Raw genomic sequence first — 46,459 nt, forward strand, 5'->3', positions numbered from 1 at the left:
GTGGCCGAGGACTGCAGGGCGCTGACCTTCACCCGCGGGGTCATCACGTGCTGCGCGGTCAGTTCGCCCAGCGACAGGGTCCGTACGAAGAGGTCGGCGGTGTCCTGCTCCAGGGCGCCGGCCCGAGCCGAGTGCCGGGCCAGGGAGACCAGTTCGTCGGGGGTACGGGCGGAGGCCAGCTCTTCGGCCGGCTCGATGCCCAGAGCGCGGACCAGGCGGTTTGCCACGGCGTTCAGCGCGGCGATCACCGGGTGGAACAGCCGCGCGAAGACGTGCTGCGGGCCGGCGACGAAGCGTGCGACCTGCAGTGGTTTGGACACCGCCCAGTTCTTGGGCACGAGCTCGCCGATCACCATCTGCACGGCCGAGGCCAGCAGCATGCCGACGACGACCGACACACCGGACACGGCGCCGTCGGGGATGCCGATCGCGGTGACCGGGCCGTCCAGCAGTCGGGCCAGCGCCGGTTCGGCGAGCATGCCGACGACGAGGGAGGTGATGGTGATGCCGAGCTGGGTGCCGGAGAGCTGGAAGGACAGCTCCCTGAGGGACTCGACGACCCGGCGGGCGCGCCGGTCGCCGTCGGCGGCGGCCCGCTCGGCGTCCGGCCGTTCGACGGTCACCAGGCCGAACTCGGCCGCGACGAAGAAGCCGTTGGCGAGGATCAGCAGGAGTGCGGCTGCCAGGAGCAGCAGGGGGGTGGTCATGATGCCGCCGCCTGTGGGGTGTCACAGCAGGGGGCGGCGCAGGTACTGCAGGACGGTCCGTCCATCGCCGGAGGGAGTCACTCCTCGGGTAGCAGGAACCCCCGCGCACCGGGCGGAGCGACAGGGGCACAGACGCGAGGGCCGCGTCCGTGTTCCCAGATTAATCACGAAAAGGGCGCCTGCGGCAGGGTGGACGACACGGTGCCGGTCTCCGATGTGCCGCTGAAGCGGTCCAGGGCACGACCCGGCGTCAGTCGCGAGGGGCCTCGGGGGCGGCGGAGGAGCGGGCCTCGACGAGGGCCCGCAGGGCACGTGCGTCGTCGATGGCACGCTGCCGGGCGATACCCGGCTGGATGCCGAGGGCGGGCAGGCTGGTGCCGTCGCTGAGGTCGAGGAAGACCCAGGGGTCGCCGTGCCGGAGGTTGACCCGGAGGATCTCGGGCCAGGCCAGGCGTCGTTTGTTGGTCAGGTTGACCACGGTGACGCCCGCCTCGTCGGCGACGACCCGGGGACGGGCCAGCAGAAGCAGCACGCAGGCCACCAGGAGGGCCGTCAGCGCGAAGCTGAGGCGCTCCCCCAGGCCGAGGCCGTCCAGCAGCATCCCGACCGCCGTGATGGTCACGAAGGTGACGACGGCGAGGACCGTCAGCACGGCTCGGGTGAGGCCCGGACGGAAGGTGACGGGCAGGGCGGGCAGGTCCCGCGTGGTGTCGGGCATGGCGTTGCTCCGGGTCCGCGCTCAGAGACGGCAGGCGTGGATGGCCGTGGTCAGGATGGCCCGGGCACCGATCTCGTACAGGTCGTCCATGATCCGCTGGGCCTCCTTGGAGGGGACCATGGCGCGGACGGCGACCCAGCCCTCGTTGTGCAGGGGGGAGACGGTCGGGGACTCCAGGCCGGGGGTGAGCGCGACGGCCTTCTCCAGCTGCTCCACACGGCAGTCGTAGTCCATCATGACGTACGTCCGGGCCACCAGGACGCCCTGCAGGCGGCGCAGGAACTGCTGCACCTTGGGGTCCTCCGTGCCGGCGTCCGTACGGCGGATCACGACGGCCTCGGACTTCATGATCGGCTCGCCGAAGATCTCCAGGCCGGCGTTGCGCAGTGAGGTGCCGGTCTCGACGACGTCGGCGATGACCTCGGCGACACCCAGCTCGATGGCGGTCTCGACGGCGCCGTCGAGGTGGACGACGGAGGCGTCGACGCCACTGTCCGCGAGGTGCTTGGCGACGATCCCCTCGTACGAGGTGGCGACCGTCTTGCCCTTCAGGTCCGCCACGCCGTCGGCGGTTCCCGGCTTGCCGGCGTAGTGGAAGGTGGAACGGGCGAAGCCGAGCGGGAGGATCTCCTCCGCGTCGGCGCCCGAGTCCAGGAGCAGGTCGCGGCCGGTGATGCCGATGTCGAGGCGGCCGGACGAGACGTAGATCGCGATGTCGCGGGGGCGGAGGTAGAAGAACTCGACCTCGTTGACCGGGTCGACGATCCGCAGTTCCTTGGACTCGCGGCGCTGCCGGTAGCCGGCCTCATGCAGCATCTCCCCCGCGGGACCGGACAGGGAACCCTTGTTGGGGACGGCGATGCGCAGCATGAGGACGGCTTCCTTCGTGTGGGAGGGGGTGGGGTGGGCGGGCGGGGGCTCAGAGGTGTGCGTAGACGTCGTCCAGCGAGATGCCGCGGGCGACCATCATCACCTGGACGTGGTACAGCAGCTGGGAGATCTCCTCGGCTGCCGCCTCCTTGCCCTCGTACTCGGCGGCCATCCAGACCTCGGCGGCCTCTTCGACGACCTTCTTGCCGATGGCGTGGACGCCCTTGCCCACCAGTTCGGCGGTGCGGGACGTGGCGGGATCGCCGTTTGCGGCCTTGTGTCGGAGCTCGGTGAAGAGCTCCTCGAACGTCTTATTGGACATGGTGGCGCCCACTTTACGCGGTGTGGCGACCGGCCTAGTGCCACGGTTCGGATACTGAGCGGAGCGTGGCCGCCGTGGCGACGGCCGCGGTCACCGCCTCGTGGCCCTTGTCCTCGCTGGAGCCCGCCAGGCCCGCCCGGTCCAGGGCCTGCTCCTCGGTGTCGCAGGTGAGGACGCCGAAGCCGACGGGGACGCCGGTCTCGACGGAGACCTGGACCAGGCCCTGGGTCACGCCCTGGCACACGTAGTCGAAGTGAGGGGTGCCGCCGCGGATGACGACGCCGAGGGCGACGACCGCGTCGTAGCCGCGGTCCGCGAGGACCTTGGCGACCACCGGGAGCTCGAAGCTGCCGGGCACCCTGAGCAGCGTCGGCTCGTCGATGCCCAGCTCGTGCAGCGCGCGCAGGGCGCCGTCGACCAGTCCGTCCATCACCTTGTCGTGCCACTGTGCCGCGACGACGGCGACCCGCAGGTCTCCCACGTTGCTCACGGACAGCTCCGGTGCACCCTTGCCGCTCACGTCTCTCCTCGCATGCCTTGCCCACAGGGCTTTACTGGTTGCCGCAGGTGGACACGGGGGTCGTGTCCAACCAGGGCAGGTCGTGTCCCATCCGGTCCCGCTTGGTGCGCAGGTAGCGGAGGTTGTGCTCGCCGGCCTGGACGGGCATCGGCTCGCGGCCGGTGACCTCGATGCCGTGTCGTTCGAGCGCGTCGCGCTTGTCGGGGTTGTTGGTCATCAGGCGGACGGCGCGCACGCCGAGGTCCGTCAGGATCTGGGCGCCGGCGCCGTAGTCGCGCGCGTCGGCGGGCAGGCCGAGCTCCAGGTTGGCGTCGAGGGTGTCCCGGCCGCGCTCCTGGAGTTCGTAGGCGCGCAGCTTGGACATCAGGCCGATGCCGCGTCCCTCGTGGCCGCGCAGGTAGACCACCACTCCCCTGCCCTCGGCCTGGATGCGGTCCAGGGAGGCGTCCAGCTGGGGGCCGCAGTCGCAGCGCTGGGAGCCGAAGATGTCGCCGGTGAGGCACTCGGAGTGGATGCGGACCAGGACGTCCTCGCCGTCGCCGAGGTCGCCGTGCACGAGGGCGACGTGCTCGACGCCGTCGACGGTGGAGCGGTAGCCGAACGCGGTGAACTCACCGTGCCGGGTGGGCAGGTGGACCTCTGCCTCGCGGCGGACGGTGGGCTCGCTGCTGCGGCGGTAGGCGATCAGGTCCTCGATGGAGATGATCGTCAGGCCGTGCTTGCGGGCGAACGGGATCAGCTCGGGCAGCCGCAGCATGCGCCCGTCCTCGCCGGCGATCTCCACGATGGCGCCGGCCGGGCGCAGCCCCGCGAGGCGGGCCAGGTCGACGGCGGCCTCGGTGTGGCCGTTGCGTACGAGCACGCCGCCGGAGCGGGCGCGCAGCGGGAAGACGTGTCCGGGCCGGACCAGGTCGGCGGGCTCGGCGGTGCCGCTCGCCAGGAGCCGGAGGGTGGTGGCGCGGTCGGAGGCCGAGATCCCGGTGCTCACACCGTGCGCTGCGGTGGCGTCCACGGAGACCGTGAACGCGGTCTTCATCGACTCGGTGTTGTCGTCGACCATCTGCGGGAGCCGGAGCCGGTCCAGTTCGTCCGGCTCCATGGGGGCGCAGATCAGGCCGCGGCACTCGCTCATCATGAAGGCGACGATCTCCTCGGTCGCCTTCTCGGCGGCGATGACGAGGTCGCCCTCGTTCTCGCGGTTCTCGTCGTCGACGACCACGACCGGGCGGCCGGCGGCGATGTCGGCGACGGCCTGTTCGACGGCGTCGAGGGTGAGGTCGTCGTAGCCGCCGGTGCTGTAGAGGAGGGGGGCGGTGCTCATGCGGGCGCTCCTTCCGGGACGGGCCGCGTCGCCTCGCGGGAGCGCAGCCACCAGTCGCGCAGGCCCCACAGGACGAGCGCGCCGTAGAGGACGTAGACGAAGCCGGAGAAGGCGAAGCCGTTGGCGAAGTTCAGCGGGACGCCGACGAGGTCGACCAGCAGCCAGGCGAACCAGAACTCGACCATGCCGCGGGCCTGCGCGTACATGGCGACGACGGTGCCGACGAAGATGTACGCGTCCGGCCAGGGGTCCCAGGACAGGGTCGGGAAGGCGGTGAAGAGGCCGCCGACCGCGAGGGTGCCGACGGCGGCGGCGCCGAGCAGGGCGCCGCGCTCGCGCCAGGTGGCGAACCGGACGGCGATGGAGCCGTCCTGCGTCTGCTGCCGGCCGCGGTTCCACTGCCAGAAGCCCCAGGCGGCGACGACCATGACGACGATCTGCTTGCCCGCGCTGCCCGAGAGGTGGGCGGTGGCGAAGGCCGTGAACAGGATCAGCCCGGAGACGAACTGCACGGGCCAGGTCCAGATCGAGCGCCGCCAGCCGAGTGCGAGGCCCAGCAGCCCGATCACGTTGCCGATCATGTCCGACCACTTGATGTGCTGGTCGAAGAGCGTGAACGCCTCGGAGTTGAGCCAGTTCACCGGGTGCCTCCCTGGGCGCCGAGCAGGCGCTCGACGTACTTGGCGATGACGTCCACCTCGAGGTTGACAAGGGCACCGCTCTGCTTGATGCCGAGCGTGGTCAGGGCCAGGGTGGTCGGGATGAGGCTGACGGTGAAGAAGTCCGGGCCGGCGTCGACGACGGTGAGGCTGATGCCGTCGACGGTGATGGAGCCCTTCTCGACGACGTAGCGGGCGAGGTCGGCGGGCAGGGAGATCTTCACGATCTCCCAGTGCTCGGAGGGCTTGCGCTCCAGGATCTCGCCGGTGCCGTCGACGTGGCCCTGCACGATGTGCCCGCCGAGGCGGGCGCCGACGGCGGTGGGGCGCTCGAGGTTGACGCGGGAGCCGACGGTGAGGACGCCCAGGCTGGAGCGGTTCAGGGTCTCGGCCATCACGTCGGCGGTGAACTCGTCGCCGTCGTGGTCGACGACGGTGAGGCAGACGCCGTTGACGGCGATGGAGTCGCCGTGTCGGGCCCCCTCGGTGACCGCGAGGCCGCGCAGGCGGAAGCGACAGGCGTCGTCGAGGGTTTCGACGGCGGTGATCTCGCCCAGCTCTTCGACGATTCCGGTGAACACTTCCCGGGTCCTCCTGCCTCTTCGGGCACGGACTCCGGGGCTGTCGAGACGACAGAATGTACGAGCGAGGACACCGGGGCGACGCCGGACGGGACCCGCCCGGCATCGGGCGAGCCCAGAGATCGGCGGCGCGCACGTGTGCTCGCCCGCCGCGCACTGCCTCCCATCCGGACTTTAACCGTCGGTCCAGGAATTTCACCTGGTCAACCGGCCGCTGGAGGCGACCGGGTCGCGGACTGTAACCGCCGGTTCGGACTTTCACCGACCCCGGAGTGCGCTGCTTCTGGTACAGGGCCAGTTTGCCACGCCCGGCAACCGTCCATGCGGACGGGGCGTGTGGGTTGGCTCACAGAATGCCCGGCCGGGCGGCCCGGCCGCACCGCGAGGAGGTCCAACTCGGCCGATGACACGCCGCCTTGAGGTTGGTCCATACCTATTGACTCATTGGTCTAGTCCTCTCTAGGGTCTGCGCGAGACCGGCTCGGCGGCGGTGACGACGGCCCTTGCCCGCCGCCGGGCCACCCAACCGCACGTGCCGCGCTCCAGCAGGGTTGCGGGGCCCGCACGGCACCACCGGCCACCGGCGAACGGCCTCCGAGCGGGCCGGCCCCGTGGCCGGGCAGGGCCGCCCGGCCACGCCACGCCGCTCCCCCACCCCCGGCGCGCGCTGCCATGCCCCCGCTACCCCTCGGGCGGCCCGAAGAGTTCGTCCTGGGCGCGGTCGCGCGCGGTCAGCAGGGCTCCGCGCAGGACGGCACCGCCGCCCAGCGCGCCGGGTCGTACCTCGGCGGCGAGCGGGGACATCCGGGCGAGGCGGGCCCGGACCCGGTCGGCCAGCGCGTCACCGCCCGCCAGGCCGACCTCGCCGGCCAGCACGACGCAGCCGGGGTCCAGTACGGCGACGACGGCGGCGGCGCCCAGGGCCACCCGGTCGGCGAGCACATCGAGGAACTCCCCGGCGGCCGGGACCGTGGCCGACCGGCGCACCGCCTCCCGCACCAGCGCCGCCGCGTGCGGCTCGGGCCCGGCGGGAGCCGCCGTCACCCCGTGCTCCGCCGCGAGGGCGGCCACGGCCTCGGCGCCGGCCAGCGAGTGGAAGCCGCCGTCGCAGTCCGTGGCCGACGGCAGGCCGGACGTGCCGGGCACCGGCAGGAAGCCGACCTCGCCCGCACCGCCGCTCACGCCCCGCCGCAGCGTGCCGTCGAGGACGACCGCGGCGCCGATGCCGACACCGAGCCACAGCAGCACGAAGGTGTCCCGGTCCCGGGCCGCCCCGTCGCGCTGCTCGGCCAGGGCGGCGAGGTTGGTCTCGTTCTCGACGCCGATCCGCGCCTCGGGGAACTTCTCGTGCAACGCGGCCATCAGCCGGCGGTGCCACTCGGGCAGGCCGGTGGAGACCCTCAGTTCGCCGCTCACCGGGTCGATCAGGCCGGGCGCCCCGATGGCGACGGTGTGCAGCCCGTCGGCGCCGGCCTCCTTCGCCGCCCGCTCGACCAGGCTCACCGCCTGCTCCACCGCGGGGCCGGTGCCGGTGTCGTCGCCGATCGGCACGGACGCCTCGGCGAGCACCCGGCCGACCAGGTCGGACACCAGCACGGCGACGCCCTCGGTGCGCACGTCGAGGGCGGCGAGGTGGGCGCGGTCGGCGACGATGCCGTACAGCTTGGCGTTCGGTCCGCGGCGCTGCTCGCCCGACTCCCCGGCCACCTCGATCAGGCCGGAGACGGTGAGGCGTTCGACGAGGTCGGCCACGGTGGGGCGGGACAGGCCGGTCAGCTGCTTCAACTGCCCTGCCGTCAACGGGCCCTCCTGCTGGAGCAGACGCAGGGCGAGCCGGTCGTTGATGGCCCGGGCGGTGCTCGGGGATGCGGGCATGCCGGGATCCTCCCAGATCGGTGGCGCGGGAGCCCGCGCCGGAATCCCCTATCTATCAGGCAGGGTTCCTGATAGTTTACGCGGCGCAAGGGAGGCAGACGATGGTGCAGACCCGACGGGGGGCCCGAGAATGAGCACAGTGGTCTACGAGCAGCGCGAGGTGAGGCGCGCCCGGTACGCCGTGGCGGCCGTGTTCGCCGTGCACGGCTCCGTCACCGGTTCGTTCGCGACCCGCGTGCCGTGGATCCAGGACCACGCCGGGGTGAGCGCGGGCCAGTTGGGACTCGCGCTGGCGTTCCCGGCGCTCGGCGCGTCGATCGCCATGCCGCTGGCGGGCAGGGTCAGCCACCGCTTCGGCGCCCGCACCGCCCTGCGCGGCCTGCTGGCCCTGTGGACACTGGCGCTGGTCCTGCCCGCCCTCGCCCCGAACCTGCCGGCCCTGTGCCTCGCCCTGTTCGTCTACGGCGCCTCGGCGGGCATGTCGGACGTGGCGATGAACGCGCTCGGCGTCGAGGTCGAGAACCGTCTCGACAAGTCGATCATGTCCGGGCTGCACGGCATGTGGAGCGCGGGCGCCCTGATCGGCTCCGCGGCCGGCACGCTCGCCGCCCACCTGGGCTCGGACGCCCGGCTGCACCATGCCCTGGCCGCCGCGGTACTGACCGTGACCGGCCTGGTCGCCTGCGCCTGGGTGCTGGATCTCCAGCCCGCCGAGGACGAGGAGCCGCCGCCGCGGTTCGCGCTGCCGCCCAGGTCGGCGCTGCTGATCGGCGCGGTCGGGTTCTGCGCGGTGTTCGCGGAGGGCGCGAGCCTGGACTGGTCGGCGGTCTATCTGCGGGACGAGCTCGAGACCTCGGCCGGACTCGCCGCGGCCTGTACGACGGGCTTCACGCTCACCATGGCCGTGGCCCGGCTCGCCGGTGACAAGGTGGTGGACCGGTTCGGCGCGGTGCGCACGGTCCGGGTGAGCGGCGTCCTGGCCACGCTCGGCGGCCTGCTCGTCGTCGTCGGGAGCCATCCGGCGGTGGCGATGACCGGATTCGCGCTGATGGGCCTCGGCATCGCCGTGGTCGTCCCGCTGTGCTTCGCCGCGGCCGGCCGCGCCGGCTCCAACCCCAGCCTGGCCATCGCGGGCGTGGCGACCATCACGTACACCTCGGGGCTGGTCGCACCGAGCGCGATCGGCGGCCTGGCGCAGGCGACGAGCCTGGTCGTGTCGTTCGGCCTGGTGACCGTGCTGGCCTGCTGCCTGGTGGTGTTCGCGAAGGTGCTGCGCGCCGGGGACCGGGACCGCCCGAAGATCAGTCCGTCGAACGCAGAAGTGCCCGACCGGCAGTCCTGAAGGTGTCGCTCCACGGCGCCGGGCGCAGGGTCCGCGAGTCCAGCCGGACCAGCACCCGGGTGCCGTGGGCGTACGTGGTGGCGCCGTCCGCCGAGCAGAAGCGGAAGCCGTACGTCAGCCCGGTCGTGCCGAGCCGGTCCAGCCAGAGGTGGACGGCGTACGCGCCCGGCCGGGTGACCGGCGCCTCATAGGTGATCGTCAGCTCCTTGACCGCGTTGCAGGCGTCGCCGGCCGCCGCCCAGTCGCCCTCGAACCGGAAGCCGTGCTCGGTCCACAGTTCGGCCCAGGCCCGCTCGACCATCACCGGGTAGCGGGCGTTGTGCAGCAGGCCGAGCGCGTCCAGGTCGTCGAAGTGGACGGTGACGGGGACGAGCCGGCCGTGGGAGAGAAGGGGTGCGACGGGGGCTTCGGCGGTCACGGGCGGGGCTCCTGGTCTTGCTCGGCTGTGCTCACGTACGGCGGATCCCCTCCATCCTAAGCGGACGCTCAGTACTGACGGCCGGGAAGGTGCTGGTCAGCGGGGGGTGCGGGACGTGGGACGGGCGGGCACCCCTGACAATGGTCCGGACAGTCCTCACGTACAGAGAAAGCGAAACCTCACCATGGACCTCGGCGTGCGCTGGAAGCTGCACGGTGACGGGCGCACGCCCGCACCCGGAGCGGTGGTCCGCCCCGACGAACGGCTCTCGTGGCCCCGCACGGTCGGGCTCGGCGCCCAGCACGTCGTGGCCATGTTCGGGGCGTCCTTCGTGGCTCCGGTCCTGATGGGCCTGGACCCCAACCTCGCGATCATGATGTCGGGCGTGGCGACCGTCATCTTCTTGCTCGCCACCCGCGGCCGGGTGCCCAGCTACCTCGGCTGCTCGCTCTCCTTCGTCGGTGTCGCCGCGGTGATCCGGGCGCAGGGCGGCACCAGCGCCACGGTGACCGGCGCGGTGCTCGTCGTCGGCGCCGCGCTGTTCCTGGTGGGTCTCGCCGTGCAGCGGTTCGGGGCGCGGATCATCCACGCCGCGATGCCGCCGATCGTCACCGGCGCGGTGGTGATGCTGATCGGCTTCAACCTGGCCCCGGTCACCGCCTCCACCTACTGGCCGCAGGACCAGTGGACGGCCCTGCTGGTGATGCTGTTCACCGGTCTGGCCGTGGTCTGCCTGCGCGGTTTCTGGTCCCGGATCGCGATCTTCCTGGGGCTGGTCTTCGGCTACGCCCTCTCCTGGGCCCTGGACCAGGTCTTCGGGAAGATCCACTCGGTGGACGGCAGCGGCAAGCTCACCGACCACTGGCGGCTGGACTTCTCCGCCGTGGGCCGGGCCGACTGGATCGGGCTGCCGACCTTCCACGGGCCGACCTTCGAGTGGTCGGCGATCCTGGTCGCCCTGCCGGTCGTCATCGCGCTGGTCGCGGAGAACGCCGGACACGTCAAGGCGGTCGGCGAGATGACCGGCGACTCGCTGGACGACAAGCTGGGCACGGCGATCTCCGCCGACGGTGTCGGCTCGATGCTGTCCACCGCGGTCGGCGGCCCGCCCAACACCACGTACTCCGAGAACATCGGTGTGATGGCCGCCACCCGGGTCTACTCGACGGCCGCGTACTGGGCCGCCGCCGGCTTCGCCCTCCTCTTCGGCCTCTGCCCGAAGTTCGGCGCGGTCGTGGCCGCGATCCCGGGTGGCGTCCTCGGCGGCATCACCGTCATCCTCTACGGCATGATCGGCCTGCTCGGCGCGCAGATCTGGATCAACGCCGAGGTGGACCTGCGCAATCCGCTCAACCTGGTGCCGGCCGCCGCGGGCATCATCATCGGCGTCGGCAACGTCAGCATGAAGTTCACCGACACCTTCTCGCTCAGCGGCATCGCGCTGGGCACGGTGGTCGTCATCACCGGCTACCACGCGCTGCGGGCCTTCGCCCCGGCCCACCTCAAGGGCCAGCAGCCGCTGCTCGACGAGGGCACGTCGTCGTACGACACGCAGGGCGGCGACGACGGGCCTCAGCGCGCCAAGTCGTAGGCGTACGACGGTGTGAAGGTGCCCGGCGCCCCCTTGCAGCCGTCCGACTCCCCCGGCAGCTTGACCCACAGGTAGGCGTCGATGCGCCCCAGGCCGGTGCTCAGGGTCGGTGCGCGGCCCAGCTTGCGGCCGGCCGGGTCGCACCACTCGCCGTCGGGCGGGGCGCCGTTGCCGTTGCGGCTGGTGTCGATGACGGCGCCCAGGCCCGCCGGGCCGCCGAGGGCGTCGAGGACCGCACGGTCGTAGGCGACCTCGTCGGCGGTGTCGTGGAAGTTGGAGACGTTGCTGAAGACGCCGTCGGACGACTCGGCCGAGGCGGCGCCGGCCTGCTTCAGCCAGCCCGCCTGCTTGGCGGGCGCGTGCCAGCCGGAGTGGCCCGCGTCGAAGTAGACCCGGGCGTGCGGGTTGGCGTCCTTCAGAACGCGGCCGGCGCGGGCCAGGGAGGTGAAGCGGTCGGCGCGCTCACCGGCGGCCAGGCACTCGGCCTGGGCGACCGAGTCGGGCTCCAGGACGACGATGACGTCGCCGGAGCCGAGCCCGGCGGCGAAGCGGTCGATCCAGTCGTCGTAGGCGTCGAGGTCGGGCGCGCCGCCCTCGGAGTGGCCGCCGCAGTCGCGGTCGGGTATCGCGTACGGCACGACGACCGGCACCCGGCCCTCGGCGGCACCGCCCGAGGTGACGGCGCGGACCCGGGAGGTGATGGTCGCCGGCGTGAAGTCGGCGAACCACACGGCGGCCGGGTGGCCGGCTATGCGGGACTCGATGACGTCCTGGCGCGGGTCGTCGGGGTGGTCCCGTACCCAGTCGAGGACCTGGGACCGGGGATGCCGGTAGAGCCGGGTGGAGGCCGCGGTGGTCCGGGGCTCGCTCTTCTCGGACCTCTGCCTCGGCGGCGGCCCGGGGCTCGCCGTTCTCGCCGGGGCGGAGGGCGAGGACGAGGACGAGGCGGAGACCGCGGGCGTCACCGACGGGGACGGGGACGGGGGCGGCACGACGGGCAGGGATTCCAGCCGCGGCGACCGTGTCACCTCCGGTCGCGCCTCGTCGGCGCCGCCGCCGTCGTCGAGCGCGGTCAGCATGCCGGTCGCGGTACCGACCGCGACCACGACGGACGCCGCGGCGACCATCGCGCTGCGGCGGGCGGCACGCCTGCGCTCGGCCCTGCGAGCGGCCAGGCGCCGGGCACGAAGGCCTGACACGTGTGGTTCCCCCCTCCCCCGGCACGGCGGGCGCGTTCCCCCGTTCTGGGGAAGCGTCGGGCCCGTCTGCGCTCCGGCCACCCTAAAGCTGCGACCCTGCCGCCATGGCGCACTGCGAACAAGTCCTGACGCCCGTCCGGAGCGTGGACACGGTCCTGACCCGGATGCGCGCCCTCGACGCGACACTGCCCGCCCGGGACGGCGTGGCGGTCTTCAACCGCGTCTACCTGGCCGTCACGGAGGCGGTCGACCGGCACATCGACAGCGGCCTGTTCCCGGACGCCCGGGCCGCAAGCGCGCTGGACGTACGGTTCGCTCAGCGGTACCTGGCCGCCGTGGAAGCGGCGGAGGACGGCCGCCGCCCCCCGGCGTGTTGGCGACCCCTGTTCCAGTCCCGCCGCCATCCGGGGGTACGACCACTGCAGTTCGCGCTGGCGGGCATCAACGCGCACATCGGCCACGACCTGGCGCTGGCCGTGGTGGACACCTGTCGTACGCTCGGCTGCGAACCCGTCGACCTGGAGGACGAGTTCGACCGGGTGGGCGACCTCCTCACGTCGCTGGAGGAGCGCATCCGCGACGAGCTGATGCCGGGTCCCGATCTCCTCCGGATCGCCGACCCGCTGACCCACCTGCTGGGCTCCTGGAGCCTGGAGCGCGCCCGCGACGCCACCTGGGCGGCGGCCCGCGCGCTGTGGGCGCTGCGCCGACTGCCCGACATCGCCGGGGAGTTCACCGAGCGGATGGACGCGGCGGTCGGGTTCGCGGGCCGCATGCTGCTCACGCCGCTGCCGACCTGATCCGGCCGGGGGCTCCCGTGAGCACACCTGTAACGCCCGTGCGACCGCTGTACGTTGGCCCCTTGGGCAACATCGCACCCCGACTGCGAAGGAGCACCCAGGTATGACCACTCGGCTCGGACTCGGCCTCCCCCAAATGCGGCAGTACGACATCGGCAGCGACGTCCCCGACGTGGCACGCGCGGCGGAACGGATGGGTTACGCGAGTGTGTGGGTCTTCGAGCGGGCCCTGTTCCCCGAGCCCGCCACCCAGGGCCTGTACGGCGTCGAGGGCCTGCCCTGGCCGGACGAGTACCGGAACGTGGCCGAGCCGCTGATCACCCTGGCCCTCGCCGCCGCGGCCACCGAGCGGGCGGAGCTGGGCACCAGTGTCCTGGTCGCCCCGCTGCACGTCCCGTTCCAGCTCGCCAAGGCGCTGGCCTCGCTGGACGCCGCCAGCGGCGGCCGGGTGGTCGCGGGCTTCGGCACCGGCTGGTCCCACGACGAGTACGCGGCGGCGTCCGTGCGGCCGTTCGCCGAACGCGGCCAGGCCCTGGACGAGCTGATCGAGGTGTGCCGCGCGGTCTGGGGCCCGGACCCGGTGGTGTACGACGGTCACTTCACGAAGATCGCGTCCGCGGTGGTCGGCCCCAAGCCCGCCCGGCCGATTCCGGTCCTGCTGGCGGCGGGCAGCGGGAAGGCCCGGCGCCGGCTCGTCGACCACGCCGACGGCTGGCTGCCGACCGGCATCGGCGCCGCGGCGGTGGCCGAGCAGTGGCAGCGGCTGCGGGACCTGGCCGCCGAGCGCGGTCGTACGGAACCGATCCGGACGGTGCTGCGGGTCAACGCCCGCTACCAGGCGGCGACCCGGGCCGCCTCCGGCCGCCGCCCCTTCCACGGCGGCGTCGACCAGATCGTCGAGGACCTCACCGCCTATACCGAGATCGGCCTGGACGAGATCCTCCTCGACTTCCAGAGCACGGCGCGGGACGCCGAGGAGCTGAAGGACATCGCCGCCGAGGTGTACGAGAAGGCGCGGGCGAGCGGGATCTAGCCGAAGCGGGGGCCTGTCTAGGACCTGTCCGACCATTCCCGTCGTCGCCCGGAGGGCGGCCTCGCGGCGTCAGGTGCGTGCTCTCGGCGTGCCGGGCGCAGAGCCTCGTACGGGATGTACTCGGCTCTGCGCCCGGTGCGGCGAGAGTGCGTGCATGGCGTCGCGAGGCAGGCGGGAATCGTCAGACGAGCCCTAGTCCTCGGGGAGTTCGACGGGCGCGATCTCGTCGTAGACGTCGCCCGGGCCGGGGTTGGTCGCGTCGGTCTCCCCACCGAAGTGGTGCATGACGCCCCAGACCGCGTTCAGCGCGGTCTGGACGGCGCCCTCGGCCCAGCCGGCCGTCCAGGAGATGTCGTCGCCGGCGAGGAAGATGCCGCGCTTGTCCGCGGGCAGCCGCTCCTGCATGAAGTGGGTGAACAGGCGCCGCTGGTAGCGGTAGTGACCGGGGAGGTTGGCCTTGAAGGCGCCCATGAAGTAGGGCTCGTTCTCCCAGGAGACCGTCACCGGGTTGCCGATGACGTGCTTCCTGATGTCGACCTTCGGGTAGATCTCGCCGAGCGACTTCAGCATGACCTCCATCCGCTCGTTCGCGGACAGCGGCAGCCACTTCAGGCTGTCGTCGCACCACGTGTAGGAGAGGCAGATGACGGCGGGCTTGTCCGGCCCGTCGTCCAGGAGGTAGGTGCCACGGGTCATGCGGTCGGTGAGCGTCATCGACATGACGTCCCGCCCGGTCGGGTTTCCCTCGTCGTCGACGGCCTTGTCGAGCCAGAACGGCCGGTCCACGGGTACGAAGAGCTTGGAGCTCTCCATGTAGTGGGTCCGCTCGATCGCCGTCCAGTGGTCGATCGGGAAGAGCGAGTCGTCGCACGCGATCTTCGAGAGAAGCATCCAGGACTGGGCGGTGAAGATCGCCGCCTGGTAGGTGCGGATGTCGCCGTCGGCGTCGGTCACCGTGATCCGGTTGCCGGCGGTGCGGTTGAGCCGGGTCACCGCCGGGCGCGGCTCGCCGTCCGCGTGCAGGGACTTCAGCGAGGTGCCGTGGGGCCAGTGGACGATCTTCTCCGGCTCGCGCTCCCAGAGCCTGAGCGGCAGCTGCTGGGAGCCGCCGACGATGCCGCGGTGGTGGTCGTCGGCCTCGGTGTAGACGACGCGCAGGATCTCCAGGATGGAGTTGGGGAAGTCGGTGTCCCAGCCGCCGGTGCCGAAGCCGACCTGGCCGAAGATCTCGCGGTGCCGGAAGGACTTGAAGGCCTCGGAGTCGCAGAGGAAGCCGTAGAAGGTCTGGTTGTCGAGTTCCTCGACCAGCTTGGACCAGATCTCGCGGATGCGCGGAACGTCGCGCTCGCGCAGGGCGCGGTTCATGTCCGAGAAGTCCGCGCCCTCCTCGAGGCACTTCGCCCAGGCGTCGGCGACGTCCCGGTAGATCTGCGGCAGGTCGTCGAGCGTCTCGGCGTAGTGCGACTCGCCCTTGAGGTCGACGACGGTGGAGGGGGTCGCCTCGGCGAGGGGGTTGGGGAAGGCGCGGGTCTCCAGTCCCACCAGGTCGATGTAGTGCTGGAGGGCGGTGGAGGACGGCGGGAAGCGCATCGCGCCCATCTCGGCCGTCAGCGAGGGGTCGCAGCCGTCGAAGCCCACGGTCCGCAGGCGCCCGCCGATCCGGTCGGCCTCGTACACGACGGGCTTGAGGCCCATCTTCATCAGCTCGTAGGCGGCCACGATGCCGGACAGGCCACCGCCGATGACGGCGACCTCGGTGCCGTGCTCGGTCGCGGGTATCTGGCCGAGACCCGCGGGGTGGGCGAGGAAGTCGTCGTACGCGTACGGGAAGTCCGGGCCGAACATGGTGATCGGCGGCTGCTGCTCGTCTGCGTGCTCGATCGCGTTGGGCACGGTGGACGTCATGGGGTACGGACTCCTTGCACAGGGTGGAACGGGGGGTGGGGGTTCAGACGAGGGAGCCGTAGAGGCCGGGGCGGCGGTCCTTCAGATACGGGTTGCCCTCGCGGGAGGCGGCGAGGAAGGCCGGGTCGACGTCGGCCACGACCAGTTCCTCGGCACGCCCGGCGCGGGCGCGGGCGGTCCCGTCGGGCGCGGCGAGGGTGGAGAGGCCGACGAACTCGAACTCGCCCTCGTGGCCGACCCGGTTGACGTATGCCACGTACATCTGGTTCTCGAAGGCCCGTACCGGGACGACGGACTCGGCGACGAACTGGAACGGGTGCATCTGCGCGGTCGGGACGAGCAGCAGGTCGGTGCCGGCCAGCGCGTGGGCGCGGACGTTCTCCGGGAACTCCACGTCGTAGCAGATCATCAGGCCGACGGTCATTCCGTCGAGCTCCGCCTGGACGACCGGCTGGTCGCCCGGCGTGAAGTGGTCGCGTTCGAAGCAGCCGAAGAGGTGGGTCTTGCGGTAGTTGGCGAGGCGGGTGCCGTCGGCGGAGATCAACTGGACGGAGTTGTGGACCGTCTCGCCGGCCCGCTCGGGGTAGCCGTACGCGACGGCGAGGCCGTGCCGTCCGGCGATCTCCGCGACGGCGTCGGCCGAGTCGCCGTCGGCGGGCTCGGCGAGGACGGCCATGTCGTCGCCGATCGCGTATCCGGTCAGGAACAGCTCCGAGGTGACCAGCAGCCCGGCGCCCGCGGCGGCGGCCCGGCCCGCGGCCTCGTCGAGGGCCTTGAGGTTCCCGGCGGTGGAGCCGGGCCGGCCGGAGCTCTGGAGCAGGGCGGTGCGCATGCGTGTTCCTCACCGGTGGGAGGGGGTCGGGGGCCAGATAGACGGTACGGTCGGCGGACTCGGCCGGACAAGCAGGACCTGTTGCGCGCCGGTGAGCGGTTCGTTGCGTCCGCGCGGCATCCGGCGACGATTCGTTGCGCACCCGCGCACCCGGACCGTCCTCGAACCCACGCCGCCCGGGCCGTCCCCGTCCGAGCGCGGCCCGGACCGGCCCCGGGACCCGTCCGGCCGGGGCTCCGCCAAGACGCGGCCAGGCCGCGCGGGACGGGGGCCAGGCCGCACCGGTGGCAAGCGGTCGCGGGCCCCGGGGGGCGCCCCCCGGGGCCCGGGTTCGGAGCCCACGGCCCCGGGGCCGGGACCCAAGGCCTGAGAGACCCAGGACCCGGCGCCGGAGACCGGAGCCCTGCGCTGAACACCCGACGACCGAAGACGGGAGGCCGGGACCGGAAGCCAAAACCAGGACCGGGCCTGCGGTCCGAGACCCCGGGCCGGGGGCCGGAGCACCGGCACCGAACACCGGGAGGCCGGAGGCCGGAACCCAAGGTCAGGACCAGGCCTACGCCCAGAGGCCCAAGGCCCAAGGCCGGCACCGAACACCCGACGACCGGAGGCCGGAGGCCGGGACCGGACTCCAAGGCCCGGACCGGCACCCAAGGCCGGGGCCGGAGACCCGAGACCCCGGGCCGGGCGGTCCGGCCGGCGTCGGTCGGCGAGCCGGGCCCCGCTCCCTCGCCACCGGCGATTCGTTGCGCACTCACGCCAACGGCGTGCACCCGGCTCCTCCCCGGGAGGCGGACCGCGCACGCCCCGACGCGTGAGACCGGCGCTCCGGGCAGGAAGAGGACGGCGACTTCAAGGGCGTGCCCTGCCGGCCGTGGTCCTGGTCCTGGCTGCGGTGGCCAGCAGCAGCGCCGTCAGCAGGTACGGCACCGCGGACAGCGCGAACGCGGTGCCGTGCCCCGTCACCGTGGCCGCCGCCGCGTAGGCACCGTAGGTGGCGAGGTTGCCCAGTTCGGTGCCCAGGCCCGCAACCGAGGTCAGGGTGGCCCGCCCGGTGTCGGCGATGCGCCGCTGGAGGCGGGCGTCGGCCAGCACGGTCGCCAGCTGGAAGCCGCCGAAGGCCAGCGCGACCAGGACCAGGGCCGCCGGGGTGCCCGCCGCTGCCCCCACCGCCAGGGCGAGCGCGGAACCGGTGAGCAGCGCGGCGAACCCCGTGGAGGTCAGGCGTTCGGCGGCCCCCGCCAGCAGGCTGCCGACCGTGGCACCGGCCCAGATCACCAGCAGCAGCCAGGGGACGGTCTCCGGCGCCACGCCGGTGTCGCGCGCCAGCAGCGGGGTGTACTCGTCGAGCGCGCCCCACACGGCGGTCACGGCCGGTACGAGCAGCAGCGCGCCGCGCACGGATCGGTCGGTGCGGGCCTCGGCGAGCCCGGCGCGCAGGGTCGCGGTCCAGCGGTCGCCACCGACGGACGGTGTGCGGTGCTCGGGGAACCGGGTCGCCACGGCCGCCCCGATCAGGCAGGTCAGGACGCTCGCCGCGCCCACCGCCGCGTATCCGCCCCAGGCGAACACGGGACCGGCCAGGCCCATCGCGGTCATCGTCGCGGCGATGCCCACCGCTCGCGCCCGGCCCATGACGCGGGCGTACCGGTCGGCCGCGCCGGCCCGGTCCAGTTCGTCGTAGACCAGTGCCTCCAGGGCCCCCGAGCCGAGCGCTCCGCCGGCGCCCCACAGCACGAAGCCGAGCGCGAAGGCGCCGTAGGAGGGCACGAGCACCCACAGGGCGAAGCCGGCGGCGGTGAGCAGGGGGCCGAGCACCAGCAGCAGCCGCCGGGAGACGGCGTCGGCCCAGGCACCGGAGGGCACCTCGAGGACCACGCCGGTCAGCGACCACAGGGCGAACAGCGAGGACATCTGCCAGACGGACAGACCGGTGTCGCTGAACAGCAGCGCGTACACCGGGTAGAGCAGGACGAACTCGTCGCAGAACGCGGAGGCGTACAGCGTGCGCGTCAGCCGCCGGGTACCGGCGGTGGCGGAGGCACGCTCGGGTGAGAGAGTCATGAGGCCTTCCCGAGGGGGCGGATCGGACACCGGAGGTACGGCGTCCGAGGCGGCCCTCGGGGAGCGGCACGGCGGGTGGATCAATGTCGCCAGGTCATGCCGCCGATGCTAGCGGGGAACCGGCCACCGGTCCCCCGGATTTCGGCCCTGGTGCCCCGGACTACGGCCCGGTGCCGGGACTACGGCCCGGTGCCCCGGACTACGGCCCCGGTCCCCCGGATTACGTGGGCGACCCCGACGAGAAGCGCCGCAGCAGCGGCGACAGCACCAGTACGGACTTGGTCCGCTCCACGAACGGCTCCCCGGCGATGCGCTCCAGGACCCGTTCGAAGTGCCGCATGTCGGCGGCGAAGACCTGGGCGACGGCGTCCGCGTCCCCGGTGACGGTGGACGCGGCCACGACCTCCTGGTAGCGCTCCAGGCCCCGCTGGATGGTCTCCGGCGAGGTGTTGCGGCGGCAGAAGATCTCGACGAACCCCTCGGTCTCCCAGCCGAGCGCGGCCGGGTCGACCCGTACGGTGAAGCCGGTGATGGCTCCGGTGGCGCGCAGCCGGTCCACGCGCCGTTTCACGGCGGGCGCGGACAGGCCGACCGACTGCCCGATGTCCGCGTAGGAGCGGCGGGCGTCCTCGGCGAGGGCGTGCACGATGCGTTCGTCGAGATCGTTCAGCACTGCGGGTGGTTCACTTCGCTTCTGGTGTCACGGTGTCCGGTGCGGCCAGCCGGGAGCGGCGGTGGCCGTACAGGAAGTAGAACACGAGCCCGACCGCCATCCAGACACCGAAGACCACCCAGGTGACGGTGGACAGGCTGCCCATCATCCAGACGCAGAAGGCGAAGCCCAGCGCCGGCAGGACCGGCGACAGCGGCACCCGGAAGGTGCGGCGCATGTCCGGGCGGGACCGGCGCAGCACCACGACGGCCACGTTGACCAGGGCGAAGGCGAACAGGGTGCCGATGCTGGTCGCGTCGGCGAGCTGCCCGAGCGGGATGGCGGCGGCCAGGAGGCCGCAGAACAGGGAGACGATCACGGTGTTGGCGCGGGGCGCGCCGGTCTTCGGGTGGACCCGGGAGAACACCCGGGGCACGAGCCCGTCACGGGACATGGCGAACAGGACGCGGGTCTGGCCGTAGAGCACCGTCAGGACGACGCTGGCGATGGCGACGACGGCGCAGAACGCCAGCAGGGTGCCCCAGAAGCTCTGCCCGGTGACGTCGGTCATGATCTGGGCGAGGGAGGCCTCCGAGTCGGTGAAGGTGCGCCAGGGCCGGGCGCCGACGGCGACGGCGGCGACGAGGACGTACAGCACCGTGACGATGACGAGGGACAGCATGATGGCGCGGGGCAGGTCGCGCTGGGCGTTCTTCGCCTCCTCACCGGCGGTGGAGGCGGCGTCGAAGCCGATGTACGAGAAGAAGAGCGTGGCCCCGGCCGCGCTGACGCCCGCCATGCCCAGCGGCATGAAGTGCTCGTAGTTGCCGGAGCGGAAGCCCTGGACGCCGATCGCGCAGAACAGCACCAGCGCCGCGATCTTGACGACGACCATGATCGTGTTGGCGCGGGCGGACTCCCGGGCACCGCCCAGCAGGAAGGTCATGGCGAGGAGCACGACGATCAGCGCGGGCAGGTTGAAGGCACCGCCGTCGCCGGGCGGCGCCGACAGGACGGAGGGGATCGTGACGCCGATGGTGCCGTCGAGGAGTTCGTTGAGGTACTCGCCCCAGCCGACGGCGACGGCGGCGACCGACACGCCGTACTCCAGGACCAGGCACCAGCCGCAGATCCAGGCGACCAGCTCACCCATCGTCGCGTAGGCGTACGAGTACGAGGAGCCGGCGACCGGGATGGTGCCCGCCAGCTCGGCGTAGGACAGGGCCGAGAAGAGCGCCGTGAGGCCGGCGATGACGAAGGAGAGCGTGACGGCCGGACCGGCCTTGGGGACGGCTTCACCGAGGACGACGAAGATGCCGGTGCCGAGCGTGGCGCCGATGCTGAGCATCGTGAGCTGCCACAGGCCGAGCGAACGGCGGAGGCTGCCGCCCTCGCCCTGGCCGCCCTCCGCGACCAGGCGTTCCACGGGCTTGCGTCGCATGAGGCGCGCGGCCGGTCCCGGGGACGGGGGGACGGCCGTTGCGTCGCGGTGCGGGGGTGCGCCTTGGTCGATCACGCGTTGACTCCTTCGTCGCTGCCGTTCACCGCCGGTTCCGAGCGGGCGGGCTCGCGGCGGGCTTCTGGAGCGGCGGGGACCGGAGGTGCCCTCGCGGAAGCGGGAACCCACCGAGCGGGGTCCCCGCCACGCCACGTACAGCGCAGAACACTACGAGCGGGGCGGTGCCGGGGTAATGCAGCAACCTTGCGCGTCTCCGCACGATCGTTGCGTTCACCGGGGCGGGGCGCGTGTTCGTTGCGCGGGAACCGGGGAGCGTTGCGTACGGCGCTCACGGTGCGGCGGATCGGTCCTGGTCAGCGGGCCGTCGGCGGGCGGACGCGGGCGCGGCACGGTCGGTCGCGGACCGGTCGCCGGGAACGACGCGCGGCCCCTGGTCCTCCCGGGCGGCGGGACGGTCAGGGGCCGTGCGGAAGAGGTGCGCGGTCAGCTCCAGCTGGCGTGCAGCGGCTTGCCCTCGGCGTAGCCGGCGGCGCTCTGGATGCCGACGATGGCCTTCTCGGCGAACTCCTCCAGGGAGGCGGCACCGGCGTAGGTGCAGGAGGAGCGGACGCCCGCGATGATCGAGTCGATCAGGTCCTCGACGCCGGGGCGGGCCGGGTCGAGGAACATGCGGGACGTGGAGATGCCCTCCTCGAACAGTCCCTTGCGGGCCCGGTCGTACGCCGACTCCTCCGAGGTGCGGTTGCGCACCGCGCGGGCGGAGGCCATGCCGAACGACTCCTTGTAGGGGCGGCCGCCCGCGTCGTGCTGAAGGTCGCCCGGGGACTCGTACGTCCCGGCGAACCAGGAGCCGACCATCACGTTGGAGGCACCGGCCGCGAGGGCCATCGCCACGTCGCGCGGGTGGCGGATGCCGCCGTCGGCCCACACGTGCTTGCCGTACTTCTTCGCCTCGGCCGCACACTCCAGGACGGCGGAGAACTGCGGCCGGCCGACGCCGGTCATCATGCGGGTGGTGCACATGGCGCCGGGGCCCACGCCGACCTTGACGATGTCGGCGCCCGCCTCGATCAGGTCGCGCACGCCCTCGGCGGAGACGATGTTGCCCGCGACGATCGGGACCTGCGGGTCGAGATCGCGCACCAGCTTGACCGCGCTGATCATCGACTCCTGGTGGCCGTGCGCGGTGTCGATGACGAGGGTGTCCACGCCCGCGTCCAGAAGCTGCTTCGCCTTGCCCGCCACATCGCCGTTGATGCCGACGGCGGCGGCGATGCGGAGCCTGCCGTTCGCGTCGGTGGCCGGGGTGTACAGCGTGGCGCGCAGGGCGCCCTTGCGGGTGAGGATGCCGGCCAGGCGGCCGTCCTTGTCCACGGCGGGCGCGTAGCGGCGGTTGGCGGCGTCGAGGGTGTTGAAGGCCTCGCGCGGGTCCGTGTCCGCGTCGATGAGGATCAGGTCCTTGGACATGACCTCTTCGAGCTGGGTGAAGCGGTCCACGCCGGTCAGGTCGGTGTCGGTGACCACGCCTATCGGCTTGTGGTCCTCGTCGACGACGACACCGGCGTTGTGCGCACGCTTGGGCAGCAGGGCCAGCGCGTCGGCGACGGTCTGGTGCGGGGCCAGCACGATGGGGGTGTCCAGGACGTGGTGGCGGCCCTTCACCCAGGTGACGACGTCGGTGACGACATCGATCGGGATGTCCTGCGGGATGACCACCAGCCCGCCGCGCCGGGCCACCGTCTCGGCCATGCGGCGCCCGGCGATGGCGGTCATGTTGGCGACGACCAGCGGGATGGTCGTGCCCGTGCCGTCCGGGGAACCGAGGTCCACGCCCTGCCGGGAGCCGACGGCGGAGCGGCTCGGCACCATGAAGACGTCGTCGTACGTCAGGTCGTACGAGGGCTGGATGTCATTGAGGAAACGCACGTGCTGCACATCCCAGTCGATCAGAGGTGGCCCCCGGACAGGTCAGCCAGGGGGAAAGAGCACGTACTTCATTCTCCCACGTCACCGGCCCGATCCGCCCCGGGCGGATCATCCAGGCCCGTCGGCGGCCTCCTTGGAGGATCCTCCAGGTCCGAGGGTGACGAAGAGCCCCGGGCCGCGGTCCGTCGCCTCGGCGAAGACCTCCTCGGCGACGGCCCACTCGTCCGGCCGCGCGTCCGCGTACGTCCGCCATCCCCGTACGACGAGCAGCAGCCCCCGGTCCGCCGCCCCCTCGGGCCAGACGGAGGGGTCGGAGAGGGAGTCGGCGAGCGCGTCCCAGTTCCGGCCGAACCAGTCGGGCAGCGCCAGGTCACGGGCGCAGCGGTCCATCAGGCCCGCCTTGTCCGTGACCCCGTCGAGGTCGAGTGTGACCACGAGCCGCCCCGCGGGGTCCTCCGTCATGTCGCGCCCCTTCTCCTTCTCGTTCGCCCGAGCGTCCGAGCGCCCGTCAGGCTCCGTCCGGGTCCGTCCGGTTGAGCGTGGACTTCGGCGCCGAGCCGGCCGTCATCAGGTAGTCCGCCGCCGACGTGTCCGTCACCAGGCTGGTGACCAGCCCGGAGCGCAGCACCGCGTCGATGGCCGCCGCCTTGCGCTGCCCGCCCGCGATCGCCACGACCTCGGGGATACGGCGGAGCTGGTCGGCCTTGACCGTGATGCACCGCTCCCCCAGGTCCCGCCCGACCCGGCGCCCCTCGGCGTCGAAGAGGTGCGCGGACATCTCGGCGGCGACCCCGAGCGAGGCGTAGTGCGCGCGCTCCTCGTCGCTGAGCATGTCGTGCACCGTCGAGATGCCGGGCTCCCAGGAGCCGATGGAGACGCACGCGACCGTGACCTTGTCGAAGTACTCGAAGGCCCGGGCGATCCCGGTCTGGTGGCGCAGGGCCTGCGCGGTGGCCGCGTCCGGCAGGAGCATCGGCGCGTAGATGGGATGGGCGTCGCCGCCCGACACCTGGGCGGCTCGGCGGACGGCCTCCACCGAGCCGCGCTCGGCGGTCCCTGCGTCGTACACGCCCGTCAGCTGCACCACGGTGCACGGCGGCAACCGGTCGAGCGCCGCCGCCATGTGGATGGTGGACCTGCCCCAGGCCAGGCCCAGCACATCGCCCTCGTCGACCAGCTCGCCGAGCAGGTCGGCGGCCACCTCGCCCAGGTTCTCCGGGTCGGGTGTCTCCTCGGCATCGGCCGGGGACTCCACCACGACGGCGTGCCTGAGGCCGTAGCGGGCCCGCAGGGCGTCCGAGCGCTCGGCGTCCAACTCGGCCGGCACCCGGATCTCGATTCGTACAAGGTCCCGCTCGAGGGCGGTCTCGAGGACCCTGGCCACCTTGAAGCGGCTGACGCCGAACTCCTCCGCGATCTGGATCTTGGACTTGCCCTCGAGGTAGAAGCGGCGGGCCATGGCCGCCGCCTGGACCAGCTCAGCGGGTCCCATCCGCATGGCTGAACGGCCCGCCGACATACCCGACACGGCGATCTCCTCACTGCTGTTCACACTCTGGATTCGCCGTTCATCCTTGCAGATTCGGCGCGGTTGATCAGCCCTGATGGGAGCCGTTCACGTTCTGTTCCTCAGTGGTCGCACGTCCAGGATGCCTTGGCGGTCGCCGCCTCGGCCTGCGTGCGCAATGCACGTACCGCCTCGGCCGGGTCGGACGCCCCGTACACGGCGGAACCCGCGACGAAGACGTCGGCGCCGGCGTCGGCGCACTGCTCGATCGTCGAGGCCGACACCCCGCCGTCGACCTGGAGCCAGAGCTCCAGAGCGTGCTTCTTGATCAACTCACGGGTACGCCGGATCTTCGGCAGCATGATGTCGAGGAACGCCTGCCCGCCGAAGCCCGGTTCAACCGTCATGATCAGCAGCATGTCGAGCTCGGGAAGCAGGTCCTCGTACGGCTCGATGGGCGTCGCGGGCTTCAGGGCCATGGACGCGCGGGCGCCCTTGGCGCGGATCTCCCGGGCCAGCCGCACCGGGGCGGCGGCCGCCTCGACGTGAAAGGTGACGGAACCGGCGCCCGCCTCCACGTACTGGGGTGCCCAGCGGTCGGGGGCCTCGATCATCAGGTGGCAGTCCAGCGGGGTGTCCGTCGCCCGGGCCAGGGACTCCACGACCGGCACGCCGAGCGTGAGGTTGGGCACGAAATGGTTGTCCATGACGTCGACGTGGAGCCAGTCGGCTCCCTCGACCGCCTTGGCCTCGTCCGCGAGGCGGGCGAAGTCGGCGGACAGGATGCTGGGGTTGATCTGCGCGGCCATGCCCCAAGACTGCCATGCCCTGCGGGGGTGGGGGGCATCGGTACCGGGGATGCGGTTGTTCTTCGGCCTCGGGCCGTGCGTGGTTGCTCGCGCCGTTCCCCGCGCCCCTTCGGGGCGCGTTGTCGTGGGCGTGGGGAGCAAGTGGACGCGGGGGCGGTCTTTCGGCGCGTTACGCGGTGCGGCGGATCAAGGACAGGTACATCGCGTCCGTGCCGTGGAGGTGGGGCCAGAGCTGGATGTCGGGACCCTCGCCCAGGTCGGGAACGCCGGGGAGAAGGGGGCGGGCGTCGATGAGGTCGGTGCCGGGGAACTGCTTGAGCACGTCGGCGACGACGGAGCGGGTCTCGGCGAGGTGGGGCGAGCAGGTCGCGTAACCGACGACGCCGCCGACCCGCACGGCCTCCAGGGCGCTGCGCAGCAGCCCGCGCTGGAGCGGGGCGAACCCGTCCAGGTCCTCGGGACGGCGCCGCCAGCGCGCCTCGGGGCGGCGGCGCAGGGCACCGAGCCCGGTGCACGGCACGTCGACCAGGACCCGGTCGAAGCTGCCCGGCCGCCACGCCGGACGGGTCCCGTCGGCCGCGATCACCTGGTACGGCCCCGGATTCCCGTCCAGCGCCCTGGCCACCAGCCCGGCCCGGTGCGGCTGCTTCTCGGAGGCGAGCAGGAAGGCCCCCCGCTCTGCGGCCAGGGCGCCCAGGAGCGCGGCCTTGCCGCCCGGTCCGGCGCACCCGTCCAGCCAGCGCCGGTCCGGCCCGTCCAGGGGCGCGTTCGCCAGCGCGAGCGCGACGAGCTGGCTGCCCTCGTCCTGCACGCCGGCCCGGTTCTCCCGCACGGCCTCCACCGCTCCGGGCTCGCCGCCCTCGCTCAGTCGCACGGCGTGGGGCGACCAGCGCCCCGGTACGGCGGCCTCCTCGCCCAGCAGCTCCTCGCGCGTGGCCCGACCGGGCCGGGCGACCAGCGTGACCTCGGGCCGCTCGTTGTCGGCGGCGAGCAGGTCCTCGATGCCGGCCCGACCGCCGCCGAGCGAGTCCCACAGCGCGGAGACGACCCAGCGCGGGTGCGAGTGCACGACGGCGAGGTGGTCCTCGGGGTCCTCGTCGTAGGGCGGGGCGACCCGGGCCAGCCACCCGTCGAGGTCGTCCTGCGCCACCTTGCGGAGCACGGCGTTGACGAACTTGGCCCGCCCGTCGCCGAGCACGACCCGCGCCAGCTCCACGGACGCCGACACGGCCGCGTGGGTCGGAATCCGGGTCCCGAGCAACTGGTGCACACCGAGACTGAGCACGTCCAGCACCGGCGGGTCGACCTCCCGCAGCGGCCGGTCGACGCAGGCGGCGATGACCGCGTCGTACGTCCCCTGCCGGCGCAGCGTCCCGTAGACCAGCTCGGTCGCGAGCGCGGCGTCCCGGGCGTCGAACTCCTCGTCGTTCTCCCGCGCCCTGCGCAGCAGTGGCGGCAGGACGAGGTTGGCGTACGCGTCCCGCTCGTCCACGGCCCTGAGCGCCTCGAAGGCGAGGATGCGGACGGGGTCCTTCTGGGGCCTGCGGTACGGCTTGCCGGTTCTGCGGGGACGACGAGGCTGCTCGCTCACGAAAAAGGTGCTCCGGGTGTGGGGTGAAGTGCGGTCACCAGCGTACGCCGGGCCGGTGAACGGTGCTGTGCGGAGGCGCAGGTCAGCCGCCGAGCAGCTCGCCCTCGGCGATCCGCACCCCGCGCGCCCAGTCCGCGGCCCGCATCGGCTTCTTGCCCTGGGCCTGCACCCACAGCAGCTCGACGGCGTACGAGCCGGTGCCGACGTACACGTTGTTCTTGCCGGCGGCGAGCCGGCCCGGGGCGAGGTCCGTCCGGTCGGGCACGGGGACGGCCTGCACGAGCTTGAGGCGTTCGCCCCGGAAGGTGGTCCAGGCGCCGGGCGCCGGGGTGCAGCCGCGCACCACCCGGTCCACGCGCAACGCCGGGGCGGTCCAGTCGACCCTGGCGTCCTCGACGGTGATCTTCGGGGCGAGGGTGACGCCGTCGGCGGGCTGCGGTACGGCCTTCAGGCTGCCGTCCTCGATGCCGTCCATGGTGGCGGCGAGCAGCCCCGCGCCGGCGAAGGCGAGCCGGGTCAGCAGGTCTCCGCTGGTGTCGGTGGGGCGGATGGTCTCGGTGACCGTCCCGTAGACGGGCCCGGAGTCGAGCCCCTCCTCGATCAGGAAGGTGGACGCGCCGGTGATCTCGTCCCCCGCCATCAGGGCGTGCTGCACGGGCGCGGCCCCGCGCCAGGCGGGCAGCAGGGAGAAGTGCAGGTTCACCCAGCCCTGGGCGGGGACGTCCAGGGCCACGCGGGGCAGCAGTGCCCCGTAGGCGACGACCGGGCAGCAGTCGGGCGCGATCTCGCGCAGCCGCGCCAGGAACTCCGGGTCGCGGGGCTTGGCGGGCTTGAGTACCTCGATCCCGGCCTCCTCCGCCCGTTCGGCCACGGGAGAGGCGACCAGTCGGCGCCCGCGCCCGGCCGGAGCGTCGGGCCGCGTGACGACGGCGGCCACTTCGTGGCGCCCGGAGGCGATCAGGGCGTCCAGGGCGGGAACGGCGACCTCGGGGGTACCGGCGAAGACGAGCTTCATGGGTGGGACGTGCCTCTCGGGCGAGGGCGGATGCGGGCGACGCACCAGTCTACGAGCCCGCCCCGGACGGATGGCCGCCGACGGCGCGGCACCGCGACGGCAGACGTCCGCCTCCTCTCGACCGGCTGGAAGACGGGTGGTGCGCGGGTGGGAATCCCCCCGGTGCCGCACGCCGAGGGGGCGCACGCATATGCCGCCACGCCCCCACCCCGTGACCAGCGGAGCGCCCACGCGTTGGTCAAGGAAGAGTTGACCCCGGGCCGCCCGCGCGGCCCGATTCCTTTCAACGCCGGTTCGAGAGGCTTGTTCATGGCCGACCACGCAACCCACGACGCCCAGGCTCGGGCCAGCCTGCACTTGCTGGTGCGGGACATCGAGCGGGTCCGCCGGCAGGTGGACGCACTGCGCACCCTCACCGCCCAGTTGGGCAACGTCTACCGCCCGCGCCGCTCCGGTCCCTCCACGGGCTTCGTCGTCTACGGACGAGCCCCCGCCCCGACGGTCCGTCTCGCCCAGGAACTGCGGGACAGTGTCGAGACCCTGGTCACGGCCGCCGTGGACTTCGACCGCTCGCTCGGCTTCTCGTGGGACGCGGTGGGCTCCGCACTCGGCGTCACCAAGCAGGCGGTGCACCGCCGGTACGGATCCCGCCGCGCCACGGCGCAGGTGGCGCCCGCCACCGAGGCCCCGGCGCACGCACCGGAACCGTCGGACACCCACGCGGCCAACGTGGGCTCCGGCCTTCCCACCGTGCCCACGGTCCCGGCCGCCCGTTCGATGCCGACCCAGCCGACGGCCGGCAGTCCGGCCCTGCGTGAAGAGGTCAGGCCGACGGCCTTTCCCGGCCCGCGCAACGGCTGAACCGCGACGCCCCACCGGCCCGCTGCCCCTCCGGGTTCGCCCGGGGGCCGGCGGGCCGCTACATGGACGCCCTCCCCCGACGCCGGACGGGCCCCCTGAGGCCGAGCGGGCCTCCCCTGAGGCCGGGCGGGCCTCACCCGACGCCGGACAGATCTCACCCGATGTCGGGCGGATCGATCCGCACCCACACCGCCGCTTCACTCCCCCGCGCCATCCGCGCCGCCTGAGCGGCCTTCAGCGCACCGGCCAGCACCGCCCCGCGCCCCGGCGGCACCCGGACCAGCGCCCGCTCCCAGTGCTCCCCGGGCGGCGGCGCGCCCACTCGCCGCGGACGCCCCACGGGCGTGACCGGCAGCGGCACGGGGCCCAGCACCTCGGCCTCGGGCGGCAGTTCGACGGCGTGGAGGAAGGCGGCCACCGCCTCCGCCGGCCCCGCCACGGCCGCCATCCGCGACACCGGCGGAAAGCCCAGCTCGGCACGCTCGGCGAGTTCCCGGACCGCATGGCCGACGGGATCCCAGCGCACCAGCGCCTGCACCGGCCGCAGGGTCGGCTCCGCGACCGCGACGACGGTGCCCCCGGCGCTCTGCGGTCGCACCAGCGCCGACGCGGCGAGCCAGCGCCGCAGCGCGTCCTCGCCGGCGCGCAGGTCGGGCCGCCCGAGCATCGCCCAGCCGTCGAGCAGCAGGGCCGCCGCGTAACCGCCCTCGGCGACGGGTTCGGCGCCCGGGGTGCTCACGACCAGGGCGGGTGCCTCGGACACCGTGTCCAGCACATGCTCTCTCCCGGAGGTGCGCACGGGCACGGCAGGGAAGGCCCGCCCCAGCTCCTCGGCGGTGCGCCGCGCCCCCACGATCTGCGCGCGCAGCCGGAACGCCCCGCACTCCGGGCAGTGCCAGCCGCCTTCCTCGCGCCCGCACCATCCGCACCGCAGCGCGGCCCCGGACTCCTGTCCCGCCAGCGGACCGGAGCAGTGCCGGCACCGCGCGGGTGTCCGGCACGCGGCACAGGCCATCCGCGGTACGTAACCGCGCCGGGGCACCTGCACGAGCACCGGACCCTGCCGCAGCCCGTCCCGGACGGCCTGCCAGGCCAGGGTCGGCAGCCGTGCGGCCCTGGCGGCCTCGTCCCGGGCCAGATCCCCGTCGCCGACGGTCCGCACGAGGGGTGCGGCGGCCCGTACCTGCTCCCGGGCGGCGACCAGGGGCCGGGCCCAGCCGGTCTCCACCAGCTGGGCGGCCTCCACGGTGCAGCTCCAGCCACCCAGCAGGAAGGCGCACCTGTCCTGAGCGGCGCGCAGCAGCAGCACCTCGCGCGCGTGCGGCTGCGGGGCGTGCGGCTCGCTGTGGCTGTCGTCACCGTCGTCCCAGAGGGCGACCAGCCCCAGGTCCCGCACCGGGGCGAACATGGCGGCCCGGGTCCCGATGACGGCCCGTACGGCTCCCCGGCGCACCGCGAGCCACTGCGCGTACCGCTTCTCGGGGCCCGCGTCGGCGGTGAGCACGGCGTGCCGTCCCTCCCCCAGCAGGGCGGTCAGCGCGGCGTCGGCGCGGGCGACGGCCCGCCCGTCCGGCAGGACGACGAGCGCGCCCCGGCCGGAGGCCAGCGCCGCCGCCACGGCCCGCGCCAGCTCCTCGCTCCACCGGGGGCCGGGCAGCGCGTTCCACACCGCGCGCGGCGCACCTCCCGCGGCCAGGGCCGCGACGAAGGCGGCCCCCCGTTCGTAGCGCGCCCAGGAGCCCGGCTCGGGCACCGGTGGTGGCGGCAGCGGGTCGGGCGAGGGGCGCTGTTCGGCGCGCGCGTTGCGCGGGGGGACGGCGAGCTGCAGCACATCGGCGAGGCTGCCCGCGTACCGGTCGGCGACCGCCCGCGCCAGTCCCAGCAGTTCCCCGCCGAGCACCGGCTCGGGCGAGACGACCTGGGCCAGCGCGGCCAGGGGACCGGAGTAGTCGGACTCGGCGAGCCGCTCGATCAGGAAGCCGTCGATGAGCCCGCCGCCCTCGCGGCGCCCGTCCCGCACCCGGTGCCGACCGGCTCCGAACCGGACCCGCACCCGCACGCCGGGCTGGGCGTCGGCGTCGAGCTCCTCGGGCACGGCGTAGTCGAAGTACCGGTCGAGATGGAGCACGCCCTTGTCGACGAGCACCCGGGCGACGGGCAGCTCCTTGGCGAGCGCGGCTCCGCGCCAGGTCCGCGGCTTGGCGCGCGGTGCCTTCGCCTTGCGCACGCTCTCCCGGATGAGCGCGAGCTGCTCGGGCGGCGCGTCGTCCGCGCCACCGCCCGCTCGTTCGTTCTCGCTGCTCACGCTTGCATTCCTACCAAAGACCACTGACAACCGACGGCGCCCGCGTTCTCACCGTCCTTCACCGGCGACGGCCGGCTCCGGGGCCCCGGACCGATCGCCACGCCGGCCTCCCCAGGCCGGGCCCCGCGGCAGGCGAACCCGCGGGGCCCGTCGCCTTCGCACCGGGCAGCCGGGCAGCCGGCGTACGGACACGCCGAGGCCCGGCGCCCCGTCGGGGACACCGGGCCTCGGCGACGTGCGTCGGGACGGGGCGGGCCGGTCCTTACAGCCCCGCGGCCTGCCGCAGCGCGTCCACGCGGTCCGTGCGCTCCCAGGTGAAGTCGGGGAGCTCACGGCCGAAGTGGCCGTACGCCGCGGTCTGGGCGTAGATCGGGCGGAGCAGGTCGAGGTCGCGGATGATCGCGGCCGGGCGGAGGTCGAAGACCTCGTCGATCGCCTTCTCGATCTTCTCGACGTCGATCTTGGCGGTGCCGAAGGTCTCGACGAAGAGGCCGACCGGCTCGGCCTTGCCGATGGCGTAGGCGACCTGGACCTCGCAGCGGGCGGCGAGGCCCGCGGCGACGACGTTCTTGGCGACCCAGCGCATCGCGTACGCCGCGGAGCGGTCGACCTTGGACGGGTCCTTGCCGGAGAAGGCACCGCCGCCGTGGCGGGCCATGCCGCCGTACGTGTCGATGATGATCTTGCGGCCGGTCAGGCCGGCGTCGCCCATCGGGCCACCGATCTCGAAGCGGCCGGTGGGGTTGACCAGGAGGCGGTAGTTCTCGGTGTCGAGCTTGATGCCGTCCTCGAGCAGCGCCTTCAGCTCCGGCTCCACGACGAACTCGCGGATGTCGGGAGCGAGCAGCGACTCCAGGTCGATGTCGCTCGCGTGCTGGGAGGAGACGACGACCGTGTCGAGCCGGACGGCCTTGTCGCCGTCGTACTCGATGGTGACCTGCGTCTTGCCGTCCGGGCGCAGGTAGGGGATCGTGCCGTTCTTGCGGACGTCCGACAGGCGCTTGGACAGGCGGTGCGCCAGGAAGACCGGCAGCGGCATCAGCGTCGGCGTCTCGTCGGACGCGTAGCCGAACATCAGGCCCTGGTCACCGGCGCCCTGCCGGTCCAGCTCGTCGGTGTCGTCGCCCGCGGCGGCACCCCCGACCCGGCTCTCGTACGCCGTGTCGACGCCCTGCGCGATGTCGGGAGACTGTGCACCGATCGAGACCGAGACGCCGCAGGACGCGCCGTCGAAGCCCTTCTTCGAGGAGTCGTAGCCGATCTCCAGGATCTTGCCGCGGACCAGCGTGGCGATGTCCGCGTAGGCCTTGGTGGTGACCTCACCGGCCACGTGCACCAGGCCAGTGGTGATCAGGGTTTCGACGGCGACCCGGGACGTCGGGTCCTCGCGCAGAAGCGCGTCGAGAATGGTGTCGCTGATCTGGTCAGCGATCTTGTCGGGGTGGCCCTCGGTCACGGACTCCGAGGTGAACAGGCGACGGGACACAACGCTCCCTGGGGTTGCAGCGGCTGCTGGCTGATCATTGGTGGACGGCACGGGAGCTGCACCCGGGCGACGTCCGAGAACAGTTTATCGGTCGCACTCTGCCCCAGACCCACCCGTCTCGCCTCTCGGAAGGGCTGTGACCTGCGGCACGGGCATTCTGCCCGGAACGAAGCGTCCTTGGCCAGGGCCGCCACGCTCGAATACGCGGGGTTGGCGAGGACCGTGGGACGAATGAGTCATTCAGCCGAGCCGTTCCGCCACCAGGTCCCACACGGTGTCGGCCAGTGCTTCCTTCGGGCCGTGCGCGACCGGGGTCTCGCTGCCGTCGGCGCCGAGGACCACGGCCTCGTTCTCCTCGGAACCGAACGTCTTGCGCTCCCCCACCTCGTTCACCACGAGGAGGTCGCAGCCCTTGCGCTTGAGCTTGGCCCGGCCGTTGGCGAGGACGTCGTCGGTCTCGGCGGCGAAGCCGACGACCACCTGCCCGGAGCGGGCCCGTTCGGCCGAAACCTCAGCGAGAATGTCCGGATTCCGCACCAGGGTGACCGGCGCGGGTTCCTGGTCGTCCTTCTTCTTGATCTTTCCGGCGGCATACGTCGCCGGGCGGAAGTCCGCGACCGCCGCGGCCATGACGACGGCGTCGGCGTCCGCCGCGGCGCGCAGCACCGCCTCGCGCAGTTCCACGGCCGTGCCCACCGGGACCACGTCCACGCCGGCCGGGTCCGGCAGTGACGCGTTCGCCGCGACCAGCGTGACGCGCGCGCCCCGCGCGGCCGCGGTGCGCGCCAGCGCGTAGCCCTGCTTGCCCGAGGAACGGTTGCCGAGGAACCGGACGGGGTCGAGGGGCTCCCGGGTGCCGCCGGCGCTGACGACGACGTGCCGTCCGGCGAGGTCCGGCTCTCGCACGCCGCGGGCGAGCACCCGGCGGCACACCTCGAAGATCTCGCCCGGGTCGGGCAGCCGGCCCTTGCCGGTGTCGACGCCGGTGAGGCGGCCGACGGCCGGTTCGATCACGACGGCGCCGCGGCGGCGCAGCGTTGCCACATTGTCCTGGGTGGCCGGGTGCTCCCACATCTCGGTGTGCATGGCGGGGGCGAAGACGACCGGGCAGCGGGCCGTCAGCAGCGTGTTGGTGAGGAGGTCGTCGGCGAGACCGTGGGCCGCCTTGGCGAGCATGTCCGCGGTGGCCGGGGCGACGACGACCAGGTCGGCGTGCTGGCCGATGCGCACGTGCGGAACCCGGTGGACGTCGTCCCACACCTCGGTCGACACCGGATTGCCGGACAGGGCGGACCAGGTGGCGGCGCCGACGAAGTGCAGCGCGGAGGCGGTGGGGACGACCCGGACCTCGTGCCCCGACTCCGTGAGCCTGCGCAGCAGCTCACAGGCCTTGTACGCGGCGATGCCGCCACTGACCCCCAGAACGACCTTGGGCTTGTCCACCGTCTCTCCCCGACCTCTCCCCGACCTCGACGAACGTACGCCCGAACGGAAGAACGTACGCCCCCATCACACACCACAGGCCCGGCAGTCGCGCTGCCGGGCCTGTGGAAAAGTCAGCTTCAGGCTGAAAATACTACCGCCGATACCTCGGCACTACTGCGCCGGACCCTCGATGGCCTCGGAGGTCAGCAGCCCCGCGTTGATCTCGCGCAGGGCGATCGAGAGCGGCTTCTCGTGGACGTGGGTGTCGACGAGGGGACCGACGTACTCGAGGAGGCCCTCGCCGAGCTGCGAGTAGTACGCGTTGATCTGGCGGGCCCGCTTGGCCGCGTAGATCACGAGGCTGTACTTCGAGTCCGTGGCCTCGAGGAGCTCGTCGATCGGCGGGTTGATGATGCCCTCGGGCGCGGAGATGGAAGAGGACACGCTCTACCTTCCGATGGATGGGAAAGATTCAGTCAGGTGATCGGCCGGCCGATCGCTCGGGACCAGCAGACCAGTCGCGATCACACGACGTTCGTCAAGGCTAGCAGCTCGCGCGCCACGTCCTCGACGGAGGTGTTGACCAGGGTCTGGTCGAACTCCGGCTCGGCCGCCAGCTCGACCTTGGCCGCGGTGAGGCGGCGCTCGATCACCTCCGGCGGCTCGGTGCCCCGGCCGGTGAGCCTGCGCACCAGCTCCTCCCAGGAGGGCGGGGCCAGGAACACCAGCTGGGCCTCCGGCATGGACTCGCGGACCTGGCGCGCGCCCTGGAGGTCGATCTCCAGGAGCACCGGCTCGCCGGCGTCCAGGCGCTCCAGCACGGCCGCGCGCGGCGTGCCGTAACGGTTGCCGGCGAACTCGGCCCACTCCAGCAGTTCGCCGTTGGCGATGAGCTTGTCCATCTCGTCGTCGGTGACGAAGAAGTAGTGGACCCCGTGCTGCTCACCGGGGCGTGGCGCCCGGGTCGTCGCCGAGACCGAGAGCCATACCTCGGGGTGTTCCTTGCGCATATGAGCGACGACCGTGCTCTTGCCGACCCCTGAGGGGCCGGAGAGCACGGTCAGCCGCGGACGTGCGTCCGGGGGTACGGGGGACGTCCCCCGGGGTGTTGCAGCCATGCAGCGATTATTCCAGCAATCCCGGAGTGGTCCGGACTCAGCTGCCGGTGCTGCCGAACTCACGCTCCAGGGATGCGATCTGGTTGGAACCGAGCCCACGCACGCGGCGGCTCTCGGAGATGCCCAGTCGCTCCATGATCTGCTTGGCGCGGACCTTGCCCACGCCCGGCAGGGACTCGAGGAGGGCGGAGACCTTCATCTTGCCGATGACGTCGTTCTCCTGGCCCTGCTTGATGACCTCGTGGAGGGAGGCGCCGGAGTGCTTGAGTCGATTCTTGACCTCGGCCCGCTCCCGGCGAGCCGCGGCGGCCTTTTCGAGCGCGGCTGCGCGCTGTTCAGGGGTAAGGGGCGGAAGAGCCACGCCTACGTCACCTCGGATGTCGAACTGTCGGATACGGACCGGTGAGGAACCTAGTCGCCCCACACCTGGGGAGCCACGAGCAACACGCTTGCCCGTCCTCCCCCACTGCCTTGAGGGCGTGGGAGGTGCCCTCACTCGACGGAGACTAGCGTTCATGTCCGCCAGAGTCAGCGAGAACAGCGGAAAAGTCCTGGTCAGCCTCCGTCAGGCCGGACTTTTAGGACATACTGCCTCGGATTTGAGGATGTATCCAAGCTCCGGCGAGCTCCGGAAGCCCTAGCCCGCCGCCACCGCGGTCCGGACCTCGTCGGCAAAGCGGTCCGCGGCCGTACGCAGCGCGAGCACATCGGGACCGTGACGAAGAACACCCCGGCTGACGTTCGGCACCACGTTGCGCACCACCGCGCCGAACACCCGCGGCAGGTCCGCCGGCGTCGCCCCCTGGGCGCCGATGCCGGGCGCGAGGAGCGGACCGTTGATGCCCAGGTCGTAGGACGAGAGGTCGCCGAGGGTGGCACCGACCACCGCGCCGAAGGAGCCGAGGGGCTCCTCCCGCGCGTTCTCGGCGGCCAGGTGCGCCAGCATCGTCGCCCCGACGGTCCGCCCGTCGGCCCGGACGGCGTGCTGGACCTCGCCGCCCTCCGGGTTGGAGGTCAGCGCCAGCACGAACAGGCCTGCCCCGTTCTCGCGCGCCATGTCGACGGCCGGCTTCAGGGAGCCGTAGCCGAGGTAGGGCGAGACGGTCAGCGCGTCCGAGAACAGCGGGGCGTCCTTGCGCAGGAAGGACTCGGCGTACGCGGCCATGGTCGAGCCGATGTCGCCGCGCTTGGCGTCCATGACGACCAGCGCCCCGGCCGACCGCGCCTCCTCCACCGACTTCTCCAGGACGGCGACGCCGCGCGAGCCGAAGCGCTCGAAGAACGCGCTCTGCGGCTTGAGGACGGCGACCCGGTCGGCCACCGCCTCGACGACGGTGCGGCTGAAGCGCTCCAGACCGGCCACGTCGTCGTCCAGGCCCCACTCGGCGAGCAGGGAGGCGTGCGGGTCGATGCCGACGCACAGCGGGCCGCGTTCGTCCATCGCGCGGCGCAGGCGCGCGCCGAAGGGCTCGGTCGTACCGGTCATCGGGGCTTCCTCACGTCGGCGCCGACCGCGTCGGCGAGGGTGGCGTACGGGCTCTGCCGCAGGCGCGCGGCGAGCCCCTTGTGGAGGTCGCGAGCGTAGAACGGCCCCTGGTAGATGAACGCGCTGTAGCCCTGCACGAGCGTGGCACCGGCCAGGATGCGCTGCCAGGCGTCCTCGGCGGTCTCGACGCCTCCGACACCCACCAGGGTGATCCGGTCGCCCACGCGCGCGTAGAGGCGGCGCAGCACCTCCAGGGAGCGCGCCTTGAGGGGGGCGCCGGACAGGCCGCCGGTCTCCCGGACCAGGACGGGCGAGGAGGTCAGCCCGAGTCCCTCGCGCGCGATGGTGGTGTTGGTGGCGATGATCCCGTCCAGGCCCAGCTCCACGGCCAGGTCGGCGACCGCGTCGACGTCCTCGTCGGCCAGGTCCGGCGCGATCTTGACCAGGAGCGGGACGCGCCGCGTGGTGACCACGCGGTCGGCGGCCTCGCGGACGGCGCTCAGGAGCGGACGCAGGTGGTCCACCGCCTGGAGGTTGCGCAGGCCGGGCGTGTTCGGCGAGGAGACGTTCACGACGAGGTAGTCGGCGTACGGCGCCAGCCGCTCGGCGGACTTCACGTAGTCGCCGACGGCCTCCTCCTCCGGGACGACCTTCGTCTTGCCGATGTTGACGCCGACGACGGTCCTGAAGACGGGCGTACGCGAGGCCAGGCGGGCCGCGACGACCCGGGAGCCGTCGTTGTTGAAGCCCATGCGGTTGATCAGCGCCCGGTCGGCCACCAGGCGGAACAGCCGCTTCTTGGGGTTGCCGGGCTGCGGCTCCCCCGTGACCGTGCCGATCTCGACGTGGTCGAAGCCGAGCATGGCCATGCCGTCGATGGCGACCGCGTTCTTGTCGAAGCCGGCGGCGAGCCCGAAGGGACCGTGCATCCGCAGGCCCAGGGCCTCGGTGCGCAGTTCCTTGTGGCGCGGCGCGAGCGCGGCGGCGACGAACGTGCGCAGCACGGGGACGCGGGCGGCGAGGCGGATCCAGCGGAAGGCCATGTGGTGGGCCTGCTCCGGGTCCGTGCGGGAGAAGAAGAGCTTGAAGAAGATCTTGTACATGTGTCCTCGTGAAGCCTCACGCAGAGCCCGTCGGGGCTCTTGAAGAGAAGGGCTCATGAAGAGGGGGACACCGTTTCCGGTGTCCCCCTCGGGGCTGCTAGTCGCGGGCCGCGGTCAGGAACTCGGCGTGTTCCTGGAGCGAGCGCACTCCCACGTCACCGCGGCCCAGGGCGTCGATGCCCTGGACCGCCGCGGCGAGCGCCTGGACCGTCGTCAGGCACGGCACGGAGCGGGCCACGGCCGCCGTACGGATGTCGTAGCCGTCGAGGCGGCCGCCGGTGCCGTAGGGGGTGTTGACGATGAGGTCGACCTCGCCGTCGTGGATGAGCTGGACGATGGTCTTCTCACCGTTCGGGCCCGTGCCCTCGGACTGCTTGCGCACGACCGTGGCGTTGATGCCGTTGCGCCGCAGCACCTCTGCGGTGCCGGAGGTGGCCATCAGCTCGAAGCCGTGGGCGACCAGCTCGCGGGCCGGGAAGATCATCGAGCGCTTGTCGCGGTTGGCGACCGAGATGAACGCCCGTCCCTTGGTCGGCAGCGGGCCGTACGCACCCGCCTGCGACTTGGCGTACGCCGTGCCGAAGACGGAGTCGATGCCCATGACCTCGCCGGTGGAGCGCATCTCCGGGCCGAGGACGGTGTCGACCCCGCGGCCGTGGATGTCCCGGAAGCGGGACCACGGCATGACGGCCTCCTTGACGGAGATCGGCGCGTCCAGCGGCAGCTCGCCGCCGTCACCGGTGGCCGGCAGCAGGCCCTCGGCGCGCAGCTCGGCGATGGTGGCGCCCAGCGAGATGCGCGCGGCGGCCTTGGCCAGCGGGACCGCGGTCGCCTTCGAGGTGAAGGGCACCGTGCGTGAGGCGCGCGGGTTGGCCTCCAGGACGTAGAGGATGTCCCCGGCCAGCGCGAACTGGATGTTGATCAGGCCGCGCACGCCGACGCCCGCGGCGATGCCCTCGGTGGAGGCGCGCAGCCGCTTGATGTCGAAGCCGCCCAGCGTGATCGGGGGCAGGGCGCACGCCGAGTCGCCGGAGTGGATGCCGGCCTCCTCGATGTGCTCCATGACGCCGCCGAGGTACAGCTCCTCGCCGTCGTACAGCGCGTCGACGTCGATCTCGATCGCGTCGTCCAGGAAGCGGTCGACCAGGACCGGCCGGGAGGGGCTGATCTCGGTGGACTCCGCGATGTAGGACTCCAGCCGGGTCTCGTCGTAGACGATCTCCATGCCGCGTCCGCCGAGGACGTACGACGGGCGGACGAGGACCGGGTAACCGATCTCGTCGGCGATGGCCTTGGCCTCGGCGAAGGTGGTGGCGGTGCCGTGCTTGGGGGCCGGCAGCCCGGCCTGCGCCAGGACCCGCCCGAAGGCGCCCCGGTCCTCGGCGGCGTGGATGGCCTCGGGCGAGGTGCCGACGACCGGCACGCCGTTGTCCTTGAGCGCCTGGGACAGGCCGAGCGGGGTCTGGCCGCCGAGCTGGACGATCACGCCCGCGATCGGGCCGGCCTGCGCCTCGGCGTGGACGATCTCCAGGACGTCCTCCAGCGTGAGCGGCTCGAAGTACAGCCGGTCGGAGGTGTCGTAGTCGGTGGAGACGGTCTCCGGGTTGCAGTTGACCATCACGGTCTCGTACCCGGCGTCGCTCAGCGCGAAGGAGGCGTGGACGCAGGAGTAGTCGAACTCGATGCCCTGGCCGATGCGGTTCGGGCCCGAGCCCAGGATGATCACCGCGGGCTTCTCGCGCGGCGCGACCTCCGTCTCCTCGTCGTAGGACGAGTAGAAGTACGGCGTCTTCGCGGCGAACTCGGCGGCGCAGGTGTCGACCGTCTTGTAGACGGGGCGGATGCCGAGGGCGTGCCGGACCTCGCGGACGACGTCCTCGCGCAGGCCGCGGATCTCGCCGATCTGCTGGTCGGAGAAGCCGTGCCGCTTGGCCTCGGCGAGCAGGTCGGCGGTCAGCTCGGGCGCCTCGGCGAGCTCGTCGGCGATCTCCTTGATCAGGAAGAGCTGGTCGACGAACCAGGGGTCGATCTTCGTGTGGGCGAAGACCTCCTCGGGCGTGGCCCCCGCGCGGATGGCCTGCATGACGGCGTTGACGCGGCCGTCGGTGGGCCGGACCGCCTCCTCCAGCAGAGCGGCCTTGTCGCCGGGCTCGCCGACGAAGGTGAACTGGCTGCCCTTCTTCTCCAGGGACCGCAGCGCCTTCTGGAAGGCCTCGGTGAAGTTGCGGCCGATGGCCATGGCCTCGCCGACCGACTTCATGGTGGTCGTGAGGGTGGAGTCGGCGCTCGGGAACTTCTCGAAGGCGAACCGCGGGGCCTTCACGACCACGTAGTCGAGGGTCGGCTCGAAGGAGGCCGGGGTCTCCTGCGTGATGTCGTTCGGGATCTCGTCGAGCGTGTAGCCGACGGCCAGCTTGGCGGCGATCTTGGCGATCGGGAAGCCGGTCGCCTTGGAGGCGAGGGCCGACGAGCGCGAAACGCGCGGGTTCATCTCGATGACGATCACGCGACCGTCCTCGGGGTTCACCGCGAACTGGATGTTGCAGCCGCCGGTGTCTACACCGACCTCGCGGATGATCGCGATGCCGACGTCGCGCAGCACCTGGTACTCGCGGTCGGTCAGCGTCATCGCGGGCGCCACGGTGATCGAGTCGCCGGTGTGCACGCCCATGGGGTCGAAGTTCTCGATGGAGCAGACGACCACGACGTTGTCGTGCTTGTCGCGCATCAGCTCCAGCTCGTACTCCTTCCAGCCGAGGATGGACTCCTCCAGGAGCACCTCGGTGGTCGGCGAGAGGGTGAGGCCCTGTCCGGCGATGCGGCGCAGCTCCTCCTCGTCGTGGGCGAAGCCGGAGCCGGCGCCGCCCATGGTGAAGGAGGGACGGACGACGACCGGGTAGCCGCCGAGCTCGTCGACGCCCTTGAGGACGTCGTCCATGGAGTGGCAGATGTAGGACCGAGCCGACTCGCCGTGCCCGATCTTCTTGCGGACCTCCTCCACGACCTCCTTGAACAGGTCGCGGTCCTCGCCCTTGTTGATGGCCTCCACATTGGCGCCGATCAGCTCGACGCCGTACTTCTCCAGGACGCCGTTGCCGTGCAGCGAGATGGCGGTGTTGAGGGCCGTCTGGCCGCCCAGGGTGGGCAGCAGCGCGTCGGGGCGCTCCTTGGCGATGATCTTCTCGACGAACTCCGGGGTGATCGGCTCGACGTAGGTGGCGTCGGCGATCTCCGGGTCGGTCATGATCGTCGCCGGGTTGGAGTTGACCAGGACGACGCGCAGGCCTTCGGCCTTGAGTACGCGGCACGCCTGGGTGCCGGAGTAGTCGAACTCGGCGGCCTGGCCGATGACGATCGGGCCGGAGCCGATGACCAGGACGGACTGGATATCGGTGCGCTTAGGCACGCTGGCCCTCCATCAGGGAAACGAAGCGGTCGAACAGGTAGGCGGCGTCGTGCGGGCCGGCCGCCGCTTCGGGGTGGTACTGGACACTGAAGGCCGGCCTGTCGAGGAGCTGGAGGCCCTCCACCACGTTGTCGTTGAGGCAGACGTGGGAGACCTCGGCGCGGCCGTAGGGGGTCTCGGAGACCTTGTCGAGCGGGGCGTCGACGGCGAAGCCGTGGTTGTGCGCGGTGACCTCGACCTTGCCGGTCGTACGGTCCTGCACCGGCTGGTTGATGCCGCGGTGGCCGTACTTCAGCTTGAAGGTGCCGAAGCCGAGCGCGCGGCCCAGGATCTGGTTGCCGAAGCAGATGCCGAACAGCGGGGTGCCGCGCTCCAGGACGCCCTGCATCACCGAGACCGGGTGGTCGGCGGTGGACGGGTCGCCGGGGCCGTTGGAGAAGAACACGCCGTCGGGGTTGACGGCGTAGACGTCCTCGACGGTGGCCGTGGCGGGCAGGACGTGCACCTCGATGCCGCGCTCGGCCATGCGGTGCGGGGTCATGCCCTTGATGCCGAGGTCGACGGCGGCGACGGTGAACTTCTTGTCACCGATCGCCGGGACGACGTACGCCTCGGTGGTGGCGACCTCGGCGGAGAGGTCGGCGCCGGTCATCTCGGGGGCTTCCTGGACACGGGCCAGCAGCGCGGCGTCGTCCTGGATCGCGTCACCGCTGAAGATGCCGACGCGCATGGCGCCGCGCTCGCGCAGGTGGCGGGTGAGGGCGCGGGTGTCGATGCCGGAGATACCGACGACGCCCTGGGCGTCCAGCTCCTCGTCCAGCGTGCGCGTGGAGCGCCAGTTGGAGGGCACGCGCGCGGGGTCGCGCACGACGTAGCCGGAGACCCAGATCTTCCTGGACTCCATGTCCTCGTCGTTGACGCCGGTGTTTCCCACGTGCGGGGCGGTCATCACGACGACCTGGCGGTGGTACGACGGGTCGGTGAGGGTCTCCTGGTAGCCGGTCATGCCGGTGGAGAACACGGCTTCGCCGAAGGTGGCCCCCACGGCCCCGTAGGCCCGGCCGCGGAAGATCCGGCCGTCCTCCAGGACGAGTACGGCGGGAGTCTTGGCAACTCCCCTGGTGGAGGTCGTCATCGTGCGCCTTCCGTTTCCGTCTTGTTGATCATGTCGTTCAGGGTTTCGACCCACTCGTTGTGCTCGGCCGCGTGGTCGGAGCGGAAGCCGGAGTCGATCAGTTTGTCGCCGTGCTCCCAGGTGACGACCAGCAGGCCGCCCTCGGTGAGCACCTTTCCGGCGATGCCCTTGTCGAGCCGGGCCTCGCGCAGCGCGGTGGCGGGGACGAAGAAGTCGCTCGCCCCGGGACGTACGACGTCCAGTCCCGCGTCCGTCAGCGCGAGCTCGACCCGGCTGCGGGTGCCCAGGCCGTGCGCCACGATGCGGTCCAGCCACTGACCGGCGGTGGTGGAGCCGTGGTAGCGGCCGCTCATCGTCAGTCTCGCCGGGCCGGGGGCGTCCGGCGCGCCGGGCAGCTCCGGGAGGTCGCCCTGGAGGGTGCCGCGCCACTTCCAGCCCTCGCGCATCAGCCAGTAGACGAGCGCGACGAACAGGCCGAGGCCGACGACCCAGCCGATACGGGCGGCCCAGTCGGTCACTTCCGCCGATTCCTTCTCGGCGGCCAGCAGGATTACAGGTGTCACGTGAGCTTCCCGTCGACGAGCGTGGCCTTGCCCCGCAGCCACGTGTGCGTCACACGGCCCGGCAGCTCACGACCCTCGTAGGGGGTGTTGCGGCTGCGCGAGGCGAAGCCCGCGGGGTCCACCCGGCCACGGTATGCCGTGTCGACGAGGGTGAGGTTGGCGGGCTCACCAGCCGAGACGGGGCGGCCGTGACCGGCAGCCTGTCCGATCTTCGCGGGCTTGAAGGACATGCGGTCGGCGACGCCGGCCCAGTCCAGCAGGCCCGTGTCCACCATGGTCTCCTGGACCACCGACAGCGCGGTCTCCAGGCCGACCATGCCCATGGCGGCGGCGGCCCACTCGCAGTCCTTGTCCTCGTGCGGGTGCGGGGCGTGGTCGGTGGCGACGATGTCGATCGTGCCGTCGGCGAGCGCCTCGCGCAGCGCCAGCACGTCGCGTTCCGTGCGCAGCGGCGGGTTGACCTTGTAGACCGGGTTGTACGACCGCACCAGCTCGTCGGTGAGCAGGAGGTGGTGCGGGGTGACCTCGGCGGTGACGTCGATGCCGCGGGACTTGGCCCAGCGGACGATCTCGACGGACCCGGCGGTCGACAGGTGGCAGATGTGGACGCGGGAGCCGACGTGCTCGGCGAGCAGCACGTCCCGCGCGATGATCGACTCCTCGGCGACGGCCGGCCAGCCGCCGAGGCCCAGTTCGGCGGAGACGATGCCCTCGTTCATCTGGGCGCCCTCGGTCAGCCGGGGCTCCTGGGCGTGCTGGGCGACGACGCCGCCGAAGGCCTTCACGTACTCCAGGGCGCGGCGCATGATCACGGCGTCGTGGACGCACTTGCCGTCGTCGGAGAAGACGGTGACGCCGGCCGCGGACTCGTGCATGGCACCCAGCTCGGCGAGCTTGGCGCCCTCCAGGCCGACGGTGACGGCGCCGATGGGCTGCACGTCGCAGTAGCCGGACTCCTGGCCGAGCCGCCAGACCTGCTCGACGACGCCGGCGGTGTCGGCGACCGGGAAGGTGTTGGCCATGGCGAAGACGTTGGTGTAGCCGCCGCTCGCCGCCGCGCGGGTGCCGGTCAGGACGGTCTCGGAGTCCTCGCGGCCGGGCTCGCGCAGGTGGGTGTGCAGGTCGACCAGGCCCGGCAGCAGCACTTTGCCGCCGGCCTCGACGACCTCGGCGCCCTCGGCGGACAGGCCTCGGCCGACCGCCTCGATGACGGAGCCGTCGATCAGCACGTCCTGCGGCTCGCCGCCGAGTACCTTCGCACCACGGATCAGGGTCTTGCTCATCTGTCTTACTTCTCCTCGGTGGTGCGGGCGTGGGTGACGGCGGGCACGGTCTTCGCGTCGAACTCGACGCCGCCGAGCAGCAGGTACAGGACGGCCATCCGGATGGAGACGCCGTTGGTGACCTGCTCGACGACGGTGCAGCGGTCGGAGTCGGCGACCTCGGCGGTGATCTCCATGCCGCGGACCATCGGGCCGGGGTGCATGACGATGGCGTGCTCGGGCATCTTCGCCATGCGGTCGCCGTCGAGGCCGTAGCGGCGGGAGTACTCGCGCTCGGTGGGGAAGAAAGCGGCGTTCATGCGCTCGCGCTGCACGCGCAGCATCATCACCGCGTCGGATTTCGGCAGGGCGGAGTCGAGGTCGTAGGAGACCTCGCAGGGCCAGGTCTCGACGCCGACCGGCAGCAGGGTGGGCGGGGCGACGAGGGTGACCTCGGCGCCGAGGGTGTGCAGCAGGTCGACGTTGGAGCGGGCGACCCTGCTGTGCAGGACGTCGCCGACCAGGGTGATGTGGCGGCCGTCCAGGTCCTTGCCGAGGCCGGCGTCGCGGCCGACCAGGCGGCGGCGCATGGTGAAGGCGTCCAGCAGGGCCTGGGTGGGGTGCTGGTGGGTGCCGTCTCCGGCGTTGATGACGTGCGCGTCGATCCAGCCCGACGTGGCCAGGCGGTACGGGGCGCCGGAGGCGCCGTGCCGGATGACGACGGCGTCGACGCCCATGGCCTCCAGGGTCTGGGCGGTGTCCTTCAGGGACTCGCCCTTGGAGACGCTCGAGCCCTTCGCGGTGAAGTTGATGACGTCCGCGGACAGACGCTTCTCGGCGGCCTCGAAGGAGATCCGGGTCCGGGTGGAGTCCTCGAAGAAGAGGTTGACGACGGTCCGGCCGCGCAGGGTCGGCAGTTTCTTGATCGGCCGGTCCGCGACCCGGGCCATCTCCTCGGCGGTGTCGAGGATCAGGACGGCGTCGTCGCGGGTGAGGTCGGCGGCCGAGATGAGATGACGCTGCATCTGTCAGGCTCCGTAAGACGATTCATGCGGAAGAACGGGATGATTCGGGCGGCCGGGTGCGTGCGGGGGCACGCCGAGGCGGCATACGGCACCGGTGTGCGCGTACGCGGGGAGCTACGGGTGGGCGCCCGGGGTGGCCGGCTTGGCGCCGAGCAGCACGGTGTCGCGACCGTCCTCCTCGGCGAGCTGGACCTTGACCGTCTCCCGCAGCGACGTGGGGAGGTTCTTGCCGACGTAGTCGGCGCGGATGGGCAGCTCGCGGTGGCCGCGGTCGACGAGGACCGCGAGCTGCACCGCGCGCGGGCGGCCGATGTCGTTCAGCGCGTCGAGGGCGGCGCGGATGGTGCGGCCGGAGAAGAGCACGTCGTCGACGAGGACGACCAGGCGGCCGTCGATGCCGTCACCGGGGATCTCGGTGCGGGCCAGCGCTCGTGGCGGATGCATGCGCAGGTCGTCGCGGTACATGGTGATGTCGAGCGAGCCGACCGGCATCTTGCGGTCGGTGATCTGCTCGAGCTTGTCGGCGAGCCGCCGGGCGAGGAAGACGCCCCGGGTCGGGATGCCGAGGAGCACCACGTCGTCGGCACCCTTGGCGCGTTCGACGATCTCGTGGGCGATGCGGGTCAGGACCCGTGCGATGTCGGGGCCTTCGAGAACGGGCCGCGCGTCGGAGCGCACGTCCGGCCGGGAGTCCTGCTTGTCCTGCTTGTCCATACGAAACGGACCTCCTTCTCCGCCTCACGGGACGGACCTTAAAGGACGTCGGATTTGCGCCATCTACAGTATCAGGCTCACAGAACCGCCCCGACGACCCCCCTGACACGCCCACATCACCCTCCCGCCACCCTCACGTCACCCGTTCGGAGCAGCGGATCGCGGATACCACGGAAGAGTCGGTGCGGACCATTCGGCTTGACGCAGGAGAGTAACGCTGCGTAACCTCACAGTGAGTTACCAGCCGCGCGGTACGCAACACAGCAGGCCGCGTCGACACCTTGTCCGGGGAGCCATATGTCCAGCGAATACGCCAAACAGCTCGGGGCCAAGCTCCGGGCCATCCGCACCCAGCAGGGCCTTTCCCTCCACGGTGTCGAGGAGAAGTCCCAGGGCCGCTGGAAGGCCGTGGTGGTCGGTTCGTACGAGCGCGGCGACCGTGCCGTGACCGTGCAGCGCCTCGCCGAGCTGGCGGACTTCTACGGCGTTCCCGTGCAGGAGCTGCTGCCGGGCACCACCCCGGGCGGCGCCGCCGAGCCGCCGCCGAAGCTGGTCCTGGACCTGGAGCGGCTGGCCACGGTGCCGGCCGAGAAGGCGGGCCCCCTCCAGCGCTACGCGGCCACCATCCAGTCGCAGCGCGGTGACTACAACGGCAAGGTGCTCTCGATCCGCCAGGACGACCTGCGCACACTCGCCGTCATCTACGACCAGTCCCCCTCGGTCCTCACCGAGCAGCTGATCAGCTGGGGCGTCCTGGACGCGGACGCGCGTCGCGCGGTGGCGTCCCACGAGGACGCCTGACCCGCAGCCGCCTCAGCAGAAACGTGCCGCCGGGGTGGGGGGGCCCCCCAGGG

At 72.3% G+C, this 46,459-nt stretch carries 42 protein-coding genes and 1 riboswitch (1 of these 43 only partly in view); of the genes, 6 read left to right on the forward strand and 36 right to left on the reverse strand.

Annotated elements, in window-relative coordinates; genetic code table 11:
• From RM812_RS24930 to RM812_RS24970, 9 genes are all read right to left on the reverse strand, one after another.
• Nucleotides 1-707, reverse strand: the 5' portion of a protein-coding gene (locus RM812_RS24930) for a hemolysin family protein (protein WP_311575919.1). 625 nt of this gene lie to the left of the window's left edge; only the first 707 of its 1,332 coding nucleotides appear in the window; it begins with the start codon at nucleotides 705-707; its stop codon lies beyond the left edge, outside the window.
• A 250-nt stretch (nucleotides 708-957) separates the two neighbouring features.
• Nucleotides 958-1,425, reverse strand: a complete 468-nt coding sequence (locus RM812_RS24935) for a PH domain-containing protein (RefSeq protein WP_311575922.1) — start codon at nucleotides 1,423-1,425, stop codon at nucleotides 958-960.
• 21 nt (nucleotides 1,426-1,446) lie between these two features.
• Entirely contained in the window at nucleotides 1,447-2,295 is an 849-nt protein-coding gene (gene hisG, locus RM812_RS24940; RefSeq protein WP_311575924.1) for an ATP phosphoribosyltransferase, read from the reverse strand.
• Between the two features lie 49 nt (nucleotides 2,296-2,344).
• Nucleotides 2,345-2,617 (reverse strand): phosphoribosyl-ATP diphosphatase, encoded by a 273-nt coding sequence (locus RM812_RS24945; RefSeq protein ID WP_311575927.1) that lies wholly within the window; start codon nucleotides 2,615-2,617, stop codon nucleotides 2,345-2,347.
• Between the two features lie 34 nt (nucleotides 2,618-2,651).
• Nucleotides 2,652-3,137, reverse strand: a complete 486-nt coding sequence (ribH, locus tag RM812_RS24950) for a 6,7-dimethyl-8-ribityllumazine synthase (RefSeq protein WP_217141060.1) — start codon at nucleotides 3,135-3,137, stop codon at nucleotides 2,652-2,654.
• Nucleotides 3,138-3,168: 31 nt separating this feature from the next.
• Nucleotides 3,169-4,458, reverse strand: coding sequence for a bifunctional 3,4-dihydroxy-2-butanone-4-phosphate synthase/GTP cyclohydrolase II (locus tag RM812_RS24955; protein ID WP_311575934.1), 1,290 nt, complete (start codon nucleotides 4,456-4,458; stop codon nucleotides 3,169-3,171).
• Nucleotides 4,455-5,099: a nicotinamide mononucleotide transporter family protein gene (locus RM812_RS24960; RefSeq protein WP_311575936.1), complete on the reverse strand. Its 645-nt coding sequence runs from the start codon at nucleotides 5,097-5,099 to the stop codon at nucleotides 4,455-4,457. Before RM812_RS24960 ends, RM812_RS24955 begins: the two co-directional genes overlap by 4 nt.
• Entirely contained in the window at nucleotides 5,096-5,698 is a 603-nt protein-coding gene (locus tag RM812_RS24965) for a riboflavin synthase (RefSeq protein WP_311575939.1), read from the reverse strand. Before RM812_RS24965 ends, RM812_RS24960 begins: the two co-directional genes overlap by 4 nt.
• A 149-nt stretch (nucleotides 5,699-5,847) precedes the next feature.
• A riboswitch (FMN riboswitch) is annotated at nucleotides 5,848-5,978 on the reverse strand.
• 401 nt (nucleotides 5,979-6,379) lie between these two features.
• Nucleotides 6,380-7,573, reverse strand: coding sequence for an ROK family transcriptional regulator (locus RM812_RS24970; RefSeq protein ID WP_311575941.1), 1,194 nt, complete (start codon nucleotides 7,571-7,573; stop codon nucleotides 6,380-6,382).
• Between the two features lie 130 nt (nucleotides 7,574-7,703).
• Between RM812_RS24970 and RM812_RS24975 the strand changes: the two genes are divergently transcribed.
• On the forward strand, nucleotides 7,704-8,915 hold the full coding sequence (locus RM812_RS24975) for an MFS transporter (RefSeq protein WP_311575945.1): 1,212 nt from the start codon (nucleotides 7,704-7,706) through the stop codon (nucleotides 8,913-8,915).
• Here the strand turns inward: RM812_RS24975 and RM812_RS24980 are convergent.
• The gene (locus RM812_RS24980) at nucleotides 8,875-9,333 is read right to left on the reverse strand and encodes an acyl-CoA thioesterase (protein WP_311575948.1); all 459 of its coding nucleotides are present in this window, start codon (nucleotides 9,331-9,333) and stop codon (nucleotides 8,875-8,877) included. The two genes, RM812_RS24975 and RM812_RS24980, sit on opposite strands and share 41 nt — an antisense overlap.
• A gap of 184 nt (nucleotides 9,334-9,517) precedes the next feature.
• On the opposite strand from RM812_RS24980, the gene RM812_RS24985 reads away from it, so the two are divergent.
• Complete coding sequence (locus tag RM812_RS24985; RefSeq protein ID WP_311575951.1) at nucleotides 9,518-10,924, forward strand: uracil-xanthine permease family protein; 1,407 nt, start codon at nucleotides 9,518-9,520, stop codon at nucleotides 10,922-10,924.
• Here RM812_RS24985 and RM812_RS24990 read toward each other — a convergent pair.
• Nucleotides 10,906-12,051: a glycoside hydrolase family 6 protein gene (locus RM812_RS24990; RefSeq protein ID WP_311576089.1), complete on the reverse strand. Its 1,146-nt coding sequence runs from the start codon at nucleotides 12,049-12,051 to the stop codon at nucleotides 10,906-10,908. The genes RM812_RS24985 and RM812_RS24990 overlap by 19 nt on opposite strands.
• 176 nt (nucleotides 12,052-12,227) lie before the next feature.
• Between RM812_RS24990 and RM812_RS24995 the strand changes: the two genes are divergently transcribed.
• A complete protein-coding gene (locus RM812_RS24995; RefSeq protein ID WP_311575954.1) occupies nucleotides 12,228-12,923 on the forward strand; it encodes a DUF5995 family protein in 696 nt (231 codons plus the stop codon).
• Between the two features lie 103 nt (nucleotides 12,924-13,026).
• Nucleotides 13,027-13,956: an LLM class F420-dependent oxidoreductase gene (locus tag RM812_RS25000; protein WP_311575957.1), complete on the forward strand. Its 930-nt coding sequence runs from the start codon at nucleotides 13,027-13,029 to the stop codon at nucleotides 13,954-13,956.
• A gap of 192 nt (nucleotides 13,957-14,148) precedes the next feature.
• On the opposite strand, the gene RM812_RS25005 is transcribed toward RM812_RS25000, so the two are convergent.
• The 11 genes from RM812_RS25005 to fmt form a co-directional block, all read right to left on the reverse strand.
• Complete coding sequence (locus RM812_RS25005; protein ID WP_311575960.1) at nucleotides 14,149-15,861, reverse strand: flavin monoamine oxidase family protein; 1,713 nt, start codon at nucleotides 15,859-15,861, stop codon at nucleotides 14,149-14,151.
• A gap of 43 nt (nucleotides 15,862-15,904) precedes the next feature.
• The gene (locus RM812_RS25010) at nucleotides 15,905-16,693 is read right to left on the reverse strand and encodes a carbon-nitrogen hydrolase family protein (protein ID WP_311575964.1); all 789 of its coding nucleotides are present in this window, start codon (nucleotides 16,691-16,693) and stop codon (nucleotides 15,905-15,907) included.
• Nucleotides 16,694-17,545: 852 nt separating this feature from the next.
• The gene (locus tag RM812_RS25015; RefSeq protein WP_311575967.1) at nucleotides 17,546-18,757 is read right to left on the reverse strand and encodes an MFS transporter; all 1,212 of its coding nucleotides are present in this window, start codon (nucleotides 18,755-18,757) and stop codon (nucleotides 17,546-17,548) included.
• Between the two features lie 220 nt (nucleotides 18,758-18,977).
• Entirely contained in the window at nucleotides 18,978-19,430 is a 453-nt protein-coding gene (locus tag RM812_RS25020; protein WP_311575970.1) for an Lrp/AsnC family transcriptional regulator, read from the reverse strand.
• Nucleotides 19,431-19,440: 10 nt separating this feature from the next.
• Complete coding sequence (locus RM812_RS25025; RefSeq protein ID WP_311575973.1) at nucleotides 19,441-20,925, reverse strand: amino acid permease; 1,485 nt, start codon at nucleotides 20,923-20,925, stop codon at nucleotides 19,441-19,443.
• Between the two features lie 426 nt (nucleotides 20,926-21,351).
• The gene (locus RM812_RS25030) at nucleotides 21,352-22,794 is read right to left on the reverse strand and encodes a GuaB1 family IMP dehydrogenase-related protein (RefSeq protein ID WP_311575976.1); all 1,443 of its coding nucleotides are present in this window, start codon (nucleotides 22,792-22,794) and stop codon (nucleotides 21,352-21,354) included.
• Between the two features lie 108 nt (nucleotides 22,795-22,902).
• On the reverse strand, nucleotides 22,903-23,256 hold the full coding sequence (locus RM812_RS25035) for a barstar family protein (protein ID WP_311575980.1): 354 nt from the start codon (nucleotides 23,254-23,256) through the stop codon (nucleotides 22,903-22,905).
• Nucleotides 23,257-23,302: 46 nt separating this feature from the next.
• Nucleotides 23,303-24,346 carry a sugar-binding transcriptional regulator gene (locus RM812_RS25040; protein WP_311575983.1) on the reverse strand — a complete coding sequence of 348 codons (1,044 nt, stop codon included), beginning with the start codon at nucleotides 24,344-24,346 and terminating at the stop codon, nucleotides 23,303-23,305.
• A gap of 77 nt (nucleotides 24,347-24,423) precedes the next feature.
• Nucleotides 24,424-25,110 carry a ribulose-phosphate 3-epimerase gene (gene rpe / locus RM812_RS25045; RefSeq protein ID WP_311575986.1) on the reverse strand — a complete coding sequence of 229 codons (687 nt, stop codon included), beginning with the start codon at nucleotides 25,108-25,110 and terminating at the stop codon, nucleotides 24,424-24,426.
• 169 nt (nucleotides 25,111-25,279) lie between these two features.
• Entirely contained in the window at nucleotides 25,280-26,701 is a 1,422-nt protein-coding gene (locus tag RM812_RS25050; protein ID WP_311575989.1) for an RsmB/NOP family class I SAM-dependent RNA methyltransferase, read from the reverse strand.
• 82 nt (nucleotides 26,702-26,783) lie between these two features.
• Nucleotides 26,784-27,716 (reverse strand): methionyl-tRNA formyltransferase, encoded by a 933-nt coding sequence (gene fmt / locus RM812_RS25055; protein WP_311575992.1) that lies wholly within the window; start codon nucleotides 27,714-27,716, stop codon nucleotides 26,784-26,786.
• 309 nt (nucleotides 27,717-28,025) lie between these two features.
• Here fmt and RM812_RS25060 point away from each other — a divergent pair, with 309 nt between their 5' ends.
• Nucleotides 28,026-28,577: a hypothetical protein gene (locus tag RM812_RS25060; protein ID WP_311575995.1), complete on the forward strand. Its 552-nt coding sequence runs from the start codon at nucleotides 28,026-28,028 to the stop codon at nucleotides 28,575-28,577.
• A 154-nt stretch (nucleotides 28,578-28,731) separates the two neighbouring features.
• Here the strand turns inward: RM812_RS25060 and RM812_RS25065 are convergent, their stop codons facing one another.
• The 14 genes from RM812_RS25065 to pyrR all read right to left on the reverse strand — a co-directional run bounded on the left by RM812_RS25065 (nucleotide 28,732) and on the right by pyrR (nucleotide 45,605).
• On the reverse strand, nucleotides 28,732-30,882 hold the full coding sequence (locus RM812_RS25065) for a primosomal protein N' (protein WP_311575998.1): 2,151 nt from the start codon (nucleotides 30,880-30,882) through the stop codon (nucleotides 28,732-28,734).
• 262 nt (nucleotides 30,883-31,144) lie between these two features.
• Nucleotides 31,145-32,368 (reverse strand): methionine adenosyltransferase, encoded by a 1,224-nt coding sequence (gene metK, locus RM812_RS25070; RefSeq protein WP_311576002.1) that lies wholly within the window; start codon nucleotides 32,366-32,368, stop codon nucleotides 31,145-31,147.
• A 240-nt stretch (nucleotides 32,369-32,608) separates the two neighbouring features.
• The gene (gene coaBC / locus RM812_RS25075; protein WP_311576005.1) at nucleotides 32,609-33,811 is read right to left on the reverse strand and encodes a bifunctional phosphopantothenoylcysteine decarboxylase/phosphopantothenate--cysteine ligase CoaBC; all 1,203 of its coding nucleotides are present in this window, start codon (nucleotides 33,809-33,811) and stop codon (nucleotides 32,609-32,611) included.
• 153 nt (nucleotides 33,812-33,964) lie between these two features.
• A complete protein-coding gene (gene rpoZ / locus RM812_RS25080; protein ID WP_003977348.1) occupies nucleotides 33,965-34,237 on the reverse strand; it encodes a DNA-directed RNA polymerase subunit omega in 273 nt (90 codons plus the stop codon).
• 80 nt (nucleotides 34,238-34,317) lie between these two features.
• Entirely contained in the window at nucleotides 34,318-34,911 is a 594-nt protein-coding gene (gene gmk, locus RM812_RS25085; RefSeq protein WP_311576018.1) for a guanylate kinase, read from the reverse strand.
• A gap of 37 nt (nucleotides 34,912-34,948) precedes the next feature.
• Nucleotides 34,949-35,272: an integration host factor gene (locus tag RM812_RS25090; RefSeq protein ID WP_003977346.1), complete on the reverse strand. Its 324-nt coding sequence runs from the start codon at nucleotides 35,270-35,272 to the stop codon at nucleotides 34,949-34,951.
• Nucleotides 35,273-35,548: 276 nt separating this feature from the next.
• Nucleotides 35,549-36,397, reverse strand: a complete 849-nt coding sequence (gene pyrF / locus RM812_RS25095) for an orotidine-5'-phosphate decarboxylase (RefSeq protein WP_311576055.1) — start codon at nucleotides 36,395-36,397, stop codon at nucleotides 35,549-35,551.
• Complete coding sequence (locus tag RM812_RS25100; RefSeq protein ID WP_311576058.1) at nucleotides 36,394-37,500, reverse strand: quinone-dependent dihydroorotate dehydrogenase; 1,107 nt, start codon at nucleotides 37,498-37,500, stop codon at nucleotides 36,394-36,396. Before RM812_RS25100 ends, pyrF begins: the two co-directional genes overlap by 4 nt.
• A gap of 97 nt (nucleotides 37,501-37,597) precedes the next feature.
• Nucleotides 37,598-40,906, reverse strand: a complete 3,309-nt coding sequence (gene carB, locus RM812_RS25105; RefSeq protein ID WP_311576061.1) for a carbamoyl-phosphate synthase large subunit — start codon at nucleotides 40,904-40,906, stop codon at nucleotides 37,598-37,600.
• Nucleotides 40,899-42,041 carry a glutamine-hydrolyzing carbamoyl-phosphate synthase small subunit gene (gene carA / locus RM812_RS25110; RefSeq protein WP_311576064.1) on the reverse strand — a complete coding sequence of 381 codons (1,143 nt, stop codon included), beginning with the start codon at nucleotides 42,039-42,041 and terminating at the stop codon, nucleotides 40,899-40,901. Before carA ends, carB begins: the two co-directional genes overlap by 8 nt.
• A complete protein-coding gene (locus RM812_RS25115) occupies nucleotides 42,038-42,604 on the reverse strand; it encodes a PH-like domain-containing protein (protein ID WP_311576067.1) in 567 nt (188 codons plus the stop codon). The genes carA and RM812_RS25115 overlap by 4 nt, the downstream gene beginning before the upstream one ends.
• Nucleotides 42,601-43,887 carry a dihydroorotase gene (locus RM812_RS25120; protein WP_311576070.1) on the reverse strand — a complete coding sequence of 429 codons (1,287 nt, stop codon included), beginning with the start codon at nucleotides 43,885-43,887 and terminating at the stop codon, nucleotides 42,601-42,603. Before RM812_RS25120 ends, RM812_RS25115 begins: the two co-directional genes overlap by 4 nt.
• Nucleotides 43,888-43,892: 5 nt before the next feature.
• Nucleotides 43,893-44,891 (reverse strand): aspartate carbamoyltransferase catalytic subunit, encoded by a 999-nt coding sequence (locus RM812_RS25125; protein ID WP_311576073.1) that lies wholly within the window; start codon nucleotides 44,889-44,891, stop codon nucleotides 43,893-43,895.
• A gap of 114 nt (nucleotides 44,892-45,005) precedes the next feature.
• Nucleotides 45,006-45,605 (reverse strand): bifunctional pyr operon transcriptional regulator/uracil phosphoribosyltransferase PyrR, encoded by a 600-nt coding sequence (pyrR, locus tag RM812_RS25130; RefSeq protein ID WP_311576077.1) that lies wholly within the window; start codon nucleotides 45,603-45,605, stop codon nucleotides 45,006-45,008.
• 297 nt (nucleotides 45,606-45,902) lie between these two features.
• Between pyrR and bldD the strand changes: the two genes are divergently transcribed.
• Complete coding sequence (bldD, locus tag RM812_RS25135) at nucleotides 45,903-46,406, forward strand: transcriptional regulator BldD (RefSeq protein WP_006131213.1); 504 nt, start codon at nucleotides 45,903-45,905, stop codon at nucleotides 46,404-46,406.
• Nucleotides 46,407-46,459 lie beyond the last annotated feature (53 nt).

The sequence above is a fragment of the Streptomyces lancefieldiae genome (assembly GCF_031845825.1).
In the GTDB taxonomy this organism is placed as follows: domain Bacteria; phylum Actinomycetota; class Actinomycetes; order Streptomycetales; family Streptomycetaceae; genus Streptomyces; species Streptomyces lancefieldiae.

What these genes read in the sequence shown, in the direction of transcription:
- RM812_RS24935 (WP_311575922.1), bottom strand. Translation starts at nt 1,425, where the DNA reads ATGCCCGACACCACGCGGGACCTGCCCGCCCTGCCCGTCACCTTCCGT.
- hisG (WP_311575924.1), bottom strand. Translation starts at nt 2,295, where the DNA reads ATGCTGCGCATCGCCGTCCCCAACAAGGGTTCCCTGTCCGGTCCCGCG.
- RM812_RS24945 (WP_311575927.1), bottom strand. Translation starts at nt 2,617, where the DNA reads ATGTCCAATAAGACGTTCGAGGAGCTCTTCACCGAGCTCCGACACAAG.
- RM812_RS24955 (WP_311575934.1), bottom strand. Translation starts at nt 4,458, where the DNA reads ATGAGCACCGCCCCCCTCCTCTACAGCACCGGCGGCTACGACGACCTC.
- RM812_RS24970 (WP_311575941.1), bottom strand. Translation starts at nt 7,573, where the DNA reads ATGCCCGCATCCCCGAGCACCGCCCGGGCCATCAACGACCGGCTCGCC.
- RM812_RS24975 (WP_311575945.1), top strand. Translation starts at nt 7,704, where the DNA reads ATGAGCACAGTGGTCTACGAGCAGCGCGAGGTGAGGCGCGCCCGGTAC.
- RM812_RS24985 (WP_311575951.1), top strand. Translation starts at nt 9,518, where the DNA reads ATGGACCTCGGCGTGCGCTGGAAGCTGCACGGTGACGGGCGCACGCCC.
- RM812_RS24990 (WP_311576089.1), bottom strand. Translation starts at nt 12,051, where the DNA reads ATGGTCGCCGCGGCGTCCGTCGTGGTCGCGGTCGGTACCGCGACCGGC.
- RM812_RS24995 (WP_311575954.1), top strand. Translation starts at nt 12,228, where the DNA reads ATGGCGCACTGCGAACAAGTCCTGACGCCCGTCCGGAGCGTGGACACG.
- RM812_RS25000 (WP_311575957.1), top strand. Translation starts at nt 13,027, where the DNA reads ATGACCACTCGGCTCGGACTCGGCCTCCCCCAAATGCGGCAGTACGAC.
- RM812_RS25005 (WP_311575960.1), bottom strand. Translation starts at nt 15,861, where the DNA reads ATGACGTCCACCGTGCCCAACGCGATCGAGCACGCAGACGAGCAGCAG.
- RM812_RS25010 (WP_311575964.1), bottom strand. Translation starts at nt 16,693, where the DNA reads ATGCGCACCGCCCTGCTCCAGAGCTCCGGCCGGCCCGGCTCCACCGCC.
- RM812_RS25015 (WP_311575967.1), bottom strand. Translation starts at nt 18,757, where the DNA reads ATGACTCTCTCACCCGAGCGTGCCTCCGCCACCGCCGGTACCCGGCGG.
- RM812_RS25035 (WP_311575980.1), bottom strand. Translation starts at nt 23,256, where the DNA reads ATGACGGAGGACCCCGCGGGGCGGCTCGTGGTCACACTCGACCTCGAC.
- rpe (WP_311575986.1), bottom strand. Translation starts at nt 25,110, where the DNA reads ATGGCCGCGCAGATCAACCCCAGCATCCTGTCCGCCGACTTCGCCCGC.
- fmt (WP_311575992.1), bottom strand. Translation starts at nt 27,716, where the DNA reads ATGAAGCTCGTCTTCGCCGGTACCCCCGAGGTCGCCGTTCCCGCCCTG.
- RM812_RS25060 (WP_311575995.1), top strand. Translation starts at nt 28,026, where the DNA reads ATGGCCGACCACGCAACCCACGACGCCCAGGCTCGGGCCAGCCTGCAC.
- gmk (WP_311576018.1), bottom strand. Translation starts at nt 34,911, where the DNA reads ATGGCTGCAACACCCCGGGGGACGTCCCCCGTACCCCCGGACGCACGT.
- pyrF (WP_311576055.1), bottom strand. Translation starts at nt 36,397, where the DNA reads ATGACCGGTACGACCGAGCCCTTCGGCGCGCGCCTGCGCCGCGCGATG.
- RM812_RS25100 (WP_311576058.1), bottom strand. Translation starts at nt 37,500, where the DNA reads ATGTACAAGATCTTCTTCAAGCTCTTCTTCTCCCGCACGGACCCGGAG.
- carA (WP_311576064.1), bottom strand. Translation starts at nt 42,041, where the DNA reads ATGACGACCTCCACCAGGGGAGTTGCCAAGACTCCCGCCGTACTCGTC.
- RM812_RS25120 (WP_311576070.1), bottom strand. Translation starts at nt 43,887, where the DNA reads ATGAGCAAGACCCTGATCCGTGGTGCGAAGGTACTCGGCGGCGAGCCG.
- RM812_RS25125 (WP_311576073.1), bottom strand. Translation starts at nt 44,891, where the DNA reads ATGCAGCGTCATCTCATCTCGGCCGCCGACCTCACCCGCGACGACGCC.
- pyrR (WP_311576077.1), bottom strand. Translation starts at nt 45,605, where the DNA reads ATGGACAAGCAGGACAAGCAGGACTCCCGGCCGGACGTGCGCTCCGAC.
- bldD (WP_006131213.1), top strand. Translation starts at nt 45,903, where the DNA reads ATGTCCAGCGAATACGCCAAACAGCTCGGGGCCAAGCTCCGGGCCATC.